The organism is Mesorhizobium sp. B2-3-11, assembly GCF_006442215.1.
Lineage (GTDB): Bacteria > Pseudomonadota > Alphaproteobacteria > Rhizobiales > Rhizobiaceae > Mesorhizobium > Mesorhizobium salmacidum.
The window spans coordinates 1-57,083 of sequence record NZ_VFVS01000014.1; the positions used below are offsets into that span (position 1 = coordinate 1).

52 protein-coding genes, 1 other RNA gene and 1 pseudogene (1 of these 54 running past the window's edge) are annotated in these 57,083 nt (G+C 63.3%); 39 read left to right on the plus strand and 15 right to left on the minus strand.

What is annotated here, in order from left to right; all coding sequences use genetic code 11:
* Positions 1-153: 153 nt before the first annotated feature.
* Positions 154-1,164 carry a ligase-associated DNA damage response exonuclease gene (locus FJ960_RS19020; protein ID WP_140716042.1) on the minus strand — a complete coding sequence of 337 codons (1,011 nt, stop codon included), beginning with the start codon at positions 1,162-1,164 and terminating at the stop codon, positions 154-156.
* A gap of 150 nt (positions 1,165-1,314) precedes the next feature.
* Here FJ960_RS19020 and FJ960_RS19025 point away from each other — a divergent pair, with 150 nt between their 5' ends.
* From FJ960_RS19025 to FJ960_RS19035, 3 genes are read left to right on the plus strand one after another with little or no spacing between them, the layout of a single operon-like run.
* Positions 1,315-2,232 carry a methyltransferase domain-containing protein gene (locus FJ960_RS19025; protein ID WP_140716044.1) on the plus strand — a complete coding sequence of 306 codons (918 nt, stop codon included), beginning with the start codon at positions 1,315-1,317 and terminating at the stop codon, positions 2,230-2,232.
* Positions 2,229-2,720, plus strand: a complete 492-nt coding sequence (locus FJ960_RS19030; protein WP_246672875.1) for a hypothetical protein — start codon at positions 2,229-2,231, stop codon at positions 2,718-2,720. The genes FJ960_RS19025 and FJ960_RS19030 overlap by 4 nt, the downstream gene beginning before the upstream one ends.
* 33 nt (positions 2,721-2,753) lie before the next feature.
* Positions 2,754-3,281, plus strand: coding sequence for an AAA family ATPase (locus FJ960_RS19035; RefSeq protein WP_140716046.1), 528 nt, complete (start codon positions 2,754-2,756; stop codon positions 3,279-3,281).
* A gap of 13 nt (positions 3,282-3,294) precedes the next feature.
* On the opposite strand, the gene FJ960_RS19040 is transcribed toward FJ960_RS19035, so the two are convergent.
* The 7 genes from FJ960_RS19040 to FJ960_RS19070 all read right to left on the minus strand — a co-directional run bounded on the left by FJ960_RS19040 (position 3,295) and on the right by FJ960_RS19070 (position 12,751).
* On the minus strand, positions 3,295-4,236 hold the full coding sequence (locus FJ960_RS19040; protein WP_140716048.1) for a glyoxylate/hydroxypyruvate reductase A: 942 nt from the start codon (positions 4,234-4,236) through the stop codon (positions 3,295-3,297).
* Between the two features lie 30 nt (positions 4,237-4,266).
* The gene (locus FJ960_RS19045) at positions 4,267-5,898 is read right to left on the minus strand and encodes an ABC transporter ATP-binding protein (RefSeq protein WP_140716050.1); all 1,632 of its coding nucleotides are present in this window, start codon (positions 5,896-5,898) and stop codon (positions 4,267-4,269) included.
* A complete protein-coding gene (locus tag FJ960_RS19050; protein WP_140507725.1) occupies positions 5,895-7,040 on the minus strand; it encodes an ABC transporter permease in 1,146 nt (381 codons plus the stop codon). Before FJ960_RS19050 ends, FJ960_RS19045 begins: the two co-directional genes overlap by 4 nt.
* Positions 7,040-8,134, minus strand: coding sequence for a microcin C ABC transporter permease YejB (locus FJ960_RS19055; protein ID WP_140716052.1), 1,095 nt, complete (start codon positions 8,132-8,134; stop codon positions 7,040-7,042). Before FJ960_RS19055 ends, FJ960_RS19050 begins: the two co-directional genes overlap by 1 nt.
* Positions 8,135-8,164: 30 nt before the next feature.
* Positions 8,165-10,033, minus strand: coding sequence for an extracellular solute-binding protein (locus FJ960_RS19060; protein ID WP_140716219.1), 1,869 nt, complete (start codon positions 10,031-10,033; stop codon positions 8,165-8,167).
* A gap of 14 nt (positions 10,034-10,047) precedes the next feature.
* Positions 10,048-11,925 carry an extracellular solute-binding protein gene (locus FJ960_RS19065; RefSeq protein ID WP_140716054.1) on the minus strand — a complete coding sequence of 626 codons (1,878 nt, stop codon included), beginning with the start codon at positions 11,923-11,925 and terminating at the stop codon, positions 10,048-10,050.
* Positions 11,926-12,088: 163 nt separating this feature from the next.
* Positions 12,089-12,751, minus strand: coding sequence for a cytochrome c family protein (locus FJ960_RS19070; protein WP_140716056.1), 663 nt, complete (start codon positions 12,749-12,751; stop codon positions 12,089-12,091).
* A gap of 193 nt (positions 12,752-12,944) precedes the next feature.
* Here FJ960_RS19070 and FJ960_RS19075 point away from each other — a divergent pair, with 193 nt between their 5' ends.
* Both FJ960_RS19075 and FJ960_RS19080 read left to right on the plus strand, forming a co-directional pair.
* Positions 12,945-13,673, plus strand: a complete 729-nt coding sequence (locus tag FJ960_RS19075; protein WP_140716058.1) for a 3-deoxy-manno-octulosonate cytidylyltransferase — start codon at positions 12,945-12,947, stop codon at positions 13,671-13,673.
* Between the two features lie 9 nt (positions 13,674-13,682).
* Positions 13,683-14,546, plus strand: a complete 864-nt coding sequence (locus FJ960_RS19080) for a prephenate dehydratase (RefSeq protein ID WP_140507718.1) — start codon at positions 13,683-13,685, stop codon at positions 14,544-14,546.
* Position 14,547: 1 nt separating this feature from the next.
* Here FJ960_RS19080 and FJ960_RS19085 read toward each other — a convergent pair whose 3' ends face one another.
* The 3 genes from FJ960_RS19085 to FJ960_RS19095 are packed head-to-tail and all read right to left on the minus strand — an operon-like array spanning position 14,548 to position 16,291.
* Positions 14,548-14,847 carry a Dabb family protein gene (locus FJ960_RS19085; RefSeq protein ID WP_140716060.1) on the minus strand — a complete coding sequence of 100 codons (300 nt, stop codon included), beginning with the start codon at positions 14,845-14,847 and terminating at the stop codon, positions 14,548-14,550.
* Positions 14,848-14,874: 27 nt separating this feature from the next.
* Positions 14,875-15,819, minus strand: a complete 945-nt coding sequence (gene nudC / locus FJ960_RS19090; protein ID WP_140716062.1) for an NAD(+) diphosphatase — start codon at positions 15,817-15,819, stop codon at positions 14,875-14,877.
* 52 nt (positions 15,820-15,871) lie between these two features.
* Positions 15,872-16,291, minus strand: a complete 420-nt coding sequence (locus tag FJ960_RS19095) for an HIT family protein (RefSeq protein WP_140716064.1) — start codon at positions 16,289-16,291, stop codon at positions 15,872-15,874.
* A 144-nt stretch (positions 16,292-16,435) separates the two neighbouring features.
* On the opposite strand from FJ960_RS19095, the gene ffs reads away from it, so the two are divergent.
* From ffs to FJ960_RS19155, 12 genes are all read left to right on the plus strand, one after another.
* An RNA gene (ffs, locus tag FJ960_RS19100) (signal recognition particle sRNA small type) lies at positions 16,436-16,532 on the plus strand.
* A 102-nt stretch (positions 16,533-16,634) separates the two neighbouring features.
* Entirely contained in the window at positions 16,635-18,464 is a 1,830-nt protein-coding gene (locus FJ960_RS19105) for a DNA polymerase III subunit gamma/tau (RefSeq protein WP_140716066.1), read from the plus strand.
* A gap of 31 nt (positions 18,465-18,495) precedes the next feature.
* A complete protein-coding gene (locus FJ960_RS19110) occupies positions 18,496-18,819 on the plus strand; it encodes a YbaB/EbfC family nucleoid-associated protein (protein ID WP_027142071.1) in 324 nt (107 codons plus the stop codon).
* Between the two features lie 15 nt (positions 18,820-18,834).
* Entirely contained in the window at positions 18,835-19,242 is a 408-nt protein-coding gene (locus FJ960_RS19115) for a hypothetical protein (RefSeq protein WP_140507708.1), read from the plus strand.
* A gap of 253 nt (positions 19,243-19,495) precedes the next feature.
* Entirely contained in the window at positions 19,496-20,500 is a 1,005-nt protein-coding gene (locus tag FJ960_RS19120; protein WP_140716068.1) for a cell wall hydrolase, read from the plus strand.
* Between the two features lie 77 nt (positions 20,501-20,577).
* A complete protein-coding gene (gene recR, locus FJ960_RS19125; protein WP_027142068.1) occupies positions 20,578-21,183 on the plus strand; it encodes a recombination mediator RecR in 606 nt (201 codons plus the stop codon).
* A 26-nt stretch (positions 21,184-21,209) separates the two neighbouring features.
* Positions 21,210-22,493, plus strand: a complete 1,284-nt coding sequence (locus FJ960_RS19130; protein WP_246672876.1) for a lytic murein transglycosylase — start codon at positions 21,210-21,212, stop codon at positions 22,491-22,493.
* A 261-nt stretch (positions 22,494-22,754) separates the two neighbouring features.
* Positions 22,755-24,398 carry an ABC transporter substrate-binding protein gene (locus FJ960_RS19135; RefSeq protein WP_140716070.1) on the plus strand — a complete coding sequence of 548 codons (1,644 nt, stop codon included), beginning with the start codon at positions 22,755-22,757 and terminating at the stop codon, positions 24,396-24,398.
* Positions 24,399-24,416: 18 nt separating this feature from the next.
* Positions 24,417-25,478, plus strand: coding sequence for an ABC transporter permease (locus FJ960_RS19140; RefSeq protein WP_140716072.1), 1,062 nt, complete (start codon positions 24,417-24,419; stop codon positions 25,476-25,478).
* Between the two features lie 190 nt (positions 25,479-25,668).
* Complete coding sequence (gene nikC, locus FJ960_RS19145) at positions 25,669-26,595, plus strand: nickel transporter permease (protein ID WP_140716074.1); 927 nt, start codon at positions 25,669-25,671, stop codon at positions 26,593-26,595.
* Positions 26,592-27,437 (plus strand): ABC transporter ATP-binding protein, encoded by an 846-nt coding sequence (locus tag FJ960_RS19150; RefSeq protein ID WP_140507699.1) that lies wholly within the window; start codon positions 26,592-26,594, stop codon positions 27,435-27,437. Before nikC ends, FJ960_RS19150 begins: the two co-directional genes overlap by 4 nt.
* Positions 27,434-28,195 carry an ABC transporter ATP-binding protein gene (locus tag FJ960_RS19155; RefSeq protein WP_140716076.1) on the plus strand — a complete coding sequence of 254 codons (762 nt, stop codon included), beginning with the start codon at positions 27,434-27,436 and terminating at the stop codon, positions 28,193-28,195. Before FJ960_RS19150 ends, FJ960_RS19155 begins: the two co-directional genes overlap by 4 nt.
* A 53-nt stretch (positions 28,196-28,248) precedes the next feature.
* On the opposite strand, the gene FJ960_RS19160 is transcribed toward FJ960_RS19155, so the two are convergent.
* Genes FJ960_RS19160 through FJ960_RS19170 form a run of 3 tightly spaced genes read right to left on the minus strand, consistent with a single transcriptional unit; the run spans position 28,249 to position 33,547 of the window.
* A complete protein-coding gene (locus tag FJ960_RS19160; protein WP_140716078.1) occupies positions 28,249-31,350 on the minus strand; it encodes an efflux RND transporter permease subunit in 3,102 nt (1,033 codons plus the stop codon).
* Complete coding sequence (locus FJ960_RS19165; RefSeq protein WP_140716080.1) at positions 31,347-32,417, minus strand: efflux RND transporter periplasmic adaptor subunit; 1,071 nt, start codon at positions 32,415-32,417, stop codon at positions 31,347-31,349. Before FJ960_RS19165 ends, FJ960_RS19160 begins: the two co-directional genes overlap by 4 nt.
* Positions 32,414-33,547 (minus strand): efflux RND transporter periplasmic adaptor subunit, encoded by a 1,134-nt coding sequence (locus tag FJ960_RS19170; protein WP_140716082.1) that lies wholly within the window; start codon positions 33,545-33,547, stop codon positions 32,414-32,416. The genes FJ960_RS19165 and FJ960_RS19170 overlap by 4 nt, the downstream gene beginning before the upstream one ends.
* 219 nt (positions 33,548-33,766) lie before the next feature.
* On the opposite strand from FJ960_RS19170, the gene FJ960_RS19175 reads away from it, so the two are divergent.
* The gene (locus FJ960_RS19175; protein WP_140507689.1) at positions 33,767-35,044 is read left to right on the plus strand and encodes a 4-aminobutyrate--2-oxoglutarate transaminase; all 1,278 of its coding nucleotides are present in this window, start codon (positions 33,767-33,769) and stop codon (positions 35,042-35,044) included.
* A 116-nt stretch (positions 35,045-35,160) separates the two neighbouring features.
* Here the strand turns inward: FJ960_RS19175 and FJ960_RS19180 are convergent, their stop codons facing one another.
* Entirely contained in the window at positions 35,161-36,414 is a 1,254-nt protein-coding gene (locus tag FJ960_RS19180) for an FAD-dependent oxidoreductase (RefSeq protein ID WP_140716084.1), read from the minus strand.
* Positions 36,415-36,844: 430 nt separating this feature from the next.
* Here FJ960_RS19180 and FJ960_RS19185 point away from each other — a divergent pair, with 430 nt between their 5' ends.
* The 21 genes and pseudogenes from FJ960_RS19185 to FJ960_RS19285 form a co-directional block, all read left to right on the plus strand.
* Entirely contained in the window at positions 36,845-38,134 is a 1,290-nt protein-coding gene (locus FJ960_RS19185) for an imelysin family protein (protein WP_140716086.1), read from the plus strand.
* 53 nt (positions 38,135-38,187) lie between these two features.
* Positions 38,188-38,499, plus strand: a complete 312-nt coding sequence (locus FJ960_RS19190; protein ID WP_140507681.1) for a (2Fe-2S)-binding protein — start codon at positions 38,188-38,190, stop codon at positions 38,497-38,499.
* The gene (bfr, locus tag FJ960_RS19195; RefSeq protein WP_027142053.1) at positions 38,465-38,950 is read left to right on the plus strand and encodes a bacterioferritin; all 486 of its coding nucleotides are present in this window, start codon (positions 38,465-38,467) and stop codon (positions 38,948-38,950) included. The genes FJ960_RS19190 and bfr overlap by 35 nt, the downstream gene beginning before the upstream one ends.
* A 12-nt stretch (positions 38,951-38,962) precedes the next feature.
* Positions 38,963-40,564, plus strand: coding sequence for a di-heme oxidoredictase family protein (locus tag FJ960_RS19200; protein WP_140716088.1), 1,602 nt, complete (start codon positions 38,963-38,965; stop codon positions 40,562-40,564).
* A complete protein-coding gene (locus tag FJ960_RS19205) occupies positions 40,564-41,643 on the plus strand; it encodes an imelysin family protein (RefSeq protein WP_140716090.1) in 1,080 nt (359 codons plus the stop codon). The genes FJ960_RS19200 and FJ960_RS19205 overlap by 1 nt, the downstream gene beginning before the upstream one ends.
* A gap of 2 nt (positions 41,644-41,645) precedes the next feature.
* A complete protein-coding gene (locus FJ960_RS19210; RefSeq protein ID WP_140507675.1) occupies positions 41,646-42,752 on the plus strand; it encodes a DUF1513 domain-containing protein in 1,107 nt (368 codons plus the stop codon).
* A 107-nt stretch (positions 42,753-42,859) separates the two neighbouring features.
* Positions 42,860-43,537 carry a tRNA (adenosine(37)-N6)-threonylcarbamoyltransferase complex dimerization subunit type 1 TsaB gene (gene tsaB / locus FJ960_RS19215; RefSeq protein ID WP_140716092.1) on the plus strand — a complete coding sequence of 226 codons (678 nt, stop codon included), beginning with the start codon at positions 42,860-42,862 and terminating at the stop codon, positions 43,535-43,537.
* Positions 43,538-43,619: 82 nt separating this feature from the next.
* On the plus strand, positions 43,620-44,114 hold the full coding sequence (rimI, locus tag FJ960_RS19220) for a ribosomal protein S18-alanine N-acetyltransferase (protein ID WP_027142048.1): 495 nt from the start codon (positions 43,620-43,622) through the stop codon (positions 44,112-44,114).
* 26 nt (positions 44,115-44,140) lie between these two features.
* Complete coding sequence (locus tag FJ960_RS19225) at positions 44,141-44,941, plus strand: 1-acyl-sn-glycerol-3-phosphate acyltransferase (RefSeq protein WP_140507671.1); 801 nt, start codon at positions 44,141-44,143, stop codon at positions 44,939-44,941.
* A 74-nt stretch (positions 44,942-45,015) separates the two neighbouring features.
* Positions 45,016-46,425, plus strand: coding sequence for a tRNA (N6-isopentenyl adenosine(37)-C2)-methylthiotransferase MiaB (gene miaB / locus FJ960_RS19230; protein ID WP_140507669.1), 1,410 nt, complete (start codon positions 45,016-45,018; stop codon positions 46,423-46,425).
* 83 nt (positions 46,426-46,508) lie between these two features.
* The gene (locus FJ960_RS19235; protein ID WP_027142045.1) at positions 46,509-47,501 is read left to right on the plus strand and encodes a PhoH family protein; all 993 of its coding nucleotides are present in this window, start codon (positions 46,509-46,511) and stop codon (positions 47,499-47,501) included.
* 17 nt (positions 47,502-47,518) lie between these two features.
* Complete coding sequence (ybeY, locus tag FJ960_RS19240; protein WP_140716094.1) at positions 47,519-48,025, plus strand: rRNA maturation RNase YbeY; 507 nt, start codon at positions 47,519-47,521, stop codon at positions 48,023-48,025.
* A 27-nt stretch (positions 48,026-48,052) separates the two neighbouring features.
* Positions 48,053-49,147 carry a hemolysin family protein gene (locus FJ960_RS19245; protein WP_140716096.1) on the plus strand — a complete coding sequence of 365 codons (1,095 nt, stop codon included), beginning with the start codon at positions 48,053-48,055 and terminating at the stop codon, positions 49,145-49,147.
* Between the two features lie 13 nt (positions 49,148-49,160).
* Positions 49,161-49,630: pseudogene (locus FJ960_RS19250) on the plus strand (VOC family protein).
* A gap of 89 nt (positions 49,631-49,719) precedes the next feature.
* A complete protein-coding gene (lnt, locus tag FJ960_RS19255; RefSeq protein WP_140716098.1) occupies positions 49,720-51,312 on the plus strand; it encodes an apolipoprotein N-acyltransferase in 1,593 nt (530 codons plus the stop codon).
* A gap of 136 nt (positions 51,313-51,448) precedes the next feature.
* Entirely contained in the window at positions 51,449-51,868 is a 420-nt protein-coding gene (locus FJ960_RS19260) for a helix-turn-helix transcriptional regulator (RefSeq protein WP_027142040.1), read from the plus strand.
* Between the two features lie 168 nt (positions 51,869-52,036).
* A complete protein-coding gene (gene metK, locus FJ960_RS19265; RefSeq protein WP_140507658.1) occupies positions 52,037-53,302 on the plus strand; it encodes a methionine adenosyltransferase in 1,266 nt (421 codons plus the stop codon).
* 25 nt (positions 53,303-53,327) lie between these two features.
* A complete protein-coding gene (locus FJ960_RS19270; protein WP_140507657.1) occupies positions 53,328-54,029 on the plus strand; it encodes a tRNA (guanosine(46)-N(7))-methyltransferase TrmB in 702 nt (233 codons plus the stop codon).
* Positions 54,030-54,384: 355 nt separating this feature from the next.
* Positions 54,385-55,032 (plus strand): ribosome maturation factor RimP, encoded by a 648-nt coding sequence (gene rimP, locus FJ960_RS19275; protein WP_140716100.1) that lies wholly within the window; start codon positions 54,385-54,387, stop codon positions 55,030-55,032.
* 49 nt (positions 55,033-55,081) lie between these two features.
* Entirely contained in the window at positions 55,082-56,677 is a 1,596-nt protein-coding gene (gene nusA, locus FJ960_RS19280) for a transcription termination factor NusA (protein WP_027142036.1), read from the plus strand.
* A gap of 38 nt (positions 56,678-56,715) precedes the next feature.
* On the plus strand, positions 56,716-57,083 hold the 5' portion of the coding sequence (locus tag FJ960_RS19285; RefSeq protein ID WP_140716102.1) for an RNA-binding protein. The gene runs 283 nt beyond the window's last position; 368 of the gene's 651 nt are visible here — the first part of the coding sequence; its start codon is at positions 56,716-56,718; its stop codon lies off the right edge, out of view.

A 57,083-nucleotide genomic window follows, 5' to 3' on the forward strand; every position in this document is an offset into this window, starting at 1 on the left:
CTTCACCGCCATCGCAAATCCCTCCGAGCAATAATCGAAGTGAATCACAATGCCAGAATTGCGCAACAGGCCCCTTGCGGGGGAGATGGCCGGCAGGCCAGAGAGGGGTGGGAAGGATCGCGGCGCCGGTGATTAGCGGATCAGCAATTGCCATCAATCGCCCTCGTCCTCATAGCCCACCAGATGCAGCGGCCGTGCGGCGATGCCTTCCAACTCGCACCAGCGCACCAGCGCTTCCTCGCGGCCGTGCGTGACCCAGATTTCCTCGGCGCCGGTCTCCTTGATGGTGATGATCAGTTCGTCCCAGTCGGCATGGTCCGAGATGATCAGCGGCAGCTCGACGCCGCCTTGCTTGGCGCGCTGGCGGATGCGCATCCAGCCCGACGCGAAGCACGAGATCGGATCGGGAAAGCGCCGCGCCCAGCGGTCGGCGAAGGCCGATGGCGGGCCGATCACGATGGCGCCGGCGAAATCCTGCTTGCCGCCGCTCTCCACCGTCGCCGGCTCGAGTTCGCCGAGATCGATACCCTGGCTCTGATAGTATTCGCTGAGCCTGGCCAGCGCGCCATGAATGTAGAGCGGCTTGTCGTAGCCGGCGTCGCGCAGCAGCCGCATCACCCGCTGCGCCTTGCCCAGTGCGTAGGCCCCGACCAGATGCGAACGCTCCGGGAATTGCGCCGCCGATTTCAAGAGGCGGGCGATCTCTTCCGTGTCGGGCGGATGGCGAAACACCGGCAGGCCGAAGGTCGCCTCGGTTATGAAGATGTCGCAGGCGATCGGCTCGAACGGCGCGCAGGTCGCGTCCTTCTGCCGCTTGTAGTCGCCGGAGGCGACGATGCGCCTGCCCTGGTGCTCGACCGATATCTGCGCTGAGCCCAGCACATGGCCGGCCGGATGAAAGCTCACATCGACGCCGTCGATGGCAATCGTCTCGCCGAACGCAGCTGCCTGCGTCGTCCCGGCAAAGTCCTCGCCATAGCGCAGCCCCATGATGCCGAGCGTCTGCTGCGTCGCAAGCACCGAGCCGTGGCCGGAACGCGCATGGTCGGAATGGCCGTGCGTGATCAGCGCCCGGTTCACCGGTCGCACCGGGTCGATGAAGAAATCTCCCGGCGGGCAATAGAGGCCTTCGGGCCGGGGATGAAGCAGGTCGCTGGCGCGCATGATGCCAAGATAGGATATAATTCCGCCGCGGGAAGCCTGTTGCCCGAGACTGCTGACTCCCGGGCAAAGCCCGCTCAATTCGGTTCAGCTTCGGCATGCTTTGCTCTACAGAGATGGGCGGCCGGCTACCCTGCCGGTGGAACCATCATCATGAAACCGCTTCAGACCTCGTCGGGCGACCCGAACGCCGATCGCCGTGCAGATTATGCCGAAATGCTCTTTGCCTCCGGTGATCACACTGCCGCGGCCGAGTTGCTGCTCGGCGCGCTGGAATTGGCGCCGCAATGGGCAATGGGCTGGTTTCGGCTCGGCGAGATGCAGGAGGCATCAGGCAGGCTCGATCTGGCGGCGCAAGCCTGGACGACGTCGATGAAACTCGATCCGGCCGATCGCCAGGGCGCGGCTCTCAAACTGCATCTGATCGGCAAGGGTCCGGCCTCAATGGCGCCGCCCAGCGCCTTTGTCGAGACGCTGTTCGACCACTATGCCGAGACGTTCGAGGAGATGCTGGTCGGTAAGCTCGACTACCGGCTGCCCGAGGTGCTCGACGCCGCCATCCGCAAGGCAAGGCCGGGCCGCTTCCGCCTGGCGCTCGACCTGGGCTGCGGCACCGGACTGATGGGCGAGAGGCTGAGGCCGATCGTCGACCGGCTGGAGGGCGTCGATATTTCGGCAAGGATGCTGAGGAAAGCGCGGGCAAAAAATATCTATGACGCGCTGACAAAAGCGGATTTGCAGGATTTTTCCTATTCGGGCGACAAGGCCGATCTGGTGACGTCGGCCGATGTGCTGATTTACATCGGCGGGCTCGAAGGTTTTGTGGGAACGGTCGCCGGCCTGCTCGCCCAGGATGGCCTGTTCGCCTTTTCCGTCGAGAGCCTGGCGGATGGCGGCGACTTGGCACTGCAGCCGTCGCGGCGCTACGCCCATTCGGATGGCTATATCAGGCGGACCCTCGAGGCCAACGGCCTCTCGATCGTGGCGTTGGAGCCAACAAGCATCCGCCAGGATCGCCGCGAGCCCGTCAAAGGGCTGGCCGTCGTGGCACGGAAGGCGCACGCGGCTTGAAGTCTGATGATACTCACGGCGGTGATTCCGACACTGCTTTGTACTGCTGCGAAAAAGTCCGATTTGCGTGCGCGATTGATATTTGCGATCTGGTCGCATCAGGGCGGGATATCAGGAGGAGCACTTCGATGCGCTGGAACATGATGATCTTGGCGTCTTGCCTGGCAACCGCCGGCTGCGTCGGCAATTCAGCGTCCGAGCGGCAGGACGCCAACATCGAATCCTCGCTGCAATATGACAGCGTGCCATGCGATCAGTTGCTGGCGCAGCGCAACGCATTGGCGCAGCAATATAATCTCCCGACCACCGCCAAGCCGACCTTCTCCAATCCCGCCATGGGATTCGGCCCGTTCACGCCCGACATGCGCTCCAAGGCCCAGCGCGACAGCGACAAGGCGTCAGGCGAAATCGATGCCATGAACCGGTCCATCGGCCGCCGCGACTGCGGCAAGCCGGACAAGCAGAAGAAGTTCGCTCTACCCGGCTGATGACCAATCGTCCATCTTGCTAGGATCCATCCGGTGAACCTCTCGGACCTCGGCGATCGCATCTGCATTTTGGGGCCGTCCAACAGCGGCAAGTCGACGCTTGCCGACGCTATCGCGCGCAAGCGTGGCCTGACGCCCATCCATCTCGATCTGCTCTTTCATCTGCCCAACACGGATTGGGAGCAGCGTCCGAGGGACGAGTTCATTGCCTTGCATGACGCCGCGATTGCCGGTGAGCGGTGGGTGATGGACGGAAACTACTCGGTCTGCATGCCGCAACGCTTCCAGCGCGCGACGGGATTGATCCTGCTGGACATCTCCACTTCGGCAAGTCTGCTGCGTTATTTCAGGCGAACCCTGTTCGAGAGGGAGAGGCGCGGTAGCTTGGAAGGCGGGCGCGACGGCATCAAATGGGACATGATCCACCACATCGCCGTGGCCACGCCGAAAAACCGGCAGAGATACAGGGCGATGTTGGAGCAGATCGACCTGCAGAAGCTGCAGCTGTCTTCGGTTCGGGCGATCAAGAAATGTTTTCAGGACTGGGACTTGGCCAGGTGACGACGATGTCTGGTTAATATCCCGCCTTGCGGTCCACCAGATTGTCGAGCTTCTCGCCGCGCTCGAAAGCGTCCATCTGGCGCAGCATGATCGGCGCCAGGTGCACGGGATCGGAGGTCGCCGCGGCATGCGGCGTCACGAACACTTTCGGATGGCGCCACAGCGGACTGGTCTTCGGCAGCGGTTCGACCTCGAACACGTCGAGGCTCGCTTCCTTCAGCGTGCCGTCGTCCAATGCCCGCACGATGTCGGCGTCCTTCTGCAGGCGCCCACGCCCGGCGTTGATCAGCACCGAGCCGCCAAGCCCGTTGCGCTTGCGCAACTCCTTCAGCACGCCGTAATTGATGATGCCTTGCGTCTCCGGCGTCAACGGCAGAAGCACCACCAGAATGTCGGTGGCATTGAGGAACGGGATCAGGCCTGCTTCGCCGGAATAGTTGGCCACCCCGTTCATCGGCCGGTCGGTGCGCGACCAGCCATTGACCGCGAAGCCGAGCGACAGAAGTACCGAGGCCGCGGCCCGGCCGAGACTGCCGAGACCCATGATGCCGACGGAAATGTCGCCGGCCGGCCTCTGTTGCGGTTCGTGCCAGATCTTCTTCAGCTGCTGCGACCTGTAGAGCAGGCCCTGCCGATGATGGTCGAGCACCCGCCAGACGACGTACTCGGTCATGTACTGCGTGAGGTTGTCGGCGACGACCTTAACGATCGGCACGTCGGGCAGGCCGGGATCGGCGAAGATATGATCGACGCCGGCGCCGATGGAGAAGATGGCGCGCAGATTGGGCAGCGACGACATCAGGTTGGGCTTGTGCTTCCAGACCACCGCATAGGTGATCGAGGGATCCTTGGCGCCGTCCGGCTCCAGCACCACCTCGCGCTCGGCCGACAACAGGTCGCGCCAGCGCTGCGGATGAAAGCCGGTGACGGCAAGCAGGATACGGCCTTTTTCCATCGCGGTTCGTTCAGTCCTTCCTTATAGGGATCACTCGCTGACCACGCCTGTCGGCGCCGTCTCGATCTTGAAGGCGGCCGAGATCAGCGCCCGAGTATAGTCGGTTTGCGGATTTCCAAAAATCTGTTCGGAAGGGCCGGCTTCGACGATCTGGCCGTTGCGCATGACGATGACATCATTGGCCAGCGCCCGGATGACCTTGAGGTCATGGCTGATGAAGAGATAGGCGAGGTCGTGCTTGGCCTGCAAATTGCGCAGGAGATCGACGACCTGCGCCTGCACGCTCATGTCGAGCGCCGATGTCGGCTCGTCCAGCATGACGAAGCGCGGGTTGAGCACCATGGCGCGCGCGATGGCGACACGCTGGCGCTGGCCACCGGAAAATTCGTGCGGATAGCGGTTTCGGGTCGCCGGGTCGAGGCCGACTTCCTTCAGCACGGCGGCCACCTTGTCATCGCGCTCGTCGGGCGACAGCTTCGGCTCGTGGATCTTCAGGCCTTCCTCGATGATCTCGGCGATCGACATGCGCGGGCTGAGCGAACCGAACGGGTCCTGGAAGACGATCTGCAGTTCGCGCCTGAGCGGCCGCATGGCGTTGAAGGTGAGCTGGTTGATGTCGCGGCCGTTGAACTTGATGGTTCCGGTCGACGAGATCATGCGCGCCAGCGCCAGGCCGAGCGTGGTCTTGCCGGAGCCGGATTCTCCGACCACGCCCAGCGTCTGGCCGGCGCGCACCGTGACGTCGATGCCGTCGACCGCCTTCACATGATCGACAGTGCGCCGGAAGAAGCCCTGCTTGATCGGAAACCAGACCTTGATGTCCTTGCCGGTCATGACAGGCTTGGCTTCGGCATTGGCGGCTGGTGGCTTGCCTTTCGGCTCGGCGGCCAGAAGATGACGCGTATAGGGGTGCTGCGGGCTGGCGAAGATGTCCTTGGTCGGTCCGGTCTCGACGATCTTGCCCTTGGTCATCACGCAGACCCGATCGGCGATCTTGCGCACGATGCCGAGGTCATGAGTGATGAACAGCATCGACATGCCCTTGCGGCTTTTGAGGCCCGCGAGCAGTTCGAGGATCTGTGCCTGCACAGTGACGTCGAGCGCCGTCGTCGGCTCGTCGGCGATCAACAGTTCCGGCTCGTTGGCGAGCGCCATGGCGATCATGACGCGTTGGCGCTGGCCGCCCGAAAGCTGGTGCGGATAGGCATCGAGCCGTTTTTCCGGATCGCGGATGCCGACCTCTTTCAGCAGGGCCAGCGTGCGCGTCTTGGCCGGACGGTCGCTCATGCCTTGATGCAGCTTCAGGATCTCGACGATCTGGTGCTCGATCGTGTGCAACGGATTGAGCGAGGTCATCGGCTCCTGGAAGATCATGGTGATCTTGTTGCCGCGCACCTGCCGCAATTGCTCCTCGCTCATGGCCAGCAGGTCGGCGCCCTGGAACAGGATCTTGCCCGATGGGTGGCTGGCGCTGGGGTAGGGCAGCAGCTTCAGCACCGATAGCGCCGAGACCGATTTGCCGGAGCCGGATTCGCCGACAAGCGCCACCGTCTCGCCCCTGGCGATGTCGAACGATATATGGTCGACGGCGACAGACTGGCCGCCGTCCTGGCTGAAGGCGACGCTGAGGTCCTGGACGCTGAGCAAGGGGGCTTCGCTCATTTGAACGTCTTGCGCGGATCGAAGGCGTCGCGCGTCGCCTCGCCGACAAAGACCAGCAGCGACAGCATCAGCGAGATGACGACGAAGCCGGATATGCCGAGCCAAGGCGCGTTGAGGTTGCGCTGCGCCTGCTTGAGCAGTTCGCCGAGCGAGGCGGAGCCGGGCGGCAGGCCGAAGCCGAGATAGTCGAGCGAGGTCAGCGTCGAGATCGATCCGCTCAGCAAAAAGGGCAGGAAGGTCAATGTCGCCACCATCGCGTTGGGCAGCAGGTGCCGGAACATGATGGTGCGGTTGCGCACGCCGAGCGCGCGCGCCGCGTTGACATATTCGAAGTTGCGGGCGCGCAGGAACTCGGCTCGCACCACGCCTACCAGCGCCACCCAGGAGAACAGCAGCATCAGGCCAAGCAGGATGAAGAAGCCCGGCGGCAGGATGGCGGCGACGATGAGCAGCAGATAAAGCACGGGAATCGCCGACCAGATCTCGATGAAGCGTTGGAACAGCAGATCGGTCCAGCCGCCGAAATAGCCCTGCAACGCACCGGCGCCGACGCCGATCAGCGCCGAGCCCGCGGTCAGGATCAGGCCGAACAGCACCGAAATGCGGAAACCGTAGATGACGCGCGCCAGCACGTCGCGCGCCTGGTCGTCGGTGCCGAGCCAGTTCCAGTTACCGACATTGCAGGCCGGGTCATCGGCTCCTTGTGGATATTGGTTGCAGCGCGTCTTGGCGTCATATTCCCACGACGGCTTGGCGGGTGCCGCTTCGGGAATGGCGTTGTTGACGGTCTGGTAGGAATAGCGGATCGGCGGCCAGATCATCCAGCCATGGGCATTGATCTCGTCCTGGATTACCGGGTCGCGATAGTCAGTGACGGCATAGAAGCCGCCGAATTTTTCCTCGGGGTAAGCGACCATCACCGGGAAAAGGATTTCGCCCTTGTAGGAAGCGATGATCGGCTTGTCGTTGGCGATGAATTCGGCAAACAGCGACAGCACGAACAGAACGAGGAAAATCCACAGCGACCAGTAGCCGCGCCGGTTGGCCTTGAAATTCTGCAGGCGACGCTTGTTGAGCGGCGACAGGAACGGGCGTGGGAGCCGCTCCGGCAAGACACCGGCGGTAACGCTTGCCTCCGACATCAGATGTCTCTCCGCTCGAAATCGATGCGCGGATCGACCCAGGTGTACATCAGGTCGGACAGGAGCCCGACGAACAGGCCAAGCAGCGAGAAGATATAGAGATTGGCGAACACCACGGGATAGTCGCGCTCGACCACCGACCGGAAGCCGAGCAGGCCGAGCCCGTCGAGGGAAAAGATGTTCTCGATCAGCAGCGAGCCGGTGAAGAAGGCCGAGATGAAGGCGCCCGGGAAGCCGGCGATGACGATCAGCATGGCGTTGCGGAAGACGTGCCCGTAAAGCACCTGCCGTTCCGACAGGCCCTTGGCGCGCGCCGTCACCACATACTGCTTGCGGATTTCCTCCAGGAACGAGTTCTTGGTCAAAAGCGTCGTCGTGGCGAAGGCCGACAGCACCAGCGCCGTCAGCGGCAAGGTCATGTGCCAGAAATAATCGGCAATCCTGGCCGGCCAGGACAACTGGTCCCAATTGTCGGAAACGATGCCGCGCAATGGGAACCAGTCCCAGAACGAGCCGCCGGCAAACAGCACCATCAAAAGGATGCCGAACAGGAAGCCCGGAATGGCATAGCCGACAATGACGACGCCGCTGGTCCAGACGTCGAAGGGGCTGCCGTCCTTCACAGCCTTGCGAATGCCGAGCGGGATCGAGATCAGATAGGACAACAACGTGATCCAGAGCCCGATCGAAATCGAAACGGGCATCTTCTCAAGGATCAGGTCGAGCACGGAAATATCGCGGAAATAGCTGTTGCCGAAATCGAACCTGGCGTAATTCCACAGCATCATGCCGAAGCGTTCGAGCGGCGGCTTGTCGAAGCCGAACTGCTTTTCCAGCTTCTTGATGAATTCGGGGTCGAGACCCTGGGCGCCGCGATATTTCGAACCGACATCGCCGGCGGCATCGAAATTGGAGCCGCCCGCGTCGCCGCCACCACCGCCGAGGCGGTCGCTGCCGCCCTGGTTGGTCAGCTTGGCGATGACCTGCTCGACCGGGCCGCCTGGGGCGAACTGGATGACGGCGAAGGATATCGCCATGATGCCGAACAGGGTCGGGATCATCAAAAGGATACGGCGCAGTATATAGGCGCCCATCAGGCCATGCGTCCTGCTCGTGCGAACATATCAGCCTTTGCCAATTTTTGCCGCCTTGCCCTTATCGAACCACCACAGCGTCTCGACCGGAAAGCCGAAATCGGGCTTTTGCTCGACAAAGCCGAACATATCCCAATAGGCGACGCGGTGATTCGCCAGGAACCAACTAGGAATCCAATCGCATCGCGCGCGCAAGACCCGGTCGAGCGCACGCATGGCCACGGTCAGGTTTTCACGGTCCTTTGCCGCGCCCACTGCGTTGATCAGCGCGTCGACCGCGGGATCGGAGATACCCGGCAAGTTACGGGAACCGGAGACGCCGGCGGTGCTCGAATGGAAGAAGACTTCGAGATCATCGCGAGTTGGCGTCGCGCTGAACGAAAAAGCAGCAGACAAGAGGTCGAAGTCGAAACTCGCCTGTCTCGCCTGGTATTGCGCCGAATCGACCAGCCGGATCGTGGCGTCGATGCCGATCGCCTTCATATTGGCGACCCAGGGTGAATAGACCTGAACGAAGGTATCGTCGTCGACCATAAACTCGGCCGAAAGCCTGCCACCCTTGGCATTGACAACGAAGTCACCCGACCGTTTCCAGCCGGCCGCGGACAGAAGCTTTGCCGCCTGGCCAAGCAGCTTGCGGTCACGGCCGGAGCCGTCGGATGCGGGCTGGGTCACTGCCTTGCCGAAGACCTCTGCCGGGAGATGGCTTCGCAGCGGCTCCAACAAAGCGAGTTCCTGCGGCGAGGGCAGCCCTTCGGCGCGAAAATCCGATTTCTCGAAACACGATTGCGAGCGCTCGTAGGAGCCGTAGAAGAAGTTGCGGCGAGTCCATTCGAAGTCGAAGCACAGCGCAATCGCCTGCCTCACCCTGGGATCGCGAAATTGCTCGCGCCGCTGGTTGACGGCCGTGGCCTGCATGGACGGCCGCTTCTCGGCCGGGAATTCGTGCTTGATCACCTTGCCGGCGGCCAAGGCCGGAAAGTCATAGCCGGTGGCCCAAACGCGTGACACGAATTCCTCGCGATACGTGATCTCACCCTTCTTGAAGGCTTCGAATCCGGCGTTGCGGTTCTGGTAGAACTCGATGCGGATACGGTCGAAATTGTTCTGGCCGCGATTGACCGCAAGGTCGCGGCCCCAATAGTCCGCCACCCGGTCGTATTCGATCCACGCCCCGGCCGAAAGGCGCCCCACCTTATAGGCACCTGAGCCGAGCGGCGCGTTCAATTGCGAGGAATCGAATGGATTTGCCGTGTAGAAGGCTTTGGACAGGATCGGGAATTCCACCACGTTGAGCACGGTGCGGGCGGATTGCTTGCCGGAAAAAGTAAGCCGCAGCGTGCGGTCATCGACGGCAACGGCATCGACCATATGCGTCAGCGACAGCGATAGGTCGGGATGGCCCTTCTCCTTGTAGAGCTTGAAGGTGAAAGCTGCGTCCTGCGCCGTCAGCGGCGTGCCGTCATGGAAACGCACCTCGGGCCGAAGCGAGAAGGTGAAGCCATTGCGGTCGTCGGAGAGCGTCACGCCATCCGCGATCTGGCCATAGACCGCGTCGGGTTCGTCGAGCGCCCGCACCATCAGCGCGTCGAAACACATCTCCATGCGCGGCGGCGCGTCGCCTTTGTTGGCGAAGGAGTTCAGCGTGTTGAAGGTCTGGGTATCCTGATTGTAGCCCCAATTCGGCGGCGAGAAATTGAAGATGCCGCCAACAGGCGCGTCGACATTGACATAGTCGAAATGCGCAAAATCCGGTCGGTATTTGAGGTCGCCGAAGGCGGACAGACCGTGCAGCTTGGTACCGGTTGCAATCTCGGCGAAAGCCTTGCGCGGCAGCAAGGCGGCGGCAGTGGCAGCCGCGCCAAGGGCGAGAAAATTGCGGCGGGGCAGCACCGCCATTGATCTTCTACCCATCAATTGCCGCCCTTGTATTTGGCCGCCAGCGCTTTTTCCTTGTCGAGATCGACCCACCAGGAATCGATATCGACGCCCACATAGGCAGGCTGCTTGTCGGGGAATTTGAACTTGTCCCAATAGGCCAGCCAGACCGCCGACCGATAATATTGCGGCACCACATAGAAGTTCCACAGCAGGACGCGGTCGAGCGCATGGGTGGCGGCGACGAGATCATCGCGATCGGTGGCGAAGATGATGCGATCGACCAGCGCGTCGACGATTGGATCCTTGATGCCCATCAGGTTGCGCGAACCAGGCGCATCGGCCGCCTTGGAACTCCAGAAATCGCGCTGCTCGTTGCCGGGCGAATCCGACTGGCCGAACAGACCCGTCACGACATCGAAATCAAAGTTGTTGACGCGGTTGATGTACTGCGTCTGGTCGATGATGCGCAGAGTAGCGTCGACGCCGATCTTGCGCAGATTGGCTATATAGGGGCTGGCGATCACCTGGTCTGTGTCATTCCAGCCGAGGATCTCGAACTTGAACGGTGCGCCTGTCTTGGCGTTGACCATCTTGCCGCCCTTGATGACCCATCCGGCCTTGGCGAAGAGATCGACGGCCTGCTTCAGGTACTTTCGCTCCGCTTGCGGAGAGTCGTAGACAGGCAGCTTGAATTCCTGGGTGAAGAGTTCCGGCGGCAGCTTGTCGCGGTATTTTTCCAGGATTTCCAGTTCCTTGCCCTGCGGCAATCCGCTGGATGCTAGTTCGGTACCCTGGAAATAGCTTGATGTTCGGGTATTGAAACCGAAGAACAGCGTACGATTCATGCTTTCGAAATCGAACGGTATGGTCAGTGCTTCGCGGACCAGCCGGTCTTGGAACAGCGGCCGCCTCTGGTTGAGAGCAAAGCCCTGCATCGGCTGTGGCGAGTGGGTCTGGAAATCCTTCTTGATGACGTCGCCGGCCTGGATGGCCGGGAAATTATAGGCCGTCGCCCATTTGCGGGAACTGTATTCACGGTTGATGTCTTCCAGCCCGCCCTTGGTGAAGGCAAGCCAGGCGGCATTGTCGTCGAGGATATAGGTGTATCGGCGCGTGTCGAAATTCTCGCGGCCTACCTTCACCGGCAGCTTGGCCGCCCAATAGTCCGGTACGCGCTGCCAGACGATCTCCGAACCCGGCTTGAAGCTGGCGATCTTGTAGGCGGCCGAGCCGAGCGGGATTTCCAACGTCGGCCTGGTGACGTCGCGCTTCTTGCCGCTGGCGTCCGTGCCTTCCCACCAGTGTTTCGGCAGCACGGCAAGGTCGCCCATGATCTTGGGCAGTTCGCGGTTGCCCTTCTGGTTGAAATGGAATTCGACCTCGCGGTCGGAGATTGCCACCGCATCGGTGACGTTCTCGAAATAGCGGCTGTATTGCGGGCTGTTCGCCTTCAGCACCTTGAACGACCAGATCACGTCGTCGACGGTGATCGGCTGGCCATCATGCCATTTGGCGCGCGGATCGAGCCGGTACGTCGCCGAGGAATAGTCAGCCGGGTATTTGTAGGCGTCGGCGATCAGGGGATGGCTGACGCTGCCCTCATCGGTCGCCTGCTCCATCAGCGTGTCGTAGAGCAGGCCGCCGCCGTATCCGACGAGGCCCGCCGCCGGCGATCCCTGGACGATATAGGGATTGAAGCTGTCATAGGTGCCAAGCAGCACCGAATTCAGCGTGCCGCCCTTCGGCGCGTTCGGATTGACGTAGTCATAGTGCTGGAAATTGTCGCCGTATTTGGATTCGCCGATCAGAGATGAGGTGGTCCGCCACTCGTCGGCCCGGGTTGCCTGCAACCCCGCCGCCAGCAGGGCCGCCGCCAGCAACGACCTTAGAAGCGTTCGGCCAACGGTCATGCACTATCCTCTTCGCCATGCCTGCGGATCATCCAGACGCAATCTAGATGATTTGGCGCTCGTGAAAACCGCCATGCGCGGCTTTGTCGCCGCACCATGCGTTTTCCCTAACGAAAAAGCCGGGCAGAACCCGGCTTTTTCAAGATGACCACGGTATTTCCGGTTATTTTGCCGGTGCGGCCGGCGCAGGCGCTGCCGGAGCGGCAGGCGCCGCAGGCTTTGCCGGGGCGGCTCCATCAGCTGGCTTGGCGGGCGCGGAGGCGTCCGCGGCGGCGCCCGGCGCCGGCAGCGGCTTGGGGTTGTCCGACAGCGTGCGCAGATAGGCGATGACGTTGGCGCGGTCTTCTTCCTTCGGCAGGCCAGCAAAGCCCATCGCCGTGCCCTTCACGAATTTCTTCGGCGAAGTGATGAAGTGGTTGATGTTGTCGTAGGTCCACTTCTCGGAGCCGCCCTTGGAGAATTCCTTCATGCCGGCCGAATACGCGAAGCCTTCATGCTCGGCGACCGGGCGGTCGACGAGATCCCAAAGATCGGGGCCGACCTTGTTTGGGCCGCCCTTTTCGCCGGAATGGCAGGCCTGGCACTTCTTGAAGATGGCAGCGCCCTGGTCGACGCTGGCACTGGCCAGGAGGTCGGCGATCGGCTTTTCGGCTGCTGCCGGCGCAGCCGCGCCGCCTTCGGCAGGTTCGGTCGCCTCGATGGCGAAGCCGGGCTTTTCCGGCGCGGGCGAGGCAAACAGCGCGTCCGACACCAGGCCGACCGAGAAAACGACGAAGACAGTTCCAAGCAATCCGGCGAGCAGTTTGTTGACTTCGTTGGAATCCATTCGCCCCTTGCTCCCTTTTCCGGCGGACTGATCCGTCCACTCCGTCCGTCGGTATCGAGACCTGCCCTCCAGAGCCGGTCAAATCGGGCGGAAACTAGGTCTTTTGCTCGGGCGTTGCAACACCTATAAGGGCGCTGCCAGTGAGACCTTTTGCCACTTTTCCCCTCCTCGTTTCGGACGCCTTGCCAGACCGATGTCCACCTTGATCCTGATACCGGCCCGCATGGCCTCGACCCGCCTGCCGGGCAAGCCGCTGGCCGATATATCAGGCGCGCCGATGATCGTGCATGTCGCCCGCCGCGCGGCCGAAGCCGGCCTTGGCCGGGTGGTGGTCGCGACCGACACGCAGAGCGTGGCCGAGGCGGTGCGCGCGCATGGTTTCGAGGCGGTGATGACGCGCGTGGATCATGAGTCCGGCTCGGATCGCATCCACGAGGCGTTGGTTGCTCTTGATCCCCTGGGCAAGGTCGAAACGATCGTCAATGTGCAGGGCGACCTGCCGACCATCGATCCCGCCATCATCGCCGCCTCGCTCAGGCCGTTCGAGGACGCCACGGTGGATATCGCCACGCTCGGCGTCGAGATCGTCCGCGAGGAGGAAAAGACCAATTCCAACGTCGTCAAGATCGTCGGCTCGCCGCTCTCCGGCACGCGGTTGCGGGCGCTCTATTTCACCCGGGCCACGGCACCGTGGGGCGAGGGGCCGCTCTATCACCATATCGGTCTCTACGCCTATCGCCGCGCCGCGCTCGAGCGTTTCGTCGCGCTGAAGCCGTCGCCGCTGGAACGCCGCGAGCGGCTGGAGCAGCTGCGGGCACTGGAGGCCGGCATGCGGATCGACGCCGAGATCGTGCAGTCGCTGCCGCTCGGCGTCGACACGCCGCATGACCTGGAACGCGCCAGGGAAATTCTTTCAAACTGAGATATCCGCATGCCTGAAAAGACCAACAGAATATCCTTCCAGGGCGAGCCGGGCGCCAATTCCGACACCGCCTGCCGCAACGTCTATCCCTCGATGGAGCCGTTGCCTTGCCCGACCTTCGAGGACGCGTTCAATGCCGTCGAGACCGGCAAGGCCGATCTCGCCATGATCCCGATCGAAAACACCATCGCCGGACGCGTCGCCGACATCCACCATCTTCTGCCGGAATCGAGGATGCACATTGTCGGCGAATATTTCCTGCCGATCCATTTCCAGCTGATGGTGCTGCCCGGCGTCAGGCGCGACGAGATCAAGACCGTGCACACCCACATCCACGCCCTCGGCCAGTGCCGCAAATACATTCGCAAGAACGGCTGGAAGGGAGTAGTCGCGGGGGACACGGCGGGCGCCGCCAAGATGGTCTCCGAGGTCAAGGACCGCACCATGGCCGCGCTGGCCCCGGCGCTGGCCGCGACGCTCTACGGGCTCGACGTCATCGAGGAGAATGTCGAGGACACCGACAGCAACGTCACCCGCTTCGTGGTCCTGACCAAGAGCAAGCAATGGGCCGAGCGCCCGGCACCCGACGTCAAGATGATGACGACCTTCATCTTTCGCGTCCGCAACGTGCCGGCCGCGCTCTACAAGGCCATGGGCGGCTTCGCCACCAACGGCATCAACATGACCAAGCTGGAGAGCTATCAGCTCGGCGCCTTCACGGCGACGCTGTTCTACGCCGACATCGAGGGCCACCCAGACGATCCGCTGGTCAAGCTGGCGCTGGACGAGCTTCGCTTCTTCTCGCGGGAAGTGCGGATCCTCGGCGTCTATCCGGCCAGCGAGTCACGCGAGCAGTGGAAGGTGGCGGATTGAGCTACCAGCCCAGCGGCACGTAGTCGATCTCCATGAAGGTCTCGACCTCGGGTACCCAGCGGTCGCGCACGAAGGCGACATGATCGGGATGGTCGTTGTACCTGGTGTAGGCGGCCTGGTCGGCGAACTCCATCGAGAAGCCGAACCGATAATCTTTCTTGGGGCTGATCTGCCGCAATTGCTCGAAATGCGTGACGCCCCCGATCGCCGAGAGGATTTTCCTGGCGTCGACGAGAAATCGCTTTTCCTCCAGCGAATGCGGCGGGTGCTTCAGCGTGAAGACGACGGTGTGACGGATCATTTGTCTCTCCTGCAATGACTTCGATATTCACAATTCGCTGTTGACCCAGGCACGGATGAGGTGATGCGCGATGGCGCCTTTCGGCGGCGTGACCAGGGCGTGGGGGTGCGCACGGTCCAGCATCAGGCGCACCTCGTCGCGCAAAAACCAGCGGCAGTCCTCCAACTCGTCGAGATCGGCCTGGATGTCGTCGTTGAGCGGCTCGCCGAAGCAGCCGATCATCAGCGAATAGGGAAACGGCCAGGGTTGGCTGGCGTGGTAGACGACGCGGCCGAGCCGTATTCCGGCTTCCTCCAGCGTTTCGCGGCGCACCGCCGCCTCGATCGTCTCGCCCGGCTCGATGAAGCCGGCAAGCGCCGAATACATGCCCGGCCCGAAATGCCGGCCGCGCCCGAGCAGGCATTTCTCCCGCGTCGCCGTCAGCATGATCGCCACCGGGTCGGTGCGCGGAAAATGCTCGGTGCCGCAATTGGGGCAATGGCGTTTGTAGCCACCCGCCCGCATCTGCGATTCGGTGCCGCATTTGCTGCAGAAGCGGTGGCTGGCGTGCCAAGCCAGCAGGGCCGCCCCTTGCGCCATCGCGCCGGCGGCGGCCTCGTCGATCAGCCCTTGCATATAGACCGAGCGGTAATCGATCGCCTTGACGGTTTCAGGCAACTGTTCGGCATCGATGCCGGCCAAGACCGCCAGTACCGGCCCCTGTTCGGAAAACCCGAGCAGGACACTTTGGTCGAAGGAAGGGCGGAAGGGCTCGCTCTCGGCGACGCGGTACCAAGGGTCGAAACCGCCATCCGCCAGTTTCAGGTGGAGCCGGCCGCCATTCATCAAAAGCAGCCGTGTCGTCGGATCGGCCAGCGCCTTGTCGACCGAATCGTCTGCGCGGTTCTCGGATTGCCGGTCGATCGTGTTGCCGGCAAAGCCGACGAACTGGCTTGGCTCGCGCAGGGGCGCGTCAAACAGACGGAAGCTCATAGGGACTCTGCTGCTTTGGGATGGACATGCTTGGGATGGACACGGGGAAGGCTTATAGCGCTGCCCTTATCGTTTCGGCAAACCGGCGCAGGTCGGAACGCTCATACGGCTCTCGCAGGCCATGTCCCCACACCGGGCCGGGCCAGCCGGGGTCGCCCTCGGACCGTGCGACGATGTGGACATGCAGTTGGCGCACGATGTTGCCGAGCGCGCCGGTGTTGATCTTGGTGCAGCCGCTCACCTTCTTCAGCGCCTGCGCCACCATGTTGGTCTCGAAGGTCAGCATCGCCTGGTCGAGCGGCGTCATGTCGTGGATTTCCTCCGCGCCCGGGCGCTGCGGCACGAGGAGCAGCCATGGCCAGCGGCGGTCGTTCATCACCCGCAATTCGCACAGCCCAAGCCACATCAACTGCTCGCTGTCAGCCTCCAGCCGGGCATCCAGCGTGAATCCGGCCTTCAGGCCCGGCAGCATCGGCGTTTCCCTTGCTTTTCTTGGCTTCCTCAAACCCTGAACGCTAAAGCGGCTGCACCGGGGCTGCAAGCGAATCTCGTGGTTCGCGGTGCCGATTTGCCTGCGCACTTGCATTTCGTCGCGCAATTGCCGATATGGACAGCGGGAGGTTGGTGGTGGACGATCCACTCGCCAACCGGGTCAGGTCCGGAAGGAAGCAGCCCTAACGAGCCCGGAACGGGTCATTGTTCCAGCCTCCCACCTCATCGGCCCTCCTCGCGACATTGACGACGCATTGCAGCGCGGGCGAGACTATGCGCAGGAATCGGCGCCTTTGGGCGGCCTTTTGGAGCTTAACGGGCGAATGAGCGAAGCCGGAAATTCGGGGCCCGATAGTCTGGCGACGGGCAAGGCCGCTGCCTATCGCGTGCTGGCGCGCAAATACCGTCCGTCGAATTTCTCCGAGCTCGTCGGCCAGGAGCCGATGGTGCGCACCCTCACCAACGCCTTTGCCACTGGCCGCATTGCCCAGGCCTGGATGCTGACCGGCGTGCGTGGCGTCGGCAAGACCACGACGGCGCGCATACTGGCGCGTGCCCTGAATTATAAAACCGCCACCGTTGACCAGCCCTCGGTCGACCTCGCCGTGCTTGGCGAGCATTGCCAGGCGATCATGGAAGGCCGCCATGTCGACGTCATCGAGATGGACGCCGCCTCGCACACCGGTATCGACGACATTAGGGACATCATCGAGCGCGTGCGCTATGCGCCCGTCTCGGCTCGCTACAAGGTCTACATCATCGATGAAGTGCACATGCTGTCCACGCAGGCCTTCAACGGCTTGCTGAAGACGCTGGAAGAACCGCCGCCGCACGTCAAGTTCATCTTCGCCACCACCGAGATCCGCAAGGTTCCGATCACCGTCCTGTCGCGCTGCCAGCGTTTCGACCTGCGGCGCATCGACGCCGGCGCGCTGGTCGCGCATCTCTCCTCGATCGCCGGCAAGGAAGGCATTTCAGTCGACGACGACGCGCTGGCCATGATCGCGCGCGCTGCGGAAGGTTCCGCCCGCGATTCGCTCTCCATTCTCGACCAGGCGATCGCCCATGGCGCCGGCTCCGTCAGGGCCGAGGCCGTTCGCGCCATGCTTGGCCTGGCCGACCGCGCCCGCATCGTCGATCTGTTCGAATATGTGATGAAGGGAGATGTGGCGGCAGCACTCGGCGAATTCCGCGCGCAATACGACACCGGTGCCGATCCGGCCGCCGTGCTCACCGATCTGGCCGAGTTCAACCACCTCGTCACCCGTTTGCGCTTCGTGCCGACCGCCATGGACGATGCCTCGCTGTCGCAGGACGAGCGCCAGCGCGGCGCCGATTTCGCCAGGGCGCTGTCGGTCCGCGTGCTGTCACGGACCTGGCAGATGCTGCTCAAGGGCATTCCCGAAGTGCAGTCCTCCAACCGGCCGGTCAGTGCCGCCGAAATGGTGTTGATCCGGCTGGCGCACGCCGCCGACCTGCCGACATTGGACGAGGCGCTGAGATCGCTGGAGAGCGGTGCTTCGACGACTGGCGCCGCGCCGCGCCCGAACGGCGCGCCCGTGAACCCCGGCAATGGCGGTGCAGGCGGCAATGGCGCCAGCGCCGTGGCGCAGGCGCGCATTCCTGGCGGGTCGGGCGGCGCGCAGACCATGCGGCTGGTCGAGGCCACGCCCGCTCCGGCCGCCTTCGTAGCGCCCCCGCAACCTGCGCCGGAGACGCAAGCCTTACCGCTGAAATCGCTGGCCGACATCGTTGCCCTCGCCGACGCGCAGCGCGACATCGCCTTCAAGGTGCTGGTCAAGCGCTGCATCCGTCTGGTGCACATCGAGCCCGGCCGCATCGACGTCAGCCTGACCGATGACGCGCCCAAGATGCTACTCAACGAGCTGACGACGAAACTGCGCGCCTGGACCGGCCGCAGCTGGCTGGTGTCGCTGTCGAAGGAAAACGGCGGCCAGACGTTGGCCGAAATGGAATCGACGAAGCGTGAAAACGCCTTCCTCGACGCCAGGAACGACCCGACCGTGGCCGCCATCCTGGCCCGCTTTCCCGGCGCCAAGATCATCGATGTGCGAATTCCAGATACGCCGGACGCCGACGCGACCGAGGCCGAAATGCCGGTCGAGCCGCCGGCCGATGACGACGAACCCTGATATCCAGCACTAATCCGCAAAGGATCGGACCATGAAAGATCTTCTCGGCCTGATGGGCAAGGCGAAGGAAATGCAGGCCAAGTTCCAGGCCATGCAGGATGAGATCGCCACGGTCGAAGCCGTCGGCCAGGCCGGCGGCGGCCTGGTCAGCATCACGTTGAGCGGAAAGTTCGACATCAAGTCGCTGAAGATCGACCCCTCTTTGTTCAGGGAAGACGAGGTCGAAATCCTCGAGGATTTGATTCTTGCCGCGCACAATGACGCCAAGGCCAAGGTCGAGCAGATCATGCAGGAAAAAACCAAGGCGTTGACCGCCGGCCTGCCCATCCCGCCGGGAATGAAACTGCCTTTTTAGGCGTTCGGTGCGCCCATGATCGGCGAGCCGTCAGAAAGACTGATCGAGCAGCGTATCCGCAACAGGATCTACGAGATTCTGGAGATCCTCGCCGACTGCGATGCAGGTGTCGATCTCGTCGGCATCAAGGGCTACTTCAATCTCTTCGAGGATTTCGTGCACCGCCCGTCGATCGAGGCCGGCACGTCGGCGCTTTCGAAGGATGAACGCGCCATCGTGCTGGAAATCGCCGAGTTCCTGGAGGCGGCCTCCGAAACAAATCCTGATTTCACCAAGGCCGAGTTCATCGACAGCGACTGGCCGGGCAAGATCGCGCCGACGGCCAGGGAGGCGCGGGCGCTGTTTCTCAGGCGGGGCCTGTTTTCAGACACGATCGAAGAGATCGAACCCGGTTGGCCGGCAGCAATCGCCGCCGGGCGATAGACTGTTCTGGGAAGCCGTGGCGCGCTCTTCCCGGCAAAAAGCGTATGGCGTTTATCCCAGCGGAATTGCGGCAAAACGAAGAAAAGGCGGTCATCGTCCGTGTGAAACGACGGCCCGATCCATCTGGAAAGCCTCGATTTGTGTCAATTAGGCAACAGTCCGCCGTTAATAACGTTTTGGCCATCATTTTGCCCGAAAGTGTCTCATTCTTGCCGCAGCCTGGGGGCGGGCATTGAAGTGAGAGGGTTACCTGTTGATAGCCACGCGATGGAAGACGCCGCTATTGCTCGGCGTCGTCACGTCTCCCCTTTTCTTGGCCGCTTGCAGCCAGACCACCTCGCACGGCATGTCGGTCGCCAGCCTGACCGACGCCATCACGCCGAGCTTCCTGAGTTCGCGCGCCTACAGCCATACGCCGAAGGACAGGGAATGCCTGGAACGGGCGATGTTCTTCGAATCCAACCGGTCGAGCCGCGATGGCATGATCGCCGTCGGCACGGTGGTGATGAACCGGCTGCGCTCGGGCAATCATGGCAGCACCATCTGCCAGGTGGTGGGCGAGCCCGGGCAGTTCGCGCCGGGCGTCATGACCAGGGCGATGAATTCAAGTGCAATGCCCGATGTGGAGGAGGCCGCCGACGCCGTGCTCAAGGGCGAGCGCAAGGCCAAGCTCAAGAACACGATGTATTTCCACACCGCCGGCCTGCGCTTCCCCTACAAGAACATGCACTACACCATGGTTGCCGGCGGCAATGCCTTCTACGAAAAGCGCGGCCGCAACTGGCAGCCGCTGCCGGATGAGCCGATGGTCGCGTCGGCCGAGTCGCCAGCCGCGTTGCCGGGAGTACCCGCGACGCGTGTCGCGTCCGTCGAGATGGTGCGCCCGGCCAAGGCGACCGCCCGCAATGCCCCGGCAGAACAGGTCTACATGACCGCAGCGGCGGAACCGGCCAAGCCGGCGCCCGCTCGCACTGCCCCCGCGCAGCAGACCTATCTGACCGCATCCGCGGCGCCGTCGGCAAAGTCCGCGCGAGTCCAGGCGAAGCCAATCGAAATTGCGATGCAGGAGCCGATGGAAGAGCCGGACGCCGCCCGTTTTGGCGGAACCTTGAACAGCGGAACCTCGAACAAAAGGGTCATCTCCTCGGTCCAGGACGCTCCGCAGGAAGCATCGATGGGATTCCAGTCGACGCCTGAGAACACCGACGCCATAGGCGCGATGATCGTCAGCCAGGGTCGCCCGCTCGAAACCAACTGATTCTCGCATGGCAGCATGGCGGACCGTGCGTCGACAGGGATGTTTCAAACCGCTCTGAAAAATCCTAGATCAGTGCGATGTCCAAGCGAATCGCCGGTCCCGAGATTGAACGCCTGATCCAGCTTCTGGCCAAGGTGCCGGGGCTTGGCCCCCGTTCAGCTAGGCGCGCGGCGCTGCACCTGATCAAGAAGAAGGAACAATTGCTGTCGCCGCTCGCCGCCGCCATGGGCGAGGCCGCCGACAAGGTGCGCATCTGCTCGACCTGCGGCAATGTCGACACCTCGGACCCCTGCATGATCTGCACGGACCCACGCCGCGATGCCGCCACCCTGATCGTCGTCGAGGACGTCTCGGATCTCTGGGCGCTGGAGCGGGCGGCGGCGATGAATGTGCGCTACCATGTGCTCGGCGGCACGCTTTCGCCGCTCGACGGCATCGGCCCCGATCAGCTCAACATCCGTTCGCTGGTCGACCGCATAGCCGGCGGCGAGGTCAAGGAGGTCATCCTCGCCGTCAACGCGACGGTCGAGGGCCAGACCACCGCGCACTATCTCACCGATCAGCTCTCCGGCTTCGAGGTCAAGATAACGCGTCTGGCGCACGGCGTGCCGGTCGGCGGTGAACTCGACTATCTCGACGAAGGTACTCTGGCCGCCGCGCTGCGCTCGCGCACGGCGTTTTGACCAGATCGGCGGAGAGGATGCGCACGATGACCGTCACGCATCTTTCGAGGCAGGTGGTGCACGCCCGCCAACCTCTCAGGTTGGCTTTCCTTTCCTTTCTGGCCGCACTCCTCGCCGTCCTCCTCACCATCCCCGCATCCGCCGCCAAGATCGACGACCAGTTCCGCGCATGGCTCCAATCCGACCTCTGGCCCGACGCCAAGGCGAAAGGCATTTCCAAAAGCACGTTCGACGCCGCGTTCACCGGCATCGAGCCCAATCTCGATCTCCCTGACCTTGTCTTGCCAGGCGAGAAGCCGAAGACGCCGCAAAAGCAGCACCAGGCCGAGTTCGGTTCGCCCGGCGCCTATTTTGCCGAGAAGACGGTTCGTGCGGTGACATCGGGTGGACGCACCCGCGAAGCCGCCAATGCCCGCACGCTTGCCGCGATCGAAAAGCGTTACGGCGTGCCGGGTGAAATCCTTCTGGCGATCTGGGGCCGCGAGACCGGATTCGGCGCGGCGAAGATGCCCTACGACGCCTTCGAGGTGCTGGGCACCAAGGCGTTCATGTCGACGAAAAAGGATTTCTTCCGCACCGAGCTGCTGGCGGCGCTGGAAATCGTCGAACGCGGGCTGGCCCCGGTCGGCGCGATGAAATCGTCCTGGGCCGGCGCGCTCGGCCAGCCGCAATTCATGCCGACCTCTTTCCTGAAACATGCTGTGGATTTCGACGGCGACGGCCGCGTCGACATCTGGAATTCGACGCCTGACGTGCTGGCCTCGATCGCAAATTACCTTGTCCATTATGGCTGGGTGAGGGGACGCGGTTGGGGTTTCGAGGTGACCGTTCCCGAGAGCGTCTCCTGTTCGCTGGAAGGCCCGGACCAGGGCAAAAAGATTTCGCAATGGGCCGCCATGGGCATCAAGCGCGTGGGCGGCAAAGCGTTCCCGGCGAGCGAGCTGAAGACGGAAGGCTTCCTGCTGATGCCGGCCGGCCGCAGCGGCCCGGCCTTCATCGCCACCCCCAATTTCTACGTGCTGAAGGAATACAACACCAGCGACCTCTATGCGCTGTTCATCGGCCACGGCGCCGACCGCATTGCCCATGGCGATCAGAATTTTTCCGGTAACTGGGGTCCGGTCGGCGATCTCCACCGCTCCGATATCGCCGCCTTGCAGCGGACCCTTGAAGCCAAGGGCTATGATGTTGGCAGCGCCGACGGCCTGCCGGGCTTCAAGACCCGCCGCTCGATCGGCAGATGGCAGGAAAAGAATGGTCAGGCGGCCACCTGTTTTCCTGATGCCGGTCTGGTCGCCGCGCTGAAATAGCTTCGAAATTTTAGCAGATTTTTCACGATCCGCGGCGTCATTTGGCCGCGCATGCGTCGACACGCCGCCGTGCATTCTGCTCCACTGAGGCTGTCTCGCAAATCCTCGTTGCCGGGCCGGGTGTCGCCGGATAAGGTATTGACCAACTGGACAAAAACCACGACGTTGGTGGCTCAGAGGCTCTCGTCGAGCCTTGAAAGAACACCGCAACCCTGAGCCGGGAACTCAGGTCAACAAACAACAAAACAGGGAACAATCATCATGATGATGGAAAAGCTTGCTCTACGATCCCGCACCTTGCTTGCGGGCGCCGCGGTGTCGGCGCTGCTTCTGGCCGGCGCGCCGGCTGGCGCGGTCACGCCCGCCGACACGCTTGTCGAAGGTTTTGCCATCGACGACATCATCTCGATGGATCCGGGCGAGGCGTTCGAGCTGTCGACCGCCGAAGTCACCGGCAACACCTATGACCTTCTTGTCCGCCTCGACCTCAGCGACACCTCCAAGGTCAAGCCCGACCTCGCCGCAAGCTGGACCGTCTCCGACGATGGCCTGACCTATACGTTCAAGCTCAAGCCGGGCCTGAAATTCGCTTCCGGCAACCCGATTACCGCCGCCGACGTCGCCTGGTCGTTCGAGCGTGCCGTCAAGCTGGACAAGAGCCCGGCCTTCATCATCGATCAGTTCGGCATCAGCGGCGACAACGTCACTGAAAAGGCCAAGGCGGTCGACGACACCACCTTCCAGTTCACCGTCGACAAGGCTTACGCGCCAAGTTTCGTCCTGAACTGCCTGTCGGCCACCGTCGCCTCCGTTGTCGACGCCAAGCTGGTCAAGGAACATGTCGCGGCGGTGACACCGAGCGCCGACTACAAATGGGATAATGACTTCGGCAATGCCTGGCTGAAGACAGGCTATGCCGGCTCGGGCGCCTACAAGCTGCGTGAATGGCGTGCCAACGAGGCGGTCGTCATGGAGCGCAACGACAATTATTACGGCGAAAAGGCCAAGCTCGCCCGCGTCATCTACCGCAACATGAAGGAAAGCTCGGCCCAGCGCCTGGCGCTTGAAGCCGGCGACATCGACGTTGCCCGCAATCTCGAGCCGAATGACCTCGACGCCATCGCCAAGAACGCCGACCTCACCACCACCAGCGCGCCGAAAGGCACCGTCTACTACATCAGCCTCAACCAGAAGAACCCGAACCTCGCCAAACCCGAGGTCCGTCAGGCCTTCAAATACCTTGTCGACTATGATGCCTTGAGCTCGACCATCCTCAAGGGCATTGGCGAAATCCACCAAACTTTCCTGCCCAAGGGCGTGCTCGGCGAACTGGACGAAAACCCGTTCAAGCTCGACGTCGCCAAGGCCAAGGAACTGCTGGCCAAGGCAGACCTGCCCGACGGCTTCAGCGTCACGATGGATGTACGCACCGGCCAGCCGACCACCGGCATGGCGGAATCGATCCAGCAGACGCTCGGCCAGGCTGGCATCAAGCTGGAGATCATTCCGGGTGACGGCAAGCAGACGCTGACCAAATACCGCGCCCGCAACCACGACATTTATATAGGCAATTGGGGCCAGGACTATTTCGATCCGAACTCCAACGCGCAGACCTTTGCCTCGAATCCGGACAATTCGGATGCAGGCAAGTCCCACACGCTCGCCTGGCGCAATAGCTGGGACATTCCGGATCTGACCAAGGAAACGGAAGCGGCACTCCTGGAGAAGGATTCAGGCAAGCGCGCCGATATGTACAAGGATCTTGAGAAAAAGATTCTCGACACCAGCCCCTTCGTCATCATCCACCAGCAGCTGGAAGTCGCGGGTCTGCGCAAGAACCTCAAAGGCTTCGCGCTCGGTCCGAGCTTCGACACCAACTTCGTCGGGCCGGTTTCCAAGGAATAGTGTTCGCGGACACGCCGCATGAGCGCGATTGAAAACGAGGGCGGGCGCGGCAGCGCCCGCGCCGTCGCCCTTGCATCATCGCTCGGCCGTTTCCTGGTCATTGCGGTGACCACCTATCTTGGTCTTCTCGCGGTCACCTTCTTCATTGGCCGCGTCATCCCGATCGACCCGGTGCTCGCCGTTCTGGGCGACCGGGCACCCGCCAATGTCGTGGAGCGCACGCGCCGCGAGATGGGCCTCGACCTGCCGTTGATCGAGCAGTTCTATATCTATGTGAAACACGCGCTGAGCGGCGATTTCGGTATCTCGGTGCTGACCACAAACCCCGTCATGACCGACATCCGCCGCGCTCTTCCCGCAACGACGGAACTTGCGACATTGGGGACACTGATCGGCGCGCTGTTCGGTGTGCCGCTCGGGGTGCTGGCCGCGGTCAAACGCGGCAGTCTCATCGATCAGATCGTGCGCATCATAGGCCTGATCGGCTATTCCGTACCCATCTTCTGGCTGGGTCTGCTGGCTTTGGTGCTGTTCTACGCCAAGCTGCAGTGGGTGGCCTTCCCTGCACGGCTCGACATCGTCTACGAATACACTTTCACGCCGATCACCGGTTTCTACCTGCTCGACTCCGCGATGCAGGGACAGTGGGACGTCTTTTACGATGCCTTCCGCCACATCATCCTGCCGGCCTCGCTGCTCGGCTATTTCTCGCTCGCCTATATCAGCCGCATGACGCGCTCGTTCATGCTCAATGAGCTCGCCCAGGAATATGTCGTCGCGGCGCGCGCCAAGGGCCTGTCGGAAACGCGCATCATCTGGGGCCACGCGTTGCGCAATGCCGCCGTGCCGATGGTGACCGTGATCGCGCTGTCCTATGCCGGGCTGCTCGAGGGCTCGGTACTCACCGAGACCGTCTTCTCCTGGCCGGGCATCGGCCTCTACATCACCAACTCGCTGCAGAACGCCGACATGAACGCGGTGCTCGGCGGTACCATCGTCATCGGCTCGGTGTTCATCGGCATCAACCTTCTGTCCGACCTGCTCTACCGTGTGCTCGATCCGAGGACCAAGACAGGATGAGTAGAGGTATTTCGGGCTTGGCTGCGTCTAGTCACCCCCACTCCGGCCCTTCGGGCCACCTCTCCCCCTGCCAGGGAGAGAGGAAAAGGCGGCCGCATGCTTGGCGCCTTTCCTTTCCCCCGTCGAACCGGGGAGAGGTGGTCTGCGAAGCAGACCGGAGCGGGGGTCGACAGCTTCAAGGGGCATCGTCATGACCGTCTCCGACGCCCGCCCCTTCTCCCGTCGCGCATGGTTGCTGTCGGAGCGGCCGGCATCGCGCATGCAGGCAAGGCTCGGTCGCGCCTATGTCGCGTGGCGGCGCTTTTCCGCCAATCGTCTGGCCTTTGTCGGTCTGCTGATCATCATCGCCCTGCTGCTCGTCGCCGCCCTTGCCGGTGTGCTGGCGCCGTATTCGCCGACCTTCGGTGACTTGAAGAACGCGCGGCTGCTGGCGCCGAGTGCGCAACACTGGTTCGGCACCGACGACCTCGGCCGCGACATCCTTTCGCGCATTCTCTACGGTTCGCGTTGGACCCTCTATGTGGTCATTCTGGTCGCCATCATCGCGGCTCCCATCGGTCTTCTGGTCGGCACCGTCGCCGGCTACGCCGGCGGCTGGACCGATGCCATCCTGATGCGCATCACCGACATCTTCCTCGCTTTCCCCAAGCTGATCCTGGCGCTGGCCTTTGTCGCCGCCCTCGGTCCCGGCATCGAGAACGCGGTGCTCGCCATCGCCATCACCTCCTGGCCGCCCTATGCCCGAATTGCCCGCGCGGAAACGCTGACCGTGCGCAATTCGGATTACATCAAGGCGGTGCAACTGATGGGCGCCTCGCCCTTCCGTATCGTGCTGCGCCACATCATGCCGCTCTGCATCTCCTCGCTGATCATCCGCGTCACGCTCGACATGGCCGGCATTATCCTGACCGCCGCCGGCCTCGGCTTCCTCGGCCTTGGCGCGCAGCCGCCACTGCCCGAATGGGGCACGATGATCGCGTCGGGGCGCCGCTTCGTGCTCGACCAATGGTGGGTGGCCGGTGCGCCGGGCTTCGCCATCCTCATCGTCAGCCTCGGCTTCAACCTGCTTGGCGACGGCCTGCGCGACGCACTCGATCCCCGGAGCAGTGACCAATGAGCGGCCAGACGGGGACACTGCTTGAGGTAGATGATCTGCGCGTCACCTTTCCGACCCGTACCGGCATGATCGAGGCGGTGCGCGGCGTCTCCTTTTCGCTCGGCCGCGAACGGCTCGGCATTGTCGGCGAGTCCGGCTCGGGCAAGTCGCAGACGGGCCGCGCCATCATGGGCCTGACACCGCCGCAGGCCCGGATATCAGCCAGCAAATTGACCTTCGACGGCATCGACCTGCTCGGCGTCTCGCCACGCCAACGCCGGGCGCTGCGCGGCAACCGCATCGCCATGATCCTGCAGGATCCGAAATATTCGCTCGACCCGGTGATGAGCATCGGCCGCCAGATCGTCGAGACTTTGCGCACCCATGAAAAGGTCGGCAAGGCCGAGGCGCGCGAGCGCGCGCTGGCCATGCTGGAGGCGGTGCAGATCCGCGATCCCAAACGTGTCTTCGACCTGCATCCGCACGAAGTGTCCGGCGGCATGGGCCAGCGTGCCATGATCGCCATGATGCTGATCGCCGGGCCGGAAATGATGATCGCCGACGAGCCGACCTCGGCGCTTGATGTCACGGTGCAGCTCGACGTGCTCGGCATTCTCGACAGGCTGGTCGCAGAGCGCGGCATGGGGCTGATCTTCATCTCGCACGATCTGCGTCTGGTCTCGTCCTTCTGCGACCGCGTCATCGTCATGTATGCCGGCAAAGTGGTCGAGCAGCTCAAGGCTTCGGAACTCAGCCAGGCGCAGCATCCCTACACGCGCGGCCTTCTCAACTGCATGCCCAAGATCGGCGCCGACCGTCACCCGCTGCCGGTGCTCGACCGCAAGCCGGAGTGGGCGGCATGACTTCCGCGATTGCCGTCGACAGGCTGGAGGTGATCTTCGACCGCTTCCGCGCGTTGAAGGGCGTCAGCCTCGATGTGCAGCCCGGTGAATCCTTCGGCCTGGTCGGTGAATCCGGCTCAGGCAAATCGACACTGCTGCGAGCCATAGCCGGCCTTGCGCCGGTCGCCTCGGGCAGCATCACCGTCAACGGCAAGACGCTCGGCACGCGCCGCGACAAGGCTTTTTACCGCGAAGTGCAGATGGTTTTTCAGGATCCGTATGGCTCGCTGCATCCGCGCCAGACCGTCGACCGCCTGCTGCAGGAGCCGCTTGCCATCCACGGCTTTGCCGATGGCGAAAAGCGGATTGAACGCGCACTCGACGAGGTCGGCCTCGGCAACGGTTTTCGCTTCCGTTATGCGCACCAATTGTCGGGCGGCCAGCGCCAGCGCGTGGCGATCGCGCGCGCGCTCATCCTCGAGCCCTCGATCCTGCTGCTCGACGAGCCGACCTCGGCGCTCGACGCCTCGGTTCAGGCCGAAGTGCTCAACCTGCTGGAGGAAGTCCGCCGGCGGCGCAAGCTGACCTTCCTGATGGTCAGCCACGACCTCGCCATCATCACCCACATGTGCGAGCGGCTGATGGTGATGCAGGGCGGCGAGGCGGTGGAGAATCTGGTGGCGAACGACCTCGTCGAGCGCCGCGTGACGAAGGACTATACGCGCAACTTGCTCAGGGCGAGCGACGGGTTTGTGAGAACCGCCTCCGATCAAGTTTGACGATAGTTGTCCGACGCGACGATAGTTGTCCGACGCAAAGTGTATTTCCCGCCTCAGGCCGCTCCGCTCTCCGGCAGGACCTCATCCTGCTGCGCTTCGCCTTCCGCCGCGTCTTTCGGCTCCTTGATCCTGAACCACGTCACATAAAGCGCCGGCAGGAACAGCAGCGTGATTGCGGTACCCGCAATGATGCCGCCCATCATCGCGTAGGCCATCGGCCCCCAGAACACTTCGCGGGCGATCGGGATCAGGGCCAGGCTGGCCGCGGCGGCGGTCAGCGCGATCGGCCGCATGCGGTGCTCTGTCGCTTCGATGACCGCGGCCCAGCGATCCCTGCCCCCGGCGACAAGGTCCTCGATCTGGACGATCAGGATGACCGAGTTGCGGATCAGGATGCCGATCAGCGCCAGCACGCCGAGGATGGCGACGAAGCCGAGCGGCGCGCCGCTTGGCACCAGGGCCGCCACAACGCCAATCAGGCCCAGCGGCGCCACCGCCACCACCAGGAACAGGCGCTGGAAGCTCTGCAACTGCACCATCAGGATGGTCGCCATGACGAACAGCATCAGCGGCACCACGGCCGCGATTGGTCCCTGGCTCTTGGCGCTTTCCTCGACCGAGCCGGCGGTCTCGACCGAATAGCCAGGCGGCAGCTTGGCGATGAAGGCGTCGACCGACGGCTTCAACTCGTTGACGACGGTCGCCGGCAGTACGTCGCCAACCAAGCCGGCGCGCACCGTGATAGTCGGGATGCGGTCGCGCCGCCAGACGGTGGGCTGCTCCAGATCGTAGCGAAAATTGGCGACCGCGGCGAGGGGGATCGCCTCGCCATTGCCGGTCGGCAGCTGGATGTTCTGCAGCGTCTCGATCGAGCCGCGCTCGGCTTCGCGCGAACGTGCCACGACGTTGATGAGGTATGTCGCGTCACGCACCTGTGTGATGGTCGCGCCGCCCACCGTGCTGTTCAGCGTGCTGGCGATGTCGGACGAGGTGATGCCGAGCTGGCGCGCCTTGTCCTGCAGTACGTCGACCCTCAGCACACGCTGCGGTTCGTTCCAGTCGAAGGTCGGTGCTGCGAGCTTCGGATTGGCTGAGATCACGCCGGCGAATTGCTGCGCCAGTTCTCGAACCGTCTGGATGTCAGGGCCGCCGACGCGGTACTGTACAGGCCGTCCAACCGGTGGTCCGAGCTCAAGCGGCTTGACGAAGGCGTCGGTGCCGACAAACTCCGCGCGCAGCAACTTCTCCAGCGCCGGCTTCACCCGGTTGCGCGCCTCAATGCTCTTGGTGACAATCACCGTCTGGCCGAAATAGGGGTTGGCCGGCTGCACGTCATAGGCCAGCACGAAGCGCACCGCGCCCTGACCGATATAGGAGGAAAAATGGTCGATGTCGGGATTGCCGACCAGCGCCCGCTGTTCGAAGCGCTCCACCTGGTCGCGTGTTTCGGCAATCGAGGAGTTCTGAGGCAGGTTCCAGTCGACGATCAGCTCCGGCCGGTCGGAAGGCGGGAAGAACTGCTGTTGCACTAGGCCGAAGCCGGCGATCGAGGCAGCGAACAGAAGCACGGTCACGATGATCGTCAGCCAATGCCGGCGCACCGAGCCGACAAGCACGCGCCGGAACAGCGACGTGAAGCGGCCCGGCCGGTCGTGATGCTTGGTCTTCATTGTCGCCGGCAGGATGGTGACACCGAGCAGCGGCGCGAACAGCACCGCCACGATCCATGACACCAGCAGCGATACGGCGATGACGACGAACAGCGTGAAGGTGTATTCGCCGGCAGCACTCGAGTTGAGCCCGATCGGGATGAAGCCTGCGACCGTCACCAGCGTGCCGGTCAGCATCGGGAAGGCGGTCGAGGTGTAGACATAGGTCGCCGCCTTGCGCAGATTGTCACCAACCTCCAGCCGCGCCACCATCATTTCGACCGCGATCATCGCATCGTCGACCAGCAGTCCGAGCGCGATGATCAGCGCGCCCAGTGAAATGCGCTGCAGCGATATCCCCAGATACTCCATGACCGTGAAGGTGATGGCCAGCACCAGCGGGATCGACAGCGCCACGACGAAGCCGGCGCGCATGCCGAGGCTGATGAACGACACAGCGAGCACGATGGCCACCGCCTCGAACAGCGCACGCGTGAAACCCGAGACCGCCTCCTCGACGATGACAGGCTGGTCGGCGACCAGATGCACGCCGACGCCGACCGGCAAGTCGGCCAGCACCTTGTTCATCTCCTCGTGCAGTGCCTCGCCGAATTTGAGCAGATTGGCATTGGGCTTCATGCCGATGGCAAGCCCGATCGCGTTTTGGCCGTTGAAGCGGAACAAGGCCGTCGGCGGGTCGACGTAACCGCGGGTGATCGTCGCCACGTCGCTCAGCCGGAAGAACCGATCGTTGACGCGCAGATTGATGGCGCGCAGGCTCTCCTCGGAAGTGAATTGGCCGCCGACGCGCACGCTGATGCGCTCCGGCCCGGACTGGATCACGCCGGACGGCGTGATCGCATTCTGCGCCTGCAGGCTGGCGACGATTTGCTGCTGGTTGAGGCCAAGCGCCGCTATCTGGCGCGTCGAGAATTCGAGATAGATGGCCTCGTCCTGCGCGCCGACCAGATCGACCTTGCCGGCATTGGGCACGGTCAGGATTTTTGTCCTGATATCCTCCACATAGTCGCGCAATTGACGTTGTGTCAGCCCGTCTGCGGTGAAGGCATAGATGTTGCCGTAGACATCGCCGAAGCGGTCGTTGAAGAACGGGCCTTGCACGCCTTGCGGAAATTGCGCCTTGATGTCGTTGACCATGTTGCGCACCTGAAGCCAGTTCGGCACGACGTCGCGCGCCCTGGTGGTGTCCTTCAGGTTGACGAAGATGACAGTCTGGCCGGCTGTGGTGACTGATTTGGTGTAGTCGAGGCTGTCGAGTTCCTCGAGCTTCTTCTCGATGCGGTCGGTCACCTGCCGCACCGTTTCATTGACCGATGCGCCCGGCCAGTTGGCCTGGATGATCATGGTCTTGATGGTGAAGGCCGGATCTTCCTCGCGGCCGAGATTGAGATAGGAAAACACGCCAGCCACCACGAAGACCAGCATGAAATACCAGACCAGCGAGCGGTGGTTGAGCGCCCAGTCGGAGAGATTGAAGCCTTTCATGAGGCCCCTCCCTCTGGCACTTTGACCTTCTGGCCCTCGCTCAGGTTGTGGACGCCCGCCGTGACGACGCGCATCCCGGCTTCGAGCCCTTCGGCCACCGTGAAGGTGCCGCCGGCCTTCGACGCGACCTTGATATCGCGCATGCTCACGCTGGAGGTCTGCGGGTCGACGATCCACACTTTTTCGGAACCATTCTTGTCGAGCAAAGCCGAGATGGGCAGCTCGATCCTTGGTCCGACCTTGGTCATGCGGATCGCCGTTACCGTCGAGCCGAGCCTGAAGGCCTGCGGCGGATCGGTCAGCGTCAGCTTGACGCGGCGCGTTCGGGTCGAGCCCTCGGCCTGGGGCGCGATCTCGCGCAGCTTGGCCTCGGTCTGAATTGTCGGCAGCGACTGCAGGATGACATGGAACGGCGTGCCGGCCGTTAGATCGCCGGTCAACTGGTCGGGAATGTCGACGACTGCCTCGCGCGGGTCCGAGCGCGCCACAGTGACGACCGTCTGCCCGGGTGAGACCGTCTGGCCGACCTCGGCACCGACGGCGGTGACGACGCCATCGAAATCCGAGAACAGCCTGGCATAGCCGAGTTGCTCCTGGGATTTGGCCAGCGAAGCCTTGGCCCGCTCGACACTGGCTTCCGCGGCTTTGCGTGCCTGCTGCGCGGCATCGAAGACCGATTGCGACGTATTGGCGGACGTGAGCAACTGGCGCTGGCGCTCCTCGCTGGCGGCGGCATTGGCGAATTGCGCCTCGGCATTGGAGAGTTCGGCCTTGGCCGCCTGGACGGCCAACTCCAGCGCGGTTGGGTCGAGTGCCGCGATCGTCGTGCCCTTGCTGACGATGTCGCCGACCTTGACGTCGCGCGAGACGACGCGACCGAGCAGGCGGAAGGCAAGATCGGCGCTGACTTGCGGTTCGACCGAGCCGGCGAAACCGAAGGTTTGCGTGGTGCGCGGCTCGACCACCACCGACAGCACCGGCCGGACGATCTCCGGCGGCTTCTCGTCCGATTTCGAACAGGCGGCAAGCGCGGCAAGGCCAAGCAGGACGGGTAGCAGCCGCTTCATTGCGCCGCTCCCGATATCTCGACCGTCTGGCCGGGGCTGAGCAATTGCCCGCCTGATGTAACGACGCTCTGGCCTTCGTTCAGTCCCTTGGCGATGACGACGGTACCCGAATCGAACGCCAGCACCTCCACCGGCGTCGTCGCGACTGCCTTGGACGCGGGATCGACGATCCAGACCGCCGGCTTGCCGGCACTGGATGTCAGGGCCTGCCAAGGCAACAGGATCGCCTTCGCCGGCTTGGCGCCGACCGAGCCGATCACGGCTGCCCCGAGCGGCATGCCGGCGGGCGTGTCGGGAATGGCGACCTTGACCCTTATCGAGCCTGAAGCCGGGTCGACCGCCGGCGAGATTTCGCGCACCTTGCCTGTTGCCCTGACCTGCGGGTCGGACAACAGCGTGATCGTCACCGCCGGAGAGTCCGGCGTCCTGGCGACCAGCGTCTCCTGCACATTGAACACCGCGTCGCGGTCGCCATCCTCGGCGACGGTGAAGACGGTCTGCGCCGCCTGCACCACCTGGCCGGTTTCGACCTGCCGGGCGGTGATCACGCCGGCCGCACCGGCCTTGAGTTCGGTGAAGGACAGGTTCTGCTGGGCATTGGTGAGCGCGCTCCGCGCGGCATCGACGCTGCCTTGCGCCACCTTCAGCGTCTGGTCGGCCACGTCATAGTCGCGCCTGGTGGTGAAGCCCTGGGCAAGCAGCGTCTTTTGCCGCTCGAAAGTGGCCGCGGCCTGTGTCAATTGCGCCTGCGCGGCATCGAGATCGGCCTGCGCCGAACGCAGATCGGATTCCTGCTCCTGCGGATCGATGCGGGCAAGCACTGTCCCCTGATCGACATGCTGGCCGACATCGACAAGCCGCTCCGCGACGCGTCCGCCAACCCGGAACGAAAGATTGTTCAACGTACGCGCCGCGATCACCCCGGTCAGCGAGGTTCTCGGCGCATAATCGGCCATCGCCACCGTCTCGGTGCGCACCATGACCGGCAGCTTTTTTTCCGCCGCCTCCTGCTTCTGGCAACCGGCGAGCAGCACCAGGGCCGTGCAGGCGAGAATCGAAGCGGCTGGACAAGACAAAGGGGGAGTTTTGGCGGATCGCGGCGAGATGGACGATGTCGCGTTCCTGCTCATGATTCCCTCGGTCGCGCGCCGGTCGCTGATCGCGATCCCCTCCCGGATATCAGGAGGATAATCGATCCCGAAGAAAAGGAAACCGGTGAATCGCCGGACTGGTTAAGTCAGGCCCAATCGACCCGGTGACGGTGCCGACTTGAGGAAAATCTGAAATAAGGCCAGAAGGGGAATTCAACGACATCAAACAGAACGGGCGCCGGCCCGGTAAGGGACATCATGAAGAACTCCGCCATTTCCGAACGCAAGAACCAGTCGATCTCGCGCGGCGTCGGCATGACCACGCAGATCTACGCCGATCGGGCTGAAAATTCGGAAATCTGGGATGTCGAGGGCCGCCGCTATATCGACTTCTCCTCGGGCATCGCCGTCGTCAACACCGGCCACCGCCATCCCAGGGTGATCGAGGCAGTCAAGGCGCAGCTCGACCGCTTCACCCACACCTGCCACCAGGTCGTGCCTTATGAAAGCTATGTGCGGCTGGCCGAACGGCTGAACGCCATGCTGCCCGGCAAGTTCGAGAAGAAGACCATCTTCGTCACCACCGGCGCCGAGGCGGTGGAGAATGCCATCAAGATCGCTCGCAACGCCACCGGCCGCCAGGCCGTCATCGCCTTTGGCGGCGGCTTCCACGGCCGCACCTTCATGGGCATGGCGCTGACCGGCAAGGTCGTGCCCTACAAGGTTGGCTTCGGAGCCATGCCGGGCGACGTCTACCACGTGCCGTTCCCCGTGCAACTGCATGGTGTCTCGGTCGCCGATTCGCTGGCCGCGCTCGACAAGCTGTTCAAGGCGGATGTCGATCCGGCCCGCGTCGCCGCGATCATCATCGAGCCGGTTCAGGGCGAGGGCGGCTTCTACGACGCGCCGCGTGAACTCCTGACGGCGCTGCGCAAGCTCTGCGACCAGCACGGCATGCTGCTCATCGCCGACGAAGTGCAGACCGGCTTTGCCCGCACCGGCAAGATGTTCGCCATGGACCACCATGAGGTGGCGGCCGACATCACCACCATGGCCAAGAGCCTCGCCGGCGGCTTCCCGCTGTCGGCGGTAACCGGCCGCGCCGAGATCATGGATGCGCCCAGCCCCGGCGGCCTCGGCGGCACCTATGGCGGCAGCCCGATCGGCGTCGCCGCGGCACATGCCGTGCTTGACGTCATCGAGGACGAAAAGCTCTGCGACCGCGCCAACACGCTGGGTGCGAGGCTGAAGCAGCGTCTGCAGTCGATCCGTGACGACGTGCCCGAGATTGTCGACATCAGGGGTTTGGGCTTCATGAACGCGGTGGAGTTCAACGACGCCAAGAAGGGCCTGCCGTCGGCCGAGATCGCCAATGCGATCCGCCTGAAGGCGCTCGACAAGGGTCTGATCCTGTTGACCTGCGGCGTCTACGGCAACGTCATCCGCTTCCTGGCGCCGATCACCATCCAGGACGAGGTCATGAACGAAGCGCTCGACATTCTGGAAAGCTCGATCCGCGAAGTCTGCGCCGCCTGAACCACGTTACCTCCCCCTCGTGGGGAGGTCGGACCGCAGGTCCGGGTGGGGGGCTTGGCGCCGACCCCACCCCGCCGCTGCTTCGCAGCGACCCTCCCACAACAAGGGGAGGGCGGCTATCCCGCAGCTGTTGCCGGCTCATTCTGCTGAAAGGCAGCCAGAGCCGCCTTCAACCCCTCGGGACCCACTGCCACCGTCCGCGGCGTTGGCGAAAAACCGGCGCCGAGCATCTTGCGGCCAAGCATGTGGTCGCCGGGGCGGTTGACGGATTCGATGCCGAGCAGCCGGTCGCCGGCATAGTGGTAGATCGAGAATTTGTTGTCGGGCAGGTCGCCCAGCACGACATGGCTGTCGCCGCCGGCGGTCAGGCCGACCATCTGCAGCTTCATGTCCCCGATGTCGGACCAGAACCATGGCACCGCCGAGTAGGCGTCGGTGTGACCGGTAATTGTCCGGGCGGCAAGCCGCGCCTGGTCGGTGGCGTTCTGCACCGATTCCAGCCGCACCTCACCGCCGGTGAACCAGTGCCGGTAGGAGGCGGCATCGCCGATGGCCAGAATCTCCGGCGCCGAGCTGCGCATCTGGTGATCGACGCGGATGCCGTTGGCGACGGCAAGGCCCGCGGCTTGCGCCAGTTCGACATTCGGCACGGCGCCGATGCCGACCACGACCATGCGCGCCGGCAGCCTTTCGCCTGACGAGGTGATCGCGGCCGTGACATGGCCGTTTTCGCCTTCGAGCCTTGAAATCGAGGTTCCGGTGAGGATGCGCACGCCTGTCGCTTCCAGCCTTTGCCGGACATGGCTCGCCACCATCGGCGCCACGGCGCGGCCGAGCAGCCGGTCGACGGCTTCGACGACCGTCACGGTGCGGCCGGCCGCCCGCAGCGTCGCGGCGATCTCCAGCCCGATGAAGCCGCCGCCGAGGATAACGATGTCTTCGCTCCGCGCGCTCAACTCCCGGATCAGCCGCGCATCGGCCAGCGAGCGCAGCGACACCACACCAGACAGATCCGCGCCGGGCAGCGGCAGGGCGCGCGGGCGCGATCCGGTCGCCAGGATCAGATGGTCGAAGGCAAGTACGCCGCCGCCGGCAATGTCGAGACTATGGCGGCCGGCATCGATGCGCTCGATCCGCATCCCCGGCCGGTAGTCAATGGCGCTGCCGGTGTAGAACGTCTCGCCCCGAAGCGGTTGAGGCTTGGCTCCGGCATCCTTGATGAAGGTCTTCGACAGCGGCGGCTTGTGGTAGGGCAGTTCGTTCTCGTCGCCGACCAGGATCACCGGCCCGTCATAGCCATCCTCGCGCAGACTGGCGGCCGCCTGCACGCCCGCGTGACCCGCACCGACAATGACCACGCCGTTCTTCATCGCATTCCGATCCCGCTCGATCCTAGGACGTCTTGCCAAGTGGCAATTGTCTGGCGCCGCCGCAAGAGAGGGTTTGCGGGTCGCACCCGGGACGGCGACTGTCAATCGTACAGTTCGGTGCAATGCCGGCGCAACGGGCGCATAAAGTTGACTATTGCAGTTTAGAATAATTCTAAACTATTGTTTCGATTATGTTTTCCAGCAATTCCCATTGACTTTCATCGGACTCGAAGCTTTAAGGAAGCTCGCGCATTGGCGCATTCCTTTGATGTCTGGGCCTTGAACCCGTTCGATTGGAGGCATTTTGGTGTCTTTCTTCCCTGAGCCGCGTGATCACGCGGCATGTCTTGCGCCCAATGGCATGAATGTGGCCTGGCGTGGGTTGGCGCGCGCGCCGCTTAGAAAATTTCCGAGGAACTGGAGAGCGATAATGACAGCACGATATGGCGGCAGGCTGGCGGCGATCGGCGCCACGGCGCTGCTGACGGCAGCGGTATTCGTGCTGCCTGCCAGGGCGGAAACCGACGCGAAGGCGGTCATCAAGACTTACGCGGATATCGGGCTTGCCAAATATGAGGATTCGCTGACCACGGCGCAGGCGCTCGACAAGGCGGTTGACGCACTGCTTGCCAACCCGTCGGCGGAAACGCTTCATGCTGCCCGCGACGCCTGGAAGGCGGCGCGCGTGCCCTACCAGCAGACCGAGGTCTACCGCTTCGGCAACAAGATTGTCGATGACTGGGAAGGTGAGGTGAATTCCTGGCCGCTGGACGAAGGCCTGATCGACTATGTCGCCAAGAGCTACGGCACCGAGTCCGATGCGAATTCTCTCTATACCGCCAATGTGATCGCCAATAAGGAGATTGAGATCAACGGCAAGAAGGTCGATGCGTCGAAGCTTTCGCCGGAATTCCTGTCCGGCACGCTCCAACAGGCCGGCGGCGTCGAAGCCAATGTCGCCACCGGCTATCACGCGATCGAATTCCTGCTCTGGGGTCAGGACCTGCACGGCACCGGCCCGGGCGCCGGCGAGCGCCCCTACACCGACTACGATCTCAAGAATTGCACCGGCGGCAATTGCGACCGCCGCGCAGAGTACCTGAAGTCGGCGACAGGCCTCCTGGTCTCCGATCTGCAGAAGATGGTCGACGACTGGAAGGAAGACGGCGCCGCGCGCAAGAACCTGCTCGATGGCGAGCCGAACACCGCCATCTCGGTCATCTTCACGGGCATGGGCTCGCTCTCCTACGGCGAACTGGCGGGTGAACGCATGAAGCTCGGCCTGCTGCTGCATGACCCGGAAGAGGAGCATGACTGCTTCTCCGACAACACTTACAATTCCCATCTCTATGATGCCGTCGGCATCCGCGCCGCTTACCATGCCAGCTATACCAGGCTTGATGGCACCGTCGTTTCAGGTCCCTCGGTGTCCGATATGGTCAAGGTCGCCGATCCGGCGATCGACAAGGAATTGACTGATAAACTCGATGTCACCGTCGCCAGGATGGAGGCGATCAAGGCGCGCGCCGAGGCCGGCGAGGCCTATGACCAGCAGATCGCCGAAGGCAATACGGCGGGCAATGCCACCGTTCAGGCGGCGATCGACGCGTTGATCGACCAGACCAAGTCGATCGAGCGCGCGGTCGGTTCATTGAAGTTGAACGCCATTGCCTTCGAAGGTTCCGACAGCCTCGACGCACCCGACAAGGTGTTCAAGTAGGCCTACCCCAAGCCAAACGGCGCCGCACCGGCACCGTCAGCCAGAGCGACGAAATGCTGATCTGCCATTGCAACATCATCACCGAGAAGGAGATCGAGCAGACGATCATCGGCCTGCTGGATCAGGATCCCTGGCAACTCATCGTGCCGGCAAAAGTCTATCACGCCATGCACAAACGGGGTCGGTGTTGCGGCTGCTTCCCAAATGTGGTCGAAACGATCATTCGGGTCACCGAGAACTACCACGCCCGCTCGCAGGCGAGCGGCGTGGACATCGTTTCACATCTGGATCGCGTCAGAGGCCTGCGCGTTCAATACGGGAGCAGAACCCATGAAAGGCGAACCACAGGTCATCGAGCGGCTTAACGAGGCTCTTTTTCTGGAACTCGGCGCCGTCAACCAATATTGGGTGCATTTCCGTCTGCTCGAGGATTGGGGATACGCCAAGCTGGCCAAGAAGGAGCGTGCGGAATCGATCGAGGAGATGCACCACGCCGACAAGCTCGTGGCCCGCATCATCTTCCTTGAAGGCCATCCCAACCTTCAGTCCGTGGCGCCGCTGCGCATCGGCCAGAACGTCAAGGAAGTGCTCGAATCCGATCTTGCCGGTGAATATGACGCGCGCACTGCCTACAAGCGCTCGCGCGAAATTTGCGATGAAGCGGGCGACTACGTATCGATGAAACTGTTCGAGGAACTGCTGACCGACGAGGAAGGCCACATCGACTTCCTCGAGACGCAGCTCGACCTCCTTGCCTCGATCGGCGAGGAGAAGTACGGCCAGCTCAACGCCGCATCGGCGGACGAGGCGGACTAAGGATATGCGGGAATGCGGCGCCTCTTAGACGTCCTGCGCCGCTTGCGGCGGGCCAAGGGTCCGCTGCGCCTTCGGAAAACGCCAGCGATACCGGCTGGTCGGCGTGGCCTTATTCTGGTGCTGGCGCTGACACCCTCCGCGATCGCCGGCGACCTTCAACCGGCCGGCCTCGCCACCACGCGCACCGATCTCAATGCCAAGGATCAGGCGCGCGTCACCGCCGTCAGCAGGCCGACCACGGATTTCTCCAAACCCGAGCCTTTCGAACTGATGCAAGGTGGCGCCGGCACCTCGCGGAAGGACGTCAGCCGTGATTCCTTCTCGCAATCCTCAGCCAACATCAGCTTCGAGGAAGAAGGCACCTTCAAGCTCGGCAACGCGCTTTTCCGCAAGAACTGGGTGTCGTCGCCATCCTCGACGCAGGCCTCGGATGGGCTTGGGCCCCTGTTCAACGAACGCGCCTGCCAGAACTGCCATCTGAAGGATGGCCGCGGCCGACCGCCGCAAGGCGATGCCGGCACCACCTCGATGTTCCTGCGGCTGGCGCGTGACGCAAGCAGCGCGGAAGAGAAGGCGGCGCTCGCCGACCACAGGCTGCTCAATCTTCCGGACCCGGTCTATGGCACGCAGTTGCAGGAACTGGCCGTCCCTGGCCTCAAGGGTGAAGGCAGGATGCGAGTCGGCTATAAGGAACGTAAGGTGGAACTGACGGACGGCACCGTCATTTCCCTGCGCAAACCCACCTACGCGGTCGACGATCTTGCCTATGGGCCGCTCGATCCGCGCACCACGCTGTCGCCGCGCCTGACTCCGCCGATGATTGGCCTTGGCCTGATCGAACAGATTGCGCCGGCCGACATTGTGGCCCATGCCGACCCGGACGACAGGGACGGCGATGGCATCTCCGGCAAGCCGAACATCGTGCGTGATGACCTAAGCGGCGAGCTGACGCTTGGCCGTTTCGGCTGGAAGGCGCAGGCGGCGTCGATCCGCCAGCAGGCCGCGGATGCCTTTGCCGGCGATATCGGCATCTCGACGCCGGAAGAGCCGAAACACTGGGGTGATTGCACCGCCGCGCAGGAAAGATGCCTCGCAATGCCCAACGGCGTGCAGGCGCGCCTCGGCCCGGCCGAGGCGCCGGCGCCGGTAATGGATCTCGTCACCTTCTATTCACAGAACCTGGCTGTGCCGGCGCGGCGCGGCCTCGCTTCGCCTGATGTGCTCGCCGGCAAGAAGGTCTTTTACGAAATCGGCTGCGTCGCCTGTCACACGCCGAAATTCGTCACCCGTCGCGATGCGCCTGACAAGGCGCAGGCGTTCCAGTTGATCTGGCCTTATTCCGATTTCCTGCTGCACGACATGGGGCCGGATCTTGCCGATGGCCAGGCCGTGGGCGAGGCGACCGGCAATGAGTGGCGCACCCCGCCGCTATGGGGCATCGGCCTCACCGAAACGGTCAACGGCAATTCCTTCTATCTGCACGATGGCCGTGCGCGCTCTTTGGTCGAGGCTATCCTGTGGCATGGTGGCGAGGCGCAGAAGGCGCGCGACCGCTTTGCCGCCACCGGCGCCACCGAGCGCGATGCATTGGTCAAATTCCTGGAGTCACTTTGATGCCGAAGCGTTTCGCGCTGGTCCTCGTTCTCCCATTGGCCCTGCTGGGGGCCTTGCCCGCATCGGCCGCGGTGAAAGCCTCTGACGTCATCCAGCGTGCGATCGACGGCTTTGTCCGACCGGCCTATGAGGACCTGCACCAGCATACGGAAGCCCTCGTGAAAGCGATGCACAAGCTCTGCGAGGCGCCGTCGCAAGGGGAGCTTGATGCGGCGCGGGCCGAATTTTCGGCCACCATCCATGCCTGGTCATCGGCCGAGATCATCGGTTTTGGGCCGATCAAGGAGAACAACAGGCTGGAGCGCATGCTGTTCTGGCCGGACCGCAAGAGCATCGGTCTGAAACAGGTTCAGGCGGCGTTGTCGGACGAGGATCCAGCCGCCACCGACCCTGTCCAGCTCGCCGGCAAGAGCGTTGCCATGCAGGGGCTCGGCGCGCTGGAATTCGTGCTTTACGGCGACGGCGCCGATGTCTTGACGGGCAAGGACGAACCCTATCGCTGCGCCTATGGTGCGGCCGTTGCCGGCAACATCGAAATCATCGCCGCCGACGTCAGCGCGGCCTGGAGCAAACCGGACGGTTTCGCCGCACTCTGGGCCAATCCGGGGCCGCAAAATGCGCTCTATCGCGATGGCGACGAGGCGGTCACCGAACTGGTCGGCGTCTTCATCAACGAGCTGGAAATGGTCCGCGATGTGCGCCTGAAGGGTTTTCTGGGCGCTAGACCCGATGCCGACAAGCCAAAACAGGCGATCTACTGGCGTTCGCAAAACACCGCCAATGCGCTGGCTGGAAATCTGGCCGGCGTCGATGCGCTGTTCCAGCTGTCGAAGCTTGGCGACGCGCTGCCGCCGGATGCGCATTGGATGGCGGAATCGATCCACATCCAACTGGTCAACGGCGTGGCGACCGCCAAGGCCGTCCAGGGCCCGATCGACAAGGCGCTCGCCGATCCGGCGCTGCGTGAAAAACTCGAGCATTTCGCCCTGATCACCTCCAGCCTGTCGACCTTGATCGGCACCAGGCTGACCGCCGAATTCAGCCTGACCGCCGGCTTCTCGTCGCTGGATGGGGACTGAGCATGAAGAGATTGCTCATCGACCGCCGCGATTTCTTGAGGGCCGCCGGCATCGGCTTCGCCGCCGCCGTGACGCCCTCCGTCTGGGCAAACACGCTTGCTGCTGACGCGGTCTTCGCCACCGCCTTCGTCAAGCGCGACGGCAGTTTTGGCGCTGCCGTCCTGTCCGAGGCCGGCAAGCTTCTGCATGCGATCGACTTGCCCGATCGCGGCCATGACGTCACCTTCGATCCCATATCGAAGCGTTCGGTGGTCTTCGCCCGCCAGCCCGGCACCTTCGCCGTCGTTTTCGATCACACGGGGCGCGACGCTCCGCAAACCATCGCCAGCATCACCGGCCGGCACTTCTTCGGTCACGGCGTGTTCTCGCCCGACGGCGCTCTGCTCTACGCCACCGAGAACGATTTCGACAACGCGGCGGGCGTGGTCGGCGTCTACGATGCGCGGGCGAAATTCAGTCGCATCGGCGAATTCCCGACCTACGGCATGGGGCCGCACGAACTTCTGCTGCTGGGCGACGGCAAGACGATCGCGGTCGCCAATGGCGGCATCGAGACCCATCCCGACTATGGCCGCGCCGAGCTTAACATTGCCACCATGAAACCCTCCTATGTGCTGGTCGACCGCGTCACCGGCGACCTGATCGAAAAGCATGAATTGCCGGCTGCATTGCACCAATTGTCGATCCGCCACATGGATACCGACCAGACTGGCGCCGTCTGGTTCGGTTGCCAGTACCGAGGCCCCGGCACCGATCGTCCGCTTCTGGTTGGACGGGCGGCGCGGGGCAAGGAGTTGCGGCTGCTCGACATGCCGCAGGACGTGCTGTCAGGTTTCCGCAACTATATCGGCTCGGTCGCCGCCAATCCTGTTGCCGGTACCGTCGCCGTCTCCTCGCCGGAAGGTAATTCGCTGGTCGTGATCGATGCGGGCAGGGGCCGGGTCGTCTCCTCCAGCGCGCTGGTCGAGGTCTGCGGCGTGGCGCCCGACCGGGCCGGCTTCATGGCCACCACGGGCGCCGGCGAGATCATCGAGGGCAATGGTGGCACGCGGTCGGAACCGGCCTATGTCTGGGACAACCACGTGCTGCGCATAGAGCAGGCGGCATAAGCTCTTCTGCCAGGCCAAACCGAAGCCGCTTAACAAATTGTGCACTATACCCTTGCGGTTGCGCGCTATGGCGGGCACAGGGAATTGTTTCTCGAACCGGTCGTTTCATGAAAGTTCTCGCCATCGACTGTGCCGCCAGCCTCTGCGCCGCCTGCGTCTACGACGCGGCGGTCGGGCGGGAGCTCGGCCGTTCGGTGCTCGATCTGGGCAAAGGCCATGCCGAGCACCTGATGGCCGTCATCGCCGAAGCGTTGAAAGCCGGTGCGACCGACTACGCCGGCCTTGGCGCCATTGCCGTTTCCGTTGGCCCCGGCTCCTTCACCGGCCTGCGCGTCGGTGTGTCGACCGCGCGCGGCCTGGCGCTGGCGCTCAAGGTGCCGGCAATCGGGGTGACGACCCTCGAGGCGCTGGCCGCCGAGGCGGCCACCGCATTTCCAGGCCGTGCCGTGCTGGCGGCGCTCGATGCCGGACGCGAGGAAATCCATGCCGCGCTCTATGATGAAATGTTAGTGTTGACTTACGGTCCGGCGGTGAGCACGCTTGCGAACGCGGTAGCCATGGCGTCGGAGCATTCCGCGGTGCTCGCCGGTACGGCAGCGACGCTGATCGCTGAAGCGGCCGGCCGCACCTTCGACATCGGGCCTCGGACAGCAACCGCCGACATCCTCACCTACGCCCGGCTGGCTGCCGCAAAGGGACAGGGCGAAAGGCCGAAGCCGCTTTATCTGCGCGGTGCCGATGCCAAGCCACAGGCCGGATTTATACTTTCGAGGCAAAGACCATGATCCCGAAAAGTGGAAGCCGGTTTTCGCGGACAAACGGCCCTGTTTGTCCAGAGATCATGGTCAGGCGAGAAAACGAGAATTGATGCGTATACCCTTTCTCCAATCGCGTCGCCGGGACTACGCGCTCGAGCCGCTCAGGGTCACCGACAGCCCCGCTGTCTCGGTGCTGCACCGCGAGGACTTTGTCCGCCCATGGACCGACGGCGAGTTCGCTGCCTTGCTCGAACAGGACACCGTCTTTGGCTATGCCGCGCGCGAAACCGGGCAGGGCGACAAGCCGCCTGTTGGCTTCGTCCTCGCCCGGCTGGCCGCGGGCGAGGGTGAAATCCTGACCGTCGCGGTGGCGCGATCGCATCGCCGCCAGGGCCTGGGCTGGCAGTTGATGGACGCGGTGCTGCGCGAACTGCATTCGCAGCGTGCCGAAGCCCTGTTCCTCGAGGTCGATGAGACCAATGCCGCCGCGATCGCCCTCTATCGTCGGCTGGGTTTTCGGGAAGTCGGCAAGCGCCCGGATTACTACAAGTCGCCTGATCGCGGGCCGACCGGCGCGCTTGTCATGCGCCGCGATCTTCGCTAGCGAGGGATCGGGTAGGGCCAGGACATATGATCGGAAAAATCAGGATTTTCCTGGCGCTGGGCCTTGTCGTCGCCGGGTCGCTGGTTCTCGTGCCGCTGCAGATACTGTCGATGAAGACGGGCTGGTGGCCGGAAGCCTTCGTCCTCAAGATCTGGCACCGGCTGATCATCCGGGCGCTCGGCATGCGCATTCATGTCAGGGGAACGCTGTCGGCCAAGCGGCCCTTGCTGGTGGCCTCCAATCACATTTCCTGGACCGACATCATGGTGCTGGGCTCTTTTGCCGATGTGAAGTTCATCGCCAGGGCCGACATGGAAGGCTGGCCGCTGATCGGCATGCTGTCGAAGCTGCAGCGCACCGTCTTCATCGAGCGCGAGCGCAAGCGCTCCTCGGGCGACCAGGCCAGCGAGATCGCCAACCGCATGGCCAAGGGCGATGCCATGGTGCTGTTCGCGGAGGGGTCGACCGGTGACGGCAATGTCGTCCTGCCCTTCAAGAGCACGCTGTTCGGCGCCGCCTCGATGGCGATCTCGGAAGGTGCCGCGCAGGAAGTGTTCATCCAGCCCGTGGCGATCGCCTACACGCGGCTGCACGGCGTGCCACTCGGCCGCCGCCACCGCCCGATCGCCGCCTGGATCGGCGACGAAGACCTGATGCCGCATCTCAAGGTGCTGATGGCCGAGGGCGCGCTCGACGTGGAGGTGCATTTTGGCGAACCGATCGCCTTTGCCAAGGGTTCCAACCGCAAGGAAACGGCCAAGCTGATGGAAGGCCGGGTGCGCGAGATGATGCAGGCGGCCCTCGCCGATCCGCTCCCGAGCCGTTAGCCGCCGGCATGCGCCAGCTGACGCATGCCAGAATCGTCTGTTTTTTGTCACGGAAAGGCGTTAGAAGCCGCCGGATGGACTTGAACACGACTGAAAGCGACGACATCGGCACCGTGGCCGGACAGCCGGCGGTGCGCACCACGGCAGCGAAGAAGGTCTTCATCAAGACCTATGGCTGCCAGATGAACGTCTATGATTCACAGCGCATGACCGATGCGCTGGTCGCCGACGGCTATACCGCGACCGATGCCATCGGCGAGGCCGATCTGGTGCTGCTCAACACCTGCCATATCAGGGAAAAAGCCGCCGAAAAGGTCTATTCGGAACTTGGCCGCATCCGTGACATGAAGGCCGAGCGCGCCAGCGCCGGCCGCGAGATGCTGATCGGCGTCGCTGGCTGCGTGGCGCAGGCCGAGGGCGCCGAGATCATCCGCCGGTCGCCGGCCGTCGACCTGGTCATCGGGCCGCAGACCTATCACCGTCTGCCCGACGTGCTGGCGAGAGTGCGCGGCGGCGAGAAGATCGTCGAGACCGAATACGCCATCGAGGACAAATTCGAGCATCTGCCGCAGCCCAAGCGTGCCGAGGTGATCAAGCGCGGCGTCACCGCCTTCCTCACCGTCCAGGAAGGCTGCGACAAGTTCTGCACCTTCTGCGTCGTGCCCTATACGAGAGGCTCGGAAGTGTCGCGGCCGGTGGCGCAGATCGTCGCGGAGGCCGAGCGCCTGGCCGAGGCCGGGGTGCGCGAGGTGACGCTGCTCGGCCAGAACGTCAACGCCTGGCATGGCGAGGGCGAGAACGGTCAGGAATGGGGTCTCGGCCGCCTGCTGTTCAGGTTGTCTGAAATCCCCGGCCTGGCGCGGCTGCGCTATACCACCAGCCATCCGCGCGACATGGACGACGAATTGATCGCGGCGCACCGGGACCTGCCGTCGCTGATGCCCTATCTGCATCTGCCGGTGCAATCCGGCTCGGATCGCATTCTGAAGACGATGAACCGCAGGCATACGGCGAACGACTATCTGGCGCTGCTCGACCGCATCCGCGCCGCGCGCCCCGATATCGCGCTGTCGGGCGACTTCATCGTCGGTTTCCCCGGCGAAACGGAAACCGATTTCGAGGCGACGATGGAACTGGTGCGCCAGGTGAACTACGCCTCGGCCTTCTCGTTCAAATATTCGCCGCGCCCCGGAACGCCGGGCGCCGACATGCCCGACCACGTGCCGGAAGCGGTCAAGGATGAGCGCCTGCAGCGCCTGCAGGCACTGCTGTTGAAACAACAGCAGGATTTCGGCTTGAGTTTGGTCGGCAGCACCATAGATACATTGATCGAGAAGCCCGGCCGCCAGGCCGGCCAGAAGGTTGGTCGCTCGCCTTGGCTGCAGCCGGTTATTGTTGATGAAATGGCCGGCGAAATCGGTGACATTATCAAGGTGCGAATCACGAAGACGGGCTACAACAGCCTGTTCGCCGAATTGGCCTGAGGGTCTCGGCAGATGAGGAGAGACGGTTGAGCGCAGCGGAGCTGAAGAATCTGCCCCCGGTACCGGCATCCGGGGCTTCTGACATGGCGCACATCGTTCTGACTTTCGACAACAACAAGCTTGCCAGCGCCCTTTACGGCCAGTTCGACGAGAACCTCGCCCGGTTGGAGCAGAAGCTCGGCGTCGACATCCGCTCGCGCGGCAACCAGTTGACCATCAAGGGGTCCGCTTCTGCCGCCGAACAGGCGCGCCGCGCCTTGGACAATCTCTACGGCATCCTGCAGAAGGGCGTCGATATCGGCCAGTCCGATGTCGACGGCGCCGTGCGCATGGCTGTCGCCGCCGATGATCAGCTCACGCTGCCGACATTGGAGCGCAAGGGCAAGGTCTCCGCCGCCCAGATCGCTACCCGCAAGAAGACCATCTATGCCCGCTCGCTGAACCAGGATGCCTATATGCGGGCGCTGGAGCGGTCCGAACTGGTGTTCGGCATCGGTCCGGCCGGCACCGGCAAGACCTATCTGGCGGTGGCGCATGCGGCGATGCTGCTCGAGCGCGGCATGGTCGAACGCATCATTTTGTCGCGACCGGCCGTCGAGGCCGGCGAACGGCTGGGCTTCCTGCCGGGTGACATGAAGGAGAAGGTCGATCCGTATCTGCGCCCGCTCTATGACGCGCTCTACGACATGATGCCGGCCGACAAGGTCGAGCGTGCGATTGCCGCCGAAGTGATCGAAATCGCGCCGCTTGCCTTCATGCGCGGCCGTACGCTGGCGCACGCCGCCGTCATTCTCGACGAGGCGCAGAACACCACGCCGATGCAGATGAAGATGTTTCTCACCCGTCTCGGCGAGAACTCGCGCATGATCGTCACCGGCGATCCCACCCAGATCGATCTTCCCCCGAGCACCAAATCAGGCCTGGTCGAAGCCTTGCGTGTGCTCGACGGTGTGGCAGGCGCGGTAACCGTGCGCTTCAACGACGTCGACGTCGTTCGCCATCCGCTGGTGGCCGAAATCGTCAGGGCCTATGACCGGGACACCAAGCTGGCTCGTGGCCTTGGCGCCGAGAATTGATGTGACGATGCGGCCTCATGCCTGAGGACAGCACATCCGGCGGCGGGAGCTTTCCGGTTCCCGTCGAGATCGATATATCGGTTGAAGCGGGCAACTGGCCCGATGAAGCAAGCCTGACGCGGCTGGTCGATCGCGCGGTTGACGCCGCCTTCGCCGAGACCGGTGTGACGGGTCGTTCCGAACTCAGCATTGTTTTTTCCGACGATGCCCATGTCCGTACCTTGAATGCGGACTGGCGCGGCAAGGACAAGCCCACCAACGTCTTGTCTTTCCCGGCTTTTCCGCATGTGAAAGGTGGTCCGCTGCCGCCGATGCTCGGCGACATCGTGCTTGCCGCCGAAACCGTGGCGCGCGAGGCGGCACTGGAAGACAAGCCGCTGGAGAACCATATCTGCCATCTCGTTATCCATGGCCTGCTGCATCTCATGGGTCATGATCACGAGACTGACGCCGAGGCCGAGGAGATGGAAGCCGTCGAGCGCGCCGCGCTTGCAAGGCTTGCCATTCGCGATCCCTACGCGTAACTAAAAAGATCAATTGACCGGACGACGATGAACGACAAACCAGAGACTGCCGCCCGCCCCGATGCCGGCAGTGCGATCAAGGCTTCCGATACGTCGGAAGAGGGATCAAGTCCCAGTACCGTTACCGCTGGTGTTGCCAACACCGGCAGCGCCGCCACCGGCCCGTCGCCTGCCGGTCCCTCCCTGTTCAACCGCGTGCTGGGCCTGTTCCGGCAACGCAACGGCACCAGCTTGCGCGAGGAGATCGCCGGCGCGCTCGCCGAAACGACAAGCGATGTCGAATCCTTCTCGCCTGGCGAGCGTGCCATGCTCAACAACATCCTGCGCCTGCGCGAAGTGCGCGTCGAGGACGTCATGGTGCCGCGCGCCGATATCGAGGCGGTCGAGATCGCCACGACGCTTGGTGACTTGCTTGGCATGTTCGAGCAATCCGGCCACTCCCGCATGCCGGTCTATTCCGAGACGCTCGACGACCCGCGCGGCATGGTCCATATCCGCGACGTGCTGGCCCATATCACCAAGATTGCGCGCGTCAGGAAGGGCCGCACGACCCGCAAAACGCCCGTCGCCACGGTTCTCGATCTTGCCCAGGTCGACCTCGCGCGCACCATCGGGGAGCTCAACCTGATCCGCCAGGTCCTGTTCGTGCCGCCGTCGATGCTTGCTTCCGACCTGATGGGCCGCATGCAGACGACGCGCACGCAAATGGCCCTGGTCATCGATGAATATGGCGGCACGGACGGCCTCGTCTCGCTCGAGGACATCGTCGAGATGGTGGTCGGCGACATCGAGGACGAGCACGACGATGACGAGCCGATGATCACCCAGACCGGTGACGGCGTGTTCATCGTCGACGGCAAGGCCGAGATCGACGAGGTCGCCAAGATGATCGGCGAGGATTTCGCCGCGGGTGAACATGGCGAATATGTCGACACCATTGGCGGCATGATCTTCAACACGCTCGGCCGCGTGCCGGCGCGCGGCGAGGTGGTGCAGGCCATTCCCGGCTTCGAGTTCCATGTGCTTGACGCCGATCCGCGCCGCGTCAAGCGTGTCCGCATCGTGCAGAGCCAGAAGGGCGAGCGCCGCCGGCGCGCCACGGCGCGCACCGAACAGGCCTGAAAAGCTCCGCGCCATGACGGTCGAGGATCCGTTCAAGCATCTGGTCCTCGGTTCTGGCGTATTCTACCGCGACCCGCGTGCGGCGCTGGATTGGCTCGAAGCGGCCTCGGGTTCGAGCGCAGCATGATGGTCAGCGATGCCGATGGAAAACTGGTCCATGCCGAGATGCGGTTCGGGGATGGCTACATCATCGTCGATTCCGAATGGGCCGATCACGTCGCGAGCCCCGCATCGGTCGGCGGCAAGAACACGCAGTCGGTCTATATCAGGCTGAGAGACGGCCTGGATGCACATTGCGAGCAGGCCCGCGCGGCCGGTGCTGCCATAATCCAGGAGCCGGCGGACCAGTTTTACGGCGAACGCCAGTATCGGGCGCGCGATCCTGAAAGCCATATCTGGACGTTTACGCAATCAATCCGTTCTGTTTCCCGTGAAGAGGCCGAGCGGTTGGGTGGCTTGCGCATCGAAGGCTGGCACCGGTAGAGCGCAGCCGGGTGGTGGCGCCGGCGTTTGGATTGCAGGCCGCGGCCTGATAAATCTTGCGTCCTGATTCTCGCGACTCGGAAGTATTCATGGTGCGCCTTGCCGGTCGGATAATTCTGCTCTGGGGCTGGCGCCGCGCGCTGGCGGCCTTTTTCGCCGGAGCGCTGGCGGTGCTGGGCCAGGCGCCCTACGATTTCTTCGCCGCCTGTTTCATTTCGTTTCCGGTGCTGGTCTGGCTGCTCGACGGCGCGACTGGCGAAGCCTCCGGCAGCCTGTTGCGCCGCCTGCGGCCGGCCTTCGCCGTCGGCTGGTGGTTCGGCTTCGGCTATTTCCTCGCCGGCCTCTGGTGGATCGGCTCGGCGCTGCTGGTCGAGGCCGACGACTTTGCCTGGGCGCTTCCCTTCGCTGTGGTCGGCATTCCTTTCGCGCTCGCATTCTTCTATGGCTTCGCAACGATGGTCGCCCGGCTCCTGTGGAGCAGCGATATCGGCCGTATCGCCGCCCTTGCCTTCGGTTTTGCGCTGGCGGAGTGGCTGCGCGGCTTCCTGTTCACCGGCTTTCCCTGGAATGCCGTCGGTTACGCGGCGATGCCGGTACCTATTTTGATGCAGAGCGTCTCGGTAACCGGCATGACCGGCATGAACGCGCTCGCGGTCTTCCTTTTCGCACTGCCGGCGCTGCTGGCGACGCGCCGGCATCTTCGGCTGGGCGCCACGCTGTTTGTCATACTCGCCGCACTCCATGTCGGCTTTGGCTATGTCAGGCTCACGGCCCCCGAAAAGCCGGCGACGCGCAGTCTCGATGTCCGCATCGTCCAGCCGGCCGTCGACCTGTCGGAAAAGTGGGACGCCTCGGTGCGCGACCGCATCTTCGCCACCTTGCTAGGCCTGTCCGCCAAGGCTCCGGACCCAGGTCACGAAAAACCGCAACTGATTCTCTGGCCGGAAACCTCGGTGCCGTTCCTTTTCACCGAGCGCCCCGATGCCTTGACGGCGCTGGGCGACATGCTGGGCGACGGCCAGATGCTGATCGCCGGCGTCGTGCGTGAAGAGGGCGGCTCGGCCGCCAGCGCCGAGAGCCGCTACTACAACTCCGTTGTGGCGATCAACGACAAGGGCGAAATCGCCGATGCCGTGGACAAGGTCCATCTGGTGCCGTTCGGCGAGTACCTGCCTTTTGCCGACCTGCTCGGCCGTTTCGGCATCGAACAGCTCGTCGCCGGGCCGCTGACGTTCACGGCCGGCAACGAGCGCCATCCCATCGCGCTGCCGGGCGGCATTCGTGCCCTGCCATTTATCTGTTATGAGGTGATCTTTCCCGATCTGGTGGCAGTTGACGCAACGTCAGCGCAGCTTATTGTGAACGTTACCAATGATGCGTGGTTCGGCGACACGCCGGGACCGTATCAGCATTTCAGGCAGGCCCAGATTCGCGCGGTGGAGAACGGATTGCCCTTGTTGCGTGCTGCCAACAACGGCATCTCGGCCGTTGTCGACATGCATGGCCGCGTCGTCGATGCGCTGGCGATCAACGCGCGCGGGGTCATCGATGTGAAGGTGCCTGTTTCCGAACAGACGGTGATTTCGCCCAACCAGCGGCGCATTAACGCAATGCTGATCATGTTGCTGTTTGCGCTGGTAGGGCTGCTGTTGAACGTAAGGCAAAAGCTACGGGTGAATTGACAGTTGGCACATTAGAAACTCATACTGTACGGCCTGAAAATTTCTCGAAGCCGGTGGATCGTTCTGTTGGGGCAGTCGCCTCCGGCTTTGTTTGGGCAGGAAAAACACAAAGCCGAAAAAATTCGGCGAGGAAAAAATGACAGAAGAAAACAAGAAGAAACCCAATCCCATCGATATTCACGTTGGAAGTCGGGTTCGGCTTCGCCGCAATATGCTCGGAATGAGCCAGGAAAAGCTGGGCGAGAATCTCGGCATCACGTTTCAGCAAATCCAGAAATATGAAAAGGGCACCAATCGCGTCGGTGCCAGCCGTCTGCAGGCGATAGCTTCGATACTCGGCGTGCCCGTCGCCTTCTTTTTCGAGGATGCGCCGGGCCAGGAGTTGACGGCCAACCGCGGCTTCGCCGAGGATAGCTCGATGGCTTTCGCGGTCGAATTCTGCGGCAGTCCCGAAGGGCTTCAGCTCAACCGGGCCTTTGTCAAGATCGCCGACGTCAAGGTGCGCCGCAGGATCATAGACTTGGTGAAATCGCTCGCCGAGGGCGATCTCGACTGATCGGCGATGCGCTTCGGACCGGCGGCGTGCACCGCCGGTGGCACAAGATATCGCTTCCGACATTCAGGCCAGACCCGCGGCAACGCTTGACGAGCAGCGCTTTGCCCCGCTAACACGTGGCGCGCCAAAATCGGCAGCCTGCCGATCGTTTTTCAAGAGGGGACACCCGTGACGCGGCAGAACTACTTCTTTACCTCGGAATCCGTTGCCGAGGGCCATCCCGATAAAGTCTGTGATAGGATCTCCGACGAAATTGTCGATCTGGTCTATCGTGAAGCCAAGAAGACCGGCATGGACCCGTGGAAAGTCCGTGTCGCCTGCGAGACGCTAGCGACCACCAACCGTGTCGTCATCGCCGGCGAGGTGCGCGTTCCCGAGACACTCTTGAAGAAGGACAAAGCCGGCAACGTCCTCAAGGACGCCGCGGGCCATCCGGTCGTCAATCCGGCGAAGTTCAAATCCGTCGCCCGCAAGGCGATCCGCGAGATCGGCTACGAGCAGGCCGGCTTCCACTGGAAGACGGCCAAGATCGAGGTCCTGCTGCATGGCCAGTCGCCTGATATCGGCCAGGGCGTGGACAACGCCGCCGACCGTCAGGGCGAGGAAGGTGCCGGCGACCAGGGCATCATGTTCGGCTATGCCTGCCGCGAGACGCCGGACCTGATGCCGGCGCCGATCTACTACAGCCACAAGATCCTTGAGCTTCTGGCCGCCGCCCGTCACGAAAACAACGGCGAGGCTGGCAAGCTCGGGCCGGACGCCAAGAGCCAGGTTACAGTCCGCTATGTCGACGGCAAGGCCGCGGAGGCGACGCAGATCGTGCTGTCGACCCAGCATCTCGATTCGAGCTGGGATTCCAAGAAGGTCCGCAAGGTCGTGGAACCCTATATCCGCGAGGCATTGGGTGACCTCAAGATCGCTGACGACTGCATGTGGTACATCAACCCGACCGGCAAGTTCGTCATTGGCGGTCCGGACGGCGATGCCGGCCTGACCGGCCGCAAGATCATCGTCGACACCTATGGCGGCGCGGCTCCTCATGGCGGCGGCGCCTTCTCCGGCAAGGACACCACCAAGGTCGACCGGTCGGCCGCCTATGCGGCGCGCTACCTGGCCAAGAACGTCGTGGCGGCGAAGCTCGCCGACCGCTGCACCATCCAGCTTTCCTATGCCATCGGCGTCGCCCAGCCGCTGTCGGTCTATGTCGACCTGCACGGCACCGGCAAGGTCGATGAGGCAAAGCTCGAGGACGCGCTGCGCACCGTGATGGACCTGTCGCCGTCAGGCATTCGCCGTCACCTCGATCTCAACAAGCCGATCTACGCCAAGACGTCGTCTTACGGCCATTTTGGCCGCAAGGCCGGCCGTGACGGTTCTTTCTCCTGGGAAAAGACCGATCTCGCCAAGGCGCTCAAGGATGCTGTCGCGGCCTGATCGCCACGACAGACCACGCGACCTGATGAGCCAGCAAGACAGGCCAAGCCGTACGACCGAAGCCTTCTTCGGCCGTCGGCGCGGCAAGCCCGTTCGCCCGCAGCAGGCGGCGGCCCTGGAAAGCGGCCTCGGCGCCTACCGGCTCGATCTGACGGCTGAAGCGCCGTCGGAATTGCGTACCTTGTTCAAAACCGAGGTTTCGGAGGTTCGGCTCGAGATCGGCTTTGGTGGCGGCGAACATCTTCTGCATCGCGCGACCGAGGCGCCGACGATCGGCTTCATCGGCGTAGAACCCTTCGTCAACGGCATGGCCAAGATGATGATGGCGGTGCGGGCAGCGCCGCTGGCCAATCTCAGGGTCTACGACGACGACGCCACCCAGTTGCTTGACTGGCTGCCGCCGGCCTCGCTCGACGGCATCGACCTTCTCTATCCCGATCCCTGGCCGAAGAAGAAGCACTGGAAGCGGCGTTTCGTCAGCCCGGTCAATCTCGACCGTTTCGCGCGCGTCCTGAAGCCGGGCTCGAAATTCCGCTTTGCGTCGGATATCGACACTTATGTGAACTGGACCTTGCTGCATTGCCGGGCGCATGGCGCCTTCACATGGCAGGCGGATGAGGCGGCGGACTGGCATCGCTCCTATGAGGGCTGGCCCGGCACGCGCTATGAGGCCAAGGCCATTCGCGAGGGTCGCCGGCCGGCCTATCTTACCTTCATCAGGACGTAAGCCCGCCCGAGCGGCAACGGCTGCGGCAACTTGCCGGGAGCCGGGATCATCGATAAATCGCCGCGATCCCAGCGGCTCGATACATCCCTAACTTCTGCATTCTCCGGCCCTGTAGCCATGCTGTCCGTGCCATCCCCAGCTCCATTGGCTGGGGATGAAAACCGGACAACTCATGTGCTACCTAATCCGGACAACTCATGTGCTTACGACAGGCCGGCACTGCGGGCTTGAAACACCAGCCCGGATCGTTTATATCGACCTCAAATTCTTGGTCGGGATGACGAAGAGTGGGTCCACCCGGTCCCGCTCTTTTTTATTACCTGCCGATAGGTTCGAAACGAACAACAGGCAATTGATGACTGCAACGGCAAGCGAAGGTGACGACCGCATCATCCGCGAAAGCGGCATCGATGCGCGCATTGCGGTGATCGTCCAGCCGGTGCTGCGCGGCATCGGTTTTCGCCTCGTGCGCGTGCATCTGTCCGGCCAGAACGGGCTGACGCTGCAGATCATGGCCGAGCGTGAGGACGGCACCATGACCGTCGAGGATTGCGAAGAGGTCAGCCGCGCGGTGTCGCCGGCGCTCGACGTCGATGATCCGATCGAAAAGGCATATCATCTCGAAGTTTCCTCGCCCGGCATCGACCGGCCCTTGGTGCGCAAATCGGATTTCGTGACCTGGACCGGTCATCTGGTGAAGATGGAGACATCGGTCGTCGTCGCTGACCGCAAGCGTTTCAAGGGCAAGATCGCCGAGGCCGGTGAGAACGACGTGCTGATCGAGCGCGACAAGGCGGCCTATGGTGAGGAGCCGACGGTGCGCGTGCCCTATGACACCATTGCCGATGTCCGGCTGATCCTGACCGACGACCTCATTCGCGAAGCGTTGTCGAAGGACAACAGGGCGCGCAAGGAAGCCAAGAGACGCCGCGGTGAACCGGACGACGATGTGTCCGAGGGTGCGGAACCGGACGCCACGGAAGAACACGAACAGGAAATTTGATTGAGCTGCCGGGCGCAAAGGTCCGGCGAACAGGCTCGGGAGAAAGAACATGGTTGTAAGCGCCAACAGACTTGAACTGCTGCAGATTGCCGATGCGGTCGCGCGTGAGAAGTCGATCGACAAGTCGATCGTCATCGCCGCCATGGCCGATGCGATCCAGAAGGCGGCACGCTCGCGTTATGGCCAGGAGACCAACATCCGCGCCGACATCAACCCGAACACCGGCGAGATGAAGCTGCAGCGGCTGATGGAGGTGGTCGAGAAAGTGGACGACTACGCCACCCAGATCGCCATTTCCTCGGCCCGTGAGCGTAATCCCGATGCCCAGCTCGGCGATTTCATCGCCGAACAGCTGCCGCCAATGGATTTCGGCCGTATCGCCGCCCAGTCGGCCAAGCAGGTCATCGTACAGAAGGTGCGCGAGGCCGAACGCGACCGCCAGTATGATGAGTACAAGGACCGTATCGGTGAGATCGTCAACGGCACCGTCAAGCGCGTCGAGTACGGCAACGTCATCGTCGATCTCGGCCGTGGCGAGGCGATCATCCGCCGCGACGAGCTGATCCCACGCGAAAACTACAAATACGGCGATCGCGTCCGTGCCTATGTTTACGACGTGCGCCGCGAGCAGCGCGGCCCGCAGATCTTCCTGTCGCGCACCCATCCGCAGTTCATGGCCAAGCTCTTCACCATGGAAGTGCCGGAGATCTATGACGGCATCATCGAGATCAAGTCGGTCGCCCGCGACCCGGGCTCGCGCGCCAAGATCGCCGTCATCTCGCGTGATAGCTCGATCGACCCGGTCGGCGCCTGCGTCGGTATGCGCGGCAGCCGCGTCCAAGCCGTCGTCGGCGAATTGCAGGGCGAGAAGATCGACATCATTCCGTGGTCGCCTTCGGCCGCCTCCTTCATCGTCAACGCATTGCAGCCGGCGGAAGTCGCCAAAGTCGTGCTCGACGAGGATGCGGAGCGCATCGAAGTGGTGGTTCCCGACGATCAGCTGTCGCTGGCCATCGGCCGCCGCGGCCAGAACGTGCGCCTTGCCTCGCAGCTCACCGGCTGGGACATCGACATCCTGACCGAGGCCGAGGAATCCGAGCGCCGTCAGAAGGAATTCGTCGAGCGCTCGGCGCTGTTCATGGAAGCACTCGATGTCGACGAGATGGTCGGCCAGGTGCTGGCTTCCGAAGGCTTCACCAGCGTCGAGGAAGTCGCCTATGTCGATGCCGGCGAGATCGCCTCGATCGACGGTTTCGATGAGGATACCGCCTCTGAAATCCAGACCCGCGCCCGCGAGTATCTGGAGAAGATTGAGGCCGAGCACGACGAGAAGCGCAAGGCGCTGGGCGTTTCGGATGATCTGCGCGAAATCCCCGGCGTCACCACCGCCATGATGGTGACGCTCGGCGAGGACGGCGTGAAGACGATCGAGGATTTCGCCGGCTATGCCGCCGACGACCTCACCGGCTGGAAGGAACGCAAGGACGGCGAGACCAAGGTCTATCCCGGCGTGCTGGCCAATCACGGCGTTTCGCGCGCCGATGCCGAGCAGATGGTTCTGGCCGCTCGCCTCAAGGCCGGCTGGATCACCGAAGACGAGCTTGCGGCCGAAGAAGAAACGGCTGACGAAGCCGTTGGTGCGTGAGGTGAAACCGCATCGCACACAACCCGCCCTTGGACGAGATGAACGATCGCACCTGCATCGTCACCCGAAAACAGGCCGAACCGGATGAACTGATCCGGTTCGTCGTCGGCCCGGATTCGGCCGTCGTTCCCGATCTCAAGAGAAATCTACCCGGCCGTGGTTGCTGGGTGAGTGCCGACCGCCTACATATCGAGAAGGCGGCGGCCAAGAACCTTTTTGCCCGCGCCTTTAAGGCACAGGTGGTCGTGCCGCCCGATCTCGGTGGCATGGTCGACGGGTTGCTCTCCAGATTCGCTCTGGGCATGCTGGGCCTTGCCCGCAAGGCAGGCGCGATTTCGCTCGGTGCTACCAAAGTCGAGAGCGCGGTGCGCGGTGGGCTGGCGCTTTTCGTGCTCCACGCCACCGA

Bases quoted from the DNA above. Each gene is read 5' to 3' on its own strand.
- FJ960_RS19020 (WP_140716042.1), bottom strand. From the start codon at position 1,164: ATGCGCGCCAGCGACCTGCTTCATCCCCGGCCCGAAGGCCTCTATTGC.
- FJ960_RS19025 (WP_140716044.1), top strand. From the start codon at position 1,315: ATGAAACCGCTTCAGACCTCGTCGGGCGACCCGAACGCCGATCGCCGT.
- FJ960_RS19040 (WP_140716048.1), bottom strand. From the start codon at position 4,236: ATGGAAAAAGGCCGTATCCTGCTTGCCGTCACCGGCTTTCATCCGCAG.
- FJ960_RS19045 (WP_140716050.1), bottom strand. From the start codon at position 5,898: ATGAGCGAAGCCCCCTTGCTCAGCGTCCAGGACCTCAGCGTCGCCTTC.
- FJ960_RS19050 (WP_140507725.1), bottom strand. From the start codon at position 7,040: ATGTCGGAGGCAAGCGTTACCGCCGGTGTCTTGCCGGAGCGGCTCCCA.
- FJ960_RS19055 (WP_140716052.1), bottom strand. From the start codon at position 8,134: ATGGGCGCCTATATACTGCGCCGTATCCTTTTGATGATCCCGACCCTG.
- FJ960_RS19060 (WP_140716219.1), bottom strand. From the start codon at position 10,033: ATGGCGGTGCTGCCCCGCCGCAATTTTCTCGCCCTTGGCGCGGCTGCC.
- FJ960_RS19065 (WP_140716054.1), bottom strand. From the start codon at position 11,925: ATGACCGTTGGCCGAACGCTTCTAAGGTCGTTGCTGGCGGCGGCCCTG.
- FJ960_RS19070 (WP_140716056.1), bottom strand. From the start codon at position 12,751: ATGGATTCCAACGAAGTCAACAAACTGCTCGCCGGATTGCTTGGAACT.
- FJ960_RS19075 (WP_140716058.1), top strand. From the start codon at position 12,945: ATGTCCACCTTGATCCTGATACCGGCCCGCATGGCCTCGACCCGCCTG.
- FJ960_RS19080 (WP_140507718.1), top strand. From the start codon at position 13,683: ATGCCTGAAAAGACCAACAGAATATCCTTCCAGGGCGAGCCGGGCGCC.
- FJ960_RS19085 (WP_140716060.1), bottom strand. From the start codon at position 14,847: ATGATCCGTCACACCGTCGTCTTCACGCTGAAGCACCCGCCGCATTCG.
- nudC (WP_140716062.1), bottom strand. From the start codon at position 15,819: ATGAGCTTCCGTCTGTTTGACGCGCCCCTGCGCGAGCCAAGCCAGTTC.
- FJ960_RS19095 (WP_140716064.1), bottom strand. From the start codon at position 16,291: ATGCTGCCGGGCCTGAAGGCCGGATTCACGCTGGATGCCCGGCTGGAG.
- FJ960_RS19105 (WP_140716066.1), top strand. From the start codon at position 16,635: ATGAGCGAAGCCGGAAATTCGGGGCCCGATAGTCTGGCGACGGGCAAG.
- FJ960_RS19110 (WP_027142071.1), top strand. From the start codon at position 18,496: ATGAAAGATCTTCTCGGCCTGATGGGCAAGGCGAAGGAAATGCAGGCC.
- FJ960_RS19115 (WP_140507708.1), top strand. From the start codon at position 18,835: ATGATCGGCGAGCCGTCAGAAAGACTGATCGAGCAGCGTATCCGCAAC.
- recR (WP_027142068.1), top strand. From the start codon at position 20,578: ATGTCCAAGCGAATCGCCGGTCCCGAGATTGAACGCCTGATCCAGCTT.
- FJ960_RS19130 (WP_246672876.1), top strand. From the start codon at position 21,210: ATGACCGTCACGCATCTTTCGAGGCAGGTGGTGCACGCCCGCCAACCT.
- FJ960_RS19135 (WP_140716070.1), top strand. From the start codon at position 22,755: ATGATGATGGAAAAGCTTGCTCTACGATCCCGCACCTTGCTTGCGGGC.
- FJ960_RS19140 (WP_140716072.1), top strand. From the start codon at position 24,417: ATGAGCGCGATTGAAAACGAGGGCGGGCGCGGCAGCGCCCGCGCCGTC.
- nikC (WP_140716074.1), top strand. From the start codon at position 25,669: ATGACCGTCTCCGACGCCCGCCCCTTCTCCCGTCGCGCATGGTTGCTG.
- FJ960_RS19150 (WP_140507699.1), top strand. From the start codon at position 26,592: ATGAGCGGCCAGACGGGGACACTGCTTGAGGTAGATGATCTGCGCGTC.
- FJ960_RS19155 (WP_140716076.1), top strand. From the start codon at position 27,434: ATGACTTCCGCGATTGCCGTCGACAGGCTGGAGGTGATCTTCGACCGC.
- FJ960_RS19160 (WP_140716078.1), bottom strand. From the start codon at position 31,350: ATGAAAGGCTTCAATCTCTCCGACTGGGCGCTCAACCACCGCTCGCTG.
- FJ960_RS19165 (WP_140716080.1), bottom strand. From the start codon at position 32,417: ATGAAGCGGCTGCTACCCGTCCTGCTTGGCCTTGCCGCGCTTGCCGCC.
- FJ960_RS19170 (WP_140716082.1), bottom strand. From the start codon at position 33,547: ATGAGCAGGAACGCGACATCGTCCATCTCGCCGCGATCCGCCAAAACT.
- FJ960_RS19175 (WP_140507689.1), top strand. From the start codon at position 33,767: ATGAAGAACTCCGCCATTTCCGAACGCAAGAACCAGTCGATCTCGCGC.
- FJ960_RS19180 (WP_140716084.1), bottom strand. From the start codon at position 36,414: ATGAAGAACGGCGTGGTCATTGTCGGTGCGGGTCACGCGGGCGTGCAG.
- FJ960_RS19185 (WP_140716086.1), top strand. From the start codon at position 36,845: ATGACAGCACGATATGGCGGCAGGCTGGCGGCGATCGGCGCCACGGCG.
- FJ960_RS19190 (WP_140507681.1), top strand. From the start codon at position 38,188: ATGCTGATCTGCCATTGCAACATCATCACCGAGAAGGAGATCGAGCAG.
- bfr (WP_027142053.1), top strand. From the start codon at position 38,465: ATGAAAGGCGAACCACAGGTCATCGAGCGGCTTAACGAGGCTCTTTTT.
- FJ960_RS19200 (WP_140716088.1), top strand. From the start codon at position 38,963: ATGCGGCGCCTCTTAGACGTCCTGCGCCGCTTGCGGCGGGCCAAGGGT.
- FJ960_RS19205 (WP_140716090.1), top strand. From the start codon at position 40,564: ATGCCGAAGCGTTTCGCGCTGGTCCTCGTTCTCCCATTGGCCCTGCTG.
- FJ960_RS19210 (WP_140507675.1), top strand. From the start codon at position 41,646: ATGAAGAGATTGCTCATCGACCGCCGCGATTTCTTGAGGGCCGCCGGC.
- tsaB (WP_140716092.1), top strand. From the start codon at position 42,860: ATGAAAGTTCTCGCCATCGACTGTGCCGCCAGCCTCTGCGCCGCCTGC.
- rimI (WP_027142048.1), top strand. From the start codon at position 43,620: ATGCGTATACCCTTTCTCCAATCGCGTCGCCGGGACTACGCGCTCGAG.
- FJ960_RS19225 (WP_140507671.1), top strand. From the start codon at position 44,141: ATGATCGGAAAAATCAGGATTTTCCTGGCGCTGGGCCTTGTCGTCGCC.
- miaB (WP_140507669.1), top strand. From the start codon at position 45,016: ATGGACTTGAACACGACTGAAAGCGACGACATCGGCACCGTGGCCGGA.
- FJ960_RS19235 (WP_027142045.1), top strand. From the start codon at position 46,509: ATGGCGCACATCGTTCTGACTTTCGACAACAACAAGCTTGCCAGCGCC.
- ybeY (WP_140716094.1), top strand. From the start codon at position 47,519: ATGCCTGAGGACAGCACATCCGGCGGCGGGAGCTTTCCGGTTCCCGTC.
- FJ960_RS19245 (WP_140716096.1), top strand. From the start codon at position 48,053: ATGAACGACAAACCAGAGACTGCCGCCCGCCCCGATGCCGGCAGTGCG.
- lnt (WP_140716098.1), top strand. From the start codon at position 49,720: ATGGTGCGCCTTGCCGGTCGGATAATTCTGCTCTGGGGCTGGCGCCGC.
- FJ960_RS19260 (WP_027142040.1), top strand. From the start codon at position 51,449: ATGACAGAAGAAAACAAGAAGAAACCCAATCCCATCGATATTCACGTT.
- FJ960_RS19270 (WP_140507657.1), top strand. From the start codon at position 53,328: ATGAGCCAGCAAGACAGGCCAAGCCGTACGACCGAAGCCTTCTTCGGC.
- rimP (WP_140716100.1), top strand. From the start codon at position 54,385: ATGACTGCAACGGCAAGCGAAGGTGACGACCGCATCATCCGCGAAAGC.
- nusA (WP_027142036.1), top strand. From the start codon at position 55,082: ATGGTTGTAAGCGCCAACAGACTTGAACTGCTGCAGATTGCCGATGCG.